General features: G+C 59.4%; 54 protein-coding genes and 2 pseudogenes (2 of these 56 only partly in view). 31 read left to right on the top strand and 25 right to left on the bottom strand.

All coding sequences use genetic code 11. The features are described from left to right. The 10 genes from FHX03_RS26185 to FHX03_RS34680 all read left to right on the top strand — a co-directional run. Positions 1-2346 carry the end of a DEAD/DEAH box helicase family protein gene (locus tag FHX03_RS26185; RefSeq protein ID WP_183856188.1) on the top strand. It extends 2757 nt beyond the left edge of the window, so only the last 2346 of its 5103 coding nucleotides appear in the window; its start codon lies beyond the left edge, outside the window; it ends in the stop codon at positions 2344-2346. A 515-nt stretch (positions 2347-2861) separates the two neighbouring features. Continuing rightward, positions 2862-4610 (top strand): ParB N-terminal domain-containing protein, encoded by a 1749-nt coding sequence (locus FHX03_RS26180; protein WP_183856185.1) that lies wholly within the window; start codon positions 2862-2864, stop codon positions 4608-4610. A gap of 90 nt (positions 4611-4700) precedes the next feature. After that, positions 4701-5177, top strand: coding sequence for a hypothetical protein (locus FHX03_RS26175; RefSeq protein ID WP_020048110.1), 477 nt, complete (start codon positions 4701-4703; stop codon positions 5175-5177). Further along, positions 5174-6061, top strand: coding sequence for a DUF7007 domain-containing protein (locus FHX03_RS26170; protein WP_183856183.1), 888 nt, complete (start codon positions 5174-5176; stop codon positions 6059-6061). The genes FHX03_RS26175 and FHX03_RS26170 overlap by 4 nt, the downstream gene beginning before the upstream one ends. Beyond that, positions 6058-6492 (top strand): hypothetical protein, encoded by a 435-nt coding sequence (locus FHX03_RS26165; RefSeq protein WP_246699297.1) that lies wholly within the window; start codon positions 6058-6060, stop codon positions 6490-6492. The genes FHX03_RS26170 and FHX03_RS26165 overlap by 4 nt, the downstream gene beginning before the upstream one ends. A 285-nt stretch (positions 6493-6777) precedes the next feature. Next, positions 6778-7362 carry a hypothetical protein gene (locus FHX03_RS26160; protein WP_127431459.1) on the top strand — a complete coding sequence of 195 codons (585 nt, stop codon included), beginning with the start codon at positions 6778-6780 and terminating at the stop codon, positions 7360-7362. Between the two features lie 299 nt (positions 7363-7661). Continuing rightward, positions 7662-8588, top strand: coding sequence for an ArdC family protein (locus tag FHX03_RS26155; protein ID WP_183856181.1), 927 nt, complete (start codon positions 7662-7664; stop codon positions 8586-8588). 634 nt (positions 8589-9222) lie between these two features. After that, the gene (locus FHX03_RS26150; RefSeq protein WP_183856179.1) at positions 9223-9534 is read left to right on the top strand and encodes a DUF736 domain-containing protein; all 312 of its coding nucleotides are present in this window, start codon (positions 9223-9225) and stop codon (positions 9532-9534) included. A 299-nt stretch (positions 9535-9833) separates the two neighbouring features. Continuing rightward, entirely contained in the window at positions 9834-9995 is a 162-nt protein-coding gene (locus tag FHX03_RS26145; protein WP_165548345.1) for a hypothetical protein, read from the top strand. 293 nt (positions 9996-10288) lie between these two features. Further along, positions 10289-10462, top strand: a complete 174-nt coding sequence (locus FHX03_RS34680) for a hypothetical protein (protein WP_165548346.1) — start codon at positions 10289-10291, stop codon at positions 10460-10462. Between the two features lie 61 nt (positions 10463-10523). Here FHX03_RS34680 and FHX03_RS26135 read toward each other — a convergent pair whose 3' ends face one another. Continuing rightward, positions 10524-10832 carry a WGR domain-containing protein gene (locus tag FHX03_RS26135; RefSeq protein WP_087002868.1) on the bottom strand — a complete coding sequence of 103 codons (309 nt, stop codon included), beginning with the start codon at positions 10830-10832 and terminating at the stop codon, positions 10524-10526. Between the two features lie 442 nt (positions 10833-11274). On the opposite strand from FHX03_RS26135, the gene FHX03_RS26130 reads away from it, so the two are divergent. Next, positions 11275-11592, top strand: a complete 318-nt coding sequence (locus FHX03_RS26130; RefSeq protein WP_183856177.1) for a hypothetical protein — start codon at positions 11275-11277, stop codon at positions 11590-11592. Between the two features lie 229 nt (positions 11593-11821). On the opposite strand, the gene FHX03_RS26125 is transcribed toward FHX03_RS26130, so the two are convergent. From FHX03_RS26125 to traC, 4 genes are all read right to left on the bottom strand, one after another. Then, positions 11822-12271, bottom strand: coding sequence for a thermonuclease family protein (locus tag FHX03_RS26125; protein WP_183856175.1), 450 nt, complete (start codon positions 12269-12271; stop codon positions 11822-11824). Between the two features lie 438 nt (positions 12272-12709). Then, positions 12710-14644: a Ti-type conjugative transfer system protein TraG gene (gene traG / locus FHX03_RS26120; protein WP_183856173.1), complete on the bottom strand. Its 1935-nt coding sequence runs from the start codon at positions 14642-14644 to the stop codon at positions 12710-12712. Continuing rightward, a complete protein-coding gene (gene traD, locus FHX03_RS26115) occupies positions 14631-14846 on the bottom strand; it encodes a type IV conjugative transfer system coupling protein TraD (protein ID WP_183856171.1) in 216 nt (71 codons plus the stop codon). The genes traG and traD overlap by 14 nt, the downstream gene beginning before the upstream one ends. Positions 14847-14850: 4 nt before the next feature. Then, on the bottom strand, positions 14851-15147 hold the full coding sequence (gene traC, locus FHX03_RS26110; RefSeq protein ID WP_183856169.1) for a conjugal transfer protein TraC: 297 nt from the start codon (positions 15145-15147) through the stop codon (positions 14851-14853). 254 nt (positions 15148-15401) lie between these two features. Between traC and traA the strand changes: the two genes are divergently transcribed. The 4 genes from traA to FHX03_RS26090 are packed head-to-tail and all read left to right on the top strand — an operon-like array spanning position 15402 to position 21066. Further along, a complete protein-coding gene (gene traA / locus FHX03_RS26105; RefSeq protein ID WP_183856167.1) occupies positions 15402-18728 on the top strand; it encodes a Ti-type conjugative transfer relaxase TraA in 3327 nt (1108 codons plus the stop codon). After that, positions 18725-19291, top strand: a complete 567-nt coding sequence (gene traF, locus FHX03_RS26100; RefSeq protein WP_183856166.1) for a conjugative transfer signal peptidase TraF — start codon at positions 18725-18727, stop codon at positions 19289-19291. The genes traA and traF overlap by 4 nt, the downstream gene beginning before the upstream one ends. Further along, a complete protein-coding gene (locus tag FHX03_RS26095; protein WP_168257338.1) occupies positions 19281-20444 on the top strand; it encodes a conjugal transfer protein TraB in 1164 nt (387 codons plus the stop codon). The genes traF and FHX03_RS26095 overlap by 11 nt, the downstream gene beginning before the upstream one ends. A 16-nt stretch (positions 20445-20460) precedes the next feature. Continuing rightward, positions 20461-21066, top strand: a complete 606-nt coding sequence (locus tag FHX03_RS26090) for a TraH family protein (RefSeq protein WP_183856164.1) — start codon at positions 20461-20463, stop codon at positions 21064-21066. Positions 21067-21292: 226 nt separating this feature from the next. On the opposite strand, the gene FHX03_RS26085 is transcribed toward FHX03_RS26090, so the two are convergent. From FHX03_RS26085 to FHX03_RS26070, 4 genes are all read right to left on the bottom strand, one after another. After that, a complete protein-coding gene (locus tag FHX03_RS26085) occupies positions 21293-22162 on the bottom strand; it encodes a nucleotidyl transferase AbiEii/AbiGii toxin family protein (protein WP_183856162.1) in 870 nt (289 codons plus the stop codon). Further along, the gene (locus tag FHX03_RS26080) at positions 22155-22772 is read right to left on the bottom strand and encodes a type IV toxin-antitoxin system AbiEi family antitoxin domain-containing protein (protein ID WP_127431473.1); all 618 of its coding nucleotides are present in this window, start codon (positions 22770-22772) and stop codon (positions 22155-22157) included. Before FHX03_RS26080 ends, FHX03_RS26085 begins: the two co-directional genes overlap by 8 nt. 129 nt (positions 22773-22901) lie before the next feature. Then, on the bottom strand, positions 22902-23045 hold the full coding sequence (locus FHX03_RS35130) for a DUF433 domain-containing protein (protein ID WP_376776694.1): 144 nt from the start codon (positions 23043-23045) through the stop codon (positions 22902-22904). 74 nt (positions 23046-23119) lie between these two features. Further along, positions 23120-23362 (bottom strand): helix-turn-helix domain-containing protein, encoded by a 243-nt coding sequence (locus tag FHX03_RS26070; RefSeq protein ID WP_087002841.1) that lies wholly within the window; start codon positions 23360-23362, stop codon positions 23120-23122. A gap of 223 nt (positions 23363-23585) precedes the next feature. On the opposite strand from FHX03_RS26070, the gene FHX03_RS26065 reads away from it, so the two are divergent. Beyond that, a complete protein-coding gene (locus FHX03_RS26065) occupies positions 23586-23909 on the top strand; it encodes a transcriptional repressor TraM (protein ID WP_246763174.1) in 324 nt (107 codons plus the stop codon). 3 nt (positions 23910-23912) lie between these two features. Here the strand turns inward: FHX03_RS26065 and FHX03_RS26060 are convergent, their stop codons facing one another. From FHX03_RS26060 to FHX03_RS26000, 13 genes are all read right to left on the bottom strand, one after another. After that, on the bottom strand, positions 23913-24617 hold the full coding sequence (locus tag FHX03_RS26060; protein ID WP_127431476.1) for an autoinducer binding domain-containing protein: 705 nt from the start codon (positions 24615-24617) through the stop codon (positions 23913-23915). A 309-nt stretch (positions 24618-24926) separates the two neighbouring features. Beyond that, entirely contained in the window at positions 24927-26225 is a 1299-nt protein-coding gene (gene trbI / locus FHX03_RS26055; protein WP_183856158.1) for an IncP-type conjugal transfer protein TrbI, read from the bottom strand. 11 nt (positions 26226-26236) lie between these two features. Beyond that, positions 26237-26677, bottom strand: a complete 441-nt coding sequence (gene trbH / locus FHX03_RS26050) for a conjugal transfer protein TrbH (RefSeq protein WP_183856157.1) — start codon at positions 26675-26677, stop codon at positions 26237-26239. Positions 26678-26680: 3 nt separating this feature from the next. Further along, positions 26681-27493, bottom strand: a complete 813-nt coding sequence (gene trbG / locus FHX03_RS26045; protein ID WP_183856155.1) for a P-type conjugative transfer protein TrbG — start codon at positions 27491-27493, stop codon at positions 26681-26683. Positions 27494-27510: 17 nt separating this feature from the next. Then, positions 27511-28173, bottom strand: coding sequence for a conjugal transfer protein TrbF (locus FHX03_RS26040; protein WP_034523051.1), 663 nt, complete (start codon positions 28171-28173; stop codon positions 27511-27513). A 20-nt stretch (positions 28174-28193) separates the two neighbouring features. Beyond that, positions 28194-29375, bottom strand: a complete 1182-nt coding sequence (trbL, locus tag FHX03_RS26035) for a P-type conjugative transfer protein TrbL (protein ID WP_168259695.1) — start codon at positions 29373-29375, stop codon at positions 28194-28196. After that, positions 29369-29569 (bottom strand): entry exclusion protein TrbK, encoded by a 201-nt coding sequence (trbK, locus tag FHX03_RS26030; protein WP_183856153.1) that lies wholly within the window; start codon positions 29567-29569, stop codon positions 29369-29371. The genes trbL and trbK overlap by 7 nt, the downstream gene beginning before the upstream one ends. Beyond that, positions 29566-30363, bottom strand: a complete 798-nt coding sequence (gene trbJ, locus FHX03_RS26025; protein WP_131702482.1) for a P-type conjugative transfer protein TrbJ — start codon at positions 30361-30363, stop codon at positions 29566-29568. The genes trbK and trbJ overlap by 4 nt, the downstream gene beginning before the upstream one ends. Continuing rightward, positions 30341-32791, bottom strand: coding sequence for a conjugal transfer protein TrbE (locus FHX03_RS26020; RefSeq protein WP_183856151.1), 2451 nt, complete (start codon positions 32789-32791; stop codon positions 30341-30343). The genes trbJ and FHX03_RS26020 overlap by 23 nt, the downstream gene beginning before the upstream one ends. Positions 32792-32801: 10 nt before the next feature. Beyond that, positions 32802-33101 carry a conjugal transfer protein TrbD gene (locus tag FHX03_RS26015; protein ID WP_131702484.1) on the bottom strand — a complete coding sequence of 100 codons (300 nt, stop codon included), beginning with the start codon at positions 33099-33101 and terminating at the stop codon, positions 32802-32804. After that, positions 33094-33477: a TrbC/VirB2 family protein gene (locus FHX03_RS26010; RefSeq protein WP_183856149.1), complete on the bottom strand. Its 384-nt coding sequence runs from the start codon at positions 33475-33477 to the stop codon at positions 33094-33096. Before FHX03_RS26010 ends, FHX03_RS26015 begins: the two co-directional genes overlap by 8 nt. Beyond that, positions 33467-34444 (bottom strand): P-type conjugative transfer ATPase TrbB, encoded by a 978-nt coding sequence (gene trbB / locus FHX03_RS26005; protein ID WP_127431484.1) that lies wholly within the window; start codon positions 34442-34444, stop codon positions 33467-33469. Before trbB ends, FHX03_RS26010 begins: the two co-directional genes overlap by 11 nt. Further along, positions 34441-35079: an acyl-homoserine-lactone synthase gene (locus tag FHX03_RS26000; protein ID WP_183856147.1), complete on the bottom strand. Its 639-nt coding sequence runs from the start codon at positions 35077-35079 to the stop codon at positions 34441-34443. Before FHX03_RS26000 ends, trbB begins: the two co-directional genes overlap by 4 nt. Before the next feature lie 389 nt (positions 35080-35468). Between FHX03_RS26000 and repA the strand changes: the two genes are divergently transcribed. The 5 genes from repA (at position 35469) to FHX03_RS25975 (ending at position 41454) form a co-directional block, all read left to right on the top strand. Beyond that, positions 35469-36659 carry a plasmid partitioning protein RepA gene (repA, locus tag FHX03_RS25995; RefSeq protein ID WP_131702485.1) on the top strand — a complete coding sequence of 397 codons (1191 nt, stop codon included), beginning with the start codon at positions 35469-35471 and terminating at the stop codon, positions 36657-36659. Between the two features lie 84 nt (positions 36660-36743). Continuing rightward, a complete protein-coding gene (gene repB / locus FHX03_RS25990) occupies positions 36744-37736 on the top strand; it encodes a plasmid partitioning protein RepB (RefSeq protein WP_168259693.1) in 993 nt (330 codons plus the stop codon). A 156-nt stretch (positions 37737-37892) separates the two neighbouring features. Further along, positions 37893-39137 (top strand): plasmid replication protein RepC, encoded by a 1245-nt coding sequence (repC, locus tag FHX03_RS25985; protein WP_183856145.1) that lies wholly within the window; start codon positions 37893-37895, stop codon positions 39135-39137. Between the two features lie 200 nt (positions 39138-39337). After that, the gene (locus tag FHX03_RS25980) at positions 39338-40087 is read left to right on the top strand and encodes a hypothetical protein (protein WP_183856143.1); all 750 of its coding nucleotides are present in this window, start codon (positions 39338-39340) and stop codon (positions 40085-40087) included. Positions 40088-40812: 725 nt separating this feature from the next. Next, entirely contained in the window at positions 40813-41454 is a 642-nt protein-coding gene (locus FHX03_RS25975) for a hypothetical protein (RefSeq protein WP_131702489.1), read from the top strand. A gap of 22 nt (positions 41455-41476) precedes the next feature. Here the strand turns inward: FHX03_RS25975 and FHX03_RS25970 are convergent, their stop codons facing one another. From FHX03_RS25970 to FHX03_RS25960, 3 genes and pseudogenes are all read right to left on the bottom strand, one after another. Continuing rightward, positions 41477-42625, bottom strand: coding sequence for a site-specific integrase (locus FHX03_RS25970; protein ID WP_183856141.1), 1149 nt, complete (start codon positions 42623-42625; stop codon positions 41477-41479). A gap of 432 nt (positions 42626-43057) precedes the next feature. Further along, positions 43058-43252, bottom strand: a complete 195-nt coding sequence (locus tag FHX03_RS34670; RefSeq protein ID WP_246699298.1) for a transposase — start codon at positions 43250-43252, stop codon at positions 43058-43060. 1174 nt (positions 43253-44426) lie between these two features. Next, positions 44427-44896: pseudogene (locus tag FHX03_RS25960) on the bottom strand (hypothetical protein); the annotation flags it as partial. 118 nt (positions 44897-45014) lie between these two features. Here FHX03_RS25960 and FHX03_RS25955 point away from each other — a divergent pair. From FHX03_RS25955 to FHX03_RS25910, 10 genes and pseudogenes are all read left to right on the top strand, one after another. Then, positions 45015-45674 (top strand): annotated as a pseudogene (locus FHX03_RS25955) (SMC-Scp complex subunit ScpB). 178 nt (positions 45675-45852) lie between these two features. Continuing rightward, a complete protein-coding gene (gene mads1 / locus FHX03_RS25950) occupies positions 45853-46047 on the top strand; it encodes a methylation-associated defense system helix-turn-helix domain-containing protein MAD1 (protein WP_183856139.1) in 195 nt (64 codons plus the stop codon). Positions 46048-46140: 93 nt separating this feature from the next. Further along, complete coding sequence (locus tag FHX03_RS25945) at positions 46141-46707, top strand: BrxE family protein (protein ID WP_183856137.1); 567 nt, start codon at positions 46141-46143, stop codon at positions 46705-46707. Further along, complete coding sequence (locus FHX03_RS25940; protein WP_183856135.1) at positions 46704-47489, top strand: BrxA family protein; 786 nt, start codon at positions 46704-46706, stop codon at positions 47487-47489. Before FHX03_RS25945 ends, FHX03_RS25940 begins: the two co-directional genes overlap by 4 nt. Further along, the gene (locus tag FHX03_RS25935; RefSeq protein WP_183856133.1) at positions 47486-48061 is read left to right on the top strand and encodes a BREX protein BrxB domain-containing protein; all 576 of its coding nucleotides are present in this window, start codon (positions 47486-47488) and stop codon (positions 48059-48061) included. The genes FHX03_RS25940 and FHX03_RS25935 overlap by 4 nt, the downstream gene beginning before the upstream one ends. Before the next feature lie 13 nt (positions 48062-48074). Further along, positions 48075-51617 (top strand): BREX system P-loop protein BrxC, encoded by a 3543-nt coding sequence (gene brxC / locus FHX03_RS25930; protein WP_183856131.1) that lies wholly within the window; start codon positions 48075-48077, stop codon positions 51615-51617. Between the two features lie 12 nt (positions 51618-51629). Next, positions 51630-53564, top strand: a complete 1935-nt coding sequence (locus tag FHX03_RS25925; protein WP_183856129.1) for an Eco57I restriction-modification methylase domain-containing protein — start codon at positions 51630-51632, stop codon at positions 53562-53564. Then, entirely contained in the window at positions 53561-55729 is a 2169-nt protein-coding gene (locus FHX03_RS25920; protein ID WP_183856127.1) for a hypothetical protein, read from the top strand. The genes FHX03_RS25925 and FHX03_RS25920 overlap by 4 nt, the downstream gene beginning before the upstream one ends. Beyond that, entirely contained in the window at positions 55729-56802 is a 1074-nt protein-coding gene (locus FHX03_RS25915; protein WP_183856125.1) for a GTP pyrophosphokinase family protein, read from the top strand. The genes FHX03_RS25920 and FHX03_RS25915 overlap by 1 nt, the downstream gene beginning before the upstream one ends. Further along, positions 56802-57671, top strand: partial view of a PglZ domain-containing protein gene (locus FHX03_RS25910; protein WP_183856123.1) — the beginning only. Its footprint extends 1683 nt past the window's final position; 870 of the gene's 2553 nt are visible here — the first part of the coding sequence; the start codon lies at positions 56802-56804; the stop codon falls past the right edge of the window. Before FHX03_RS25915 ends, FHX03_RS25910 begins: the two co-directional genes overlap by 1 nt.

Here is a 57671-nt window from a genome sequence, read left to right as displayed (position 1 = left end):
GTCGTGCCTGGCCATTGCCTGGCACAGGCAGCGCGCGAGTTCCTCGCCCTCTATCCGAATGCCCGCATCCTCGTCGCCGACGAGACAAACTTCACCAAGGACAAACGAGCACGTTTCCTGTCGCGCGCCGCCACGGCAGCCTGGGATGCAATCATCATTACCCATTCTGCCTTCAGGTTCATCGCCGTGCCGTCGGCTTTCGAGAGCCAGATGATCCAGGACGAGCTCGAGCTCTACGAGGATCTGCTCACGAAGGTGGACAGCGAGGATCGGGTGTCGCGAAAGCGGCTCGAGCGCCTGAAGGAAGGTTTGCAAGAGCGGTTGGAAGCGCTCTCAACGCGCAAGGACGACCTTCTCACGATCTCGGAAATCGGCGTTGATCAGATCATCGTTGACGAGGCGCAGGAATTCCGCAAACTCTCTTTTGCGACCAATATGTCGACGCTGAAAGGCATCGACCCGAACGGATCGCAGCGGGCCTGGGACCTCTATGTCAAGTCTCGCTATATCGAGACCAAAAATCCCGGCCGCGCGCTCGTGCTGGCCTCCGGCACGCCAATCACCAACACGCTCGGTGAGATGTTCTCGATCCAGCGCCTGCTCGGCCACGAGGCGCTCCGCGAACGCGGGCTTCACGAATTCGACGCCTGGGCCTCGACCTTCGGCGACACGACGACCGAACTCGAAATCCAGCCGTCCGGTAAATACAAGCCGGTCAGCCGGTTTGCGAGCTTCGTCAACGTGCCCGAGCTGATCGCCATGTTCCGCTCCTTCGCCGACGTGGTGATGCCGGAGGACCTGAAACAATATGTGAAGGTCCCCGCACTCTCGACCGGCCGGCGGCAGATTCTCACGGCCAGGCCGACGCCGGCCTTCAAACTTTATCAGCAGATCCTCGACAGCCGCATCAAGGCGATCGAGATGCGCGAGGGCCCGGCCCAGCCCGGCGACGACATACTGTTATCCGTCATCACCGACGGCCGCCACGCGGCGATCGACCTGCGGCTGGTCATTCCGGCAAACGACGACGAGCCGGACAACAAGCTCAATCTGCTCATCGAGAACGCTTTTCACATCTGGAAGGAAACGGGCGAAAACACCTACCATCGCCCGGACGGCAAGCCCTATGAACTGCCGGGCGCCGCGCAGATGATCTTCTCCGATCTCGGCACCATCAATGTCGAGAAGACGCGCGGCTTCAGCGCCTATCGCTGGATTCGCGACGAACTGGTCCGTCTCGGTGTCCCGCCATCGGAAATCGCCTGTATTCAGGACTTCAAGAAGACCGAGGCAAAGCAACGCCTGTTCGGCGACGTCCGTTCGGGCAAGGTTCGCTTCCTGATCGGCTCCTCGGAAATGATGGGCACCGGCGTTAACGCCCAGCTCAGATTGAAGGCGCTGCATCACCTCGATGTGCCGTGGCTTCCATCCCAGATCGAGCAGCGCGAGGGTCGAATCGTCCGCCAAGGCAATCAGCACGATGTCGTCGATATCTTCGCCTATGCTACGCAAGGGTCACTCGATGCTGCGATGTGGCAGAACAATGAGCGCAAGGCCCGCTTTATCGCCGCCGCCCTTTCTGGCGACACCTCGATCCGCCGGCTGGACGACCTTGGGGAAGGCCAGGCCAACCAGTTCGCCATGGCCAAGGCGATTGCATCGGGCGACGAGCGCCTGATGCAGAAGGCCGGGCTCGAAGCGGAAATCGCTCGTCTCGAGCGGTTACGCGCCGCCCATGATGATGATCTGTTCGCGGTGCGTCGGCAAGTCCGGGACGCCGAACGCGACATCGAGGTATCGACCCGGCGTATCGACGAGATCGGCAGGGATATCCGACGGCTGGTTCCGACTGCGGGAGATGCCTTCACGATGACCGTCACGGGCGTTTCATACGATGAGCGAAAGGAAGCCGGCCGCGCGCTGATGAAGGAAATCCTTACCCTCGTCCAGCTTCAACAGGAGGGTGAGATCGTCATCGCCTCCATTGGTGGCTTCGATCTCGTCTATGATGGCGAGCGGTTCGGCAGGTCTGACGGCTATCGCTACACGACCCTGCTTCAGCGCACGGGGGCGGATTACGAGATCGATCTCGCTGTCACGGTGACGCCGCTCGGCGCGGTCTCCCGCCTTGAGCACGCGCTCGACGACTTCGACGGGGAGCGGGAACGCTATCGCCAGCGGCTGGAGGAGGCGCGCAGACGTCTTGCCTCATACCAAACCCGTGACGGTGGCGAATTCGCCTTTGCCGCGGAACTGGGCGAAAAGCGTCGCCAGCTCCGGGACGTTGAGGCGGAATTCGCAGCCGAGGCGCGCGAGGCAGGTACCTCTGCCAGGCAATCAGCTTGATCTTGGAAGCAGTGCCGCATGCGCATAGGTGCATTGCACAATAAATGTTTTCCATCTGATCAAAAAATGATCATAGTGCACACAGCTGATGCACATGGCGGTCTCCTCCCAGTGCCGCCGCAACAGCTGTTCCCCTCTGGAGGTTTTTGACCTTCACACTTCATGGGCCTCGGTTCTCCGACGGCCCATTTTTTTGTTCCCTCGCAACCAGATTTCGAGCTCTGTAGCAGAGCGCTTATCAGAAGAAGTTGGGAAAGGGAGAAGGGGAAAGGGAAGGAGAACCGATCGCAGATCGGTCCTCCCGCCGCCGCTGTCGCTCAACCGCCGCCTCCGCATCCCGGCCACTCGTCCTTCGCAGGGCTGTTAGCCCCGCTTGTCCTTCGCGGCAGGGCTGCTCGACCGCTGTTGCGCCGGTCGGGCCGCTTTGCGGTCCGGAAGATGTCTTCAGGAAAAAAATGAAGACAGGAAGGACCGGCAGAGGGCCAGGTCCGCATCCCCCGGAAAGGAACACTCCCATGCAACTCATGAAGGTCGATCCGCGTGCGCTGAAGGACAATCCCGACAATACGCGCCAGTCGAAGTCGACGCCCCAGGCCGACGCGCTGCTGCTTGCGACCATCAAGGCCGTCGGCATCATCCAGCCGCCCGTCATTTTCGCCGAAGCCGGCGGCAACGGCTATGTCATCGAAGCCGGTCACCGGCGCACCCGCATGGCGATCGCCGCCGGCATCGAGGAAATCGATGTTATCGTCGTTGAGGCGGCCAACGACAATGGCGCGATGCGTTCGATGATCGAAAACATCGCGCGCGAACCGCTCAATCCGGTCGACCAATGGCGCGGCATCGAGCGCCTCGTTGCTCTCGGCTGGACCGAGGAAGCGATCGCGATTGCGCTGGCGTTGCCGGTCAGACAGATCCGGAAGCTTCGACTGCTCGCCAATGTGCTGCCGGCGATGCTCGATCACATGGCCAGGGGCGACATGCCAAACGAGCAGCAGCTTCGCACGATTTCCGCGGCGTCGCTCGACGAGCAGAAGGAAGTCTGGAAGGCCCACAAGCCGAAGAAGGGTGACACGGCATCCTGGTGGGCGATCGCCACCGGCCTCACCAAGACCCGCATGTTCGCGCGCGATGCGAGCTTTGGCGACGATCTTCGCCAGGCCTATGGCATCGAATGGGCGGAAGACCTGTTCGGACCGGCTGACGAGGACAATCGCTTCACGACGAACGTCGAAGCGTTCCTCGGTGCGCAGCAGGAATGGATGAGCAGCAATCTCCCGAAGAAGGGTTCCATCGTCGAGCTCAACAATTGGGGCCAGCCGCAGTTGCCGCCGAAGGCGGAGCGTGTCTACGGCAAGCCCGGCAAGGGCGATTGCACCGCCATGTATCTCGATCGAGAGGGCAAGGTGCAGTCCGCCCACTTCCGGATGCCGGAGGCGAAGAAGGCGAACGGCAAGGCCGATCCGACCGCGCCCGGCGGTGAGGACGGAAACGAGGCCATCGATGTTGCAGCCAAGACCCGTCCCGACGTGACCCGAAACGGCCTCGACATGATCGGCGATTTCCGCACAGACGCTCTGCACGAGGCATTGGCACGAGCGCCGATCGAGGACGATATCCTCATGGCGCTGCTCGTCCTCGCATTCGCCGGGCAGAACGTCTCGGTCGACTCCGGCTCCGAAACCTCCAACCATCTCTACGGCTCCAGGCGTTTCGCCCGGCACGCTGTCCGGCTGATCGGTGAAAGCGGTAAACTGGAGTTCGCCACGGACACGCTTCGTGTCGTGGCGAGGTTGACCCTGATCGACGCACTGTCGGCGCGGACCAACCGCACGGACAGTGGTATTGTCGCCCGGATCGCCGGGGATGCCATCGGCGCCGACACCTATCTTCCGAACATGGGCACGGAGCAATTCCTCGCGTGCCTATCGCGTACGGCACTGGAAGCGTCCTGCGGCGGTAGGAGTGTCGCTCCCCGCCCGCGCGTCAGGGACACCCGGGCTGCCCTTGTCGAGCACTTCAAGGAAGAGCGTTTCGTGCATCCGTCCGGCCTCTTCGCACCCGATGACGTGAAGCTGGGCGAGTGGCTGGCCAAGAACATGGAGCAAGGGGGCGAGGACGACGATGCACCCGCCGACGGGCCGATGGGCAGCATCGAGGACGGCGGCAACGCAGCCGACACCGGGCTCGAAGAACTGGATGAAGCCGACGCTGACACCAGCACTGAGGATCCCGATACCGCTTACGGAATTGCGGCCGAGTAACCCTCTCCCACAACGTCATACTGATCGATACCGCCGCCGGCCATCACCGGCGGCTGCTTTGTTTCCACACCTCAAAATAGGAGAACGAAGATGTCTGCGTCTTTGATTTATGACCTCGCCCCGATCGGCTCGATTGTCGTCTGGTCCGACGGCACGCCCCGCCCGCCCGAGCGCCACAGGAAGAAGCTCGCCGCCTGGGAAAACCGCAACAGCAAGGGCAGGCTGATCCGCAAACAGGGCAAGCGCGGCATCGGCAATGCCAACCTGTCGCCGGATTTCACGCTGCATGAGGGCGATTTCGGCGGCAATGGCGTCATCACGATCCGTATCCACAGGACGTTCTCGCTCGACAGCAGCCTGACATTCAAGGTGATCGAGCGCCCGCAGCTCGGCCACGTCAGGGTCTTCGACCGCGCCGGCGACAACGCCGAACTCGTCCACCTCGCCGCTAATCGCCAAGCCGCGGAGGAATGGTTGGCCCGGCATGGCTATCCCGATGCCGTGCTGGAAGAGGTCACTGCCGATGAAGTGGCGGCCGATCATGTCGAGGGGAGGGTCGCGGCATGAACACGCCTGCTCTCCAAGCCAAAGCAGCTTCCGCCCGTGATTTGCCAGGGCCGGAGTTCAGCCGCAGCGCCGATGACCTGCCTGTCGCCCGTGTCGGCGATCTCGTTTTCGCCATGGTGTCGGGACGCGATGGCCAGCATTTTCTCGCGAGCGCCTGGCGTGTGGCACGGCCGCTTTCCGAACTCAAACGCGACGACTTCTATTCGCATCATGGCGCCGTTGCGGATGAGGCGGAATTTCAAGCACGGTTGTTCGAACAGGCCGAACACAGCCGCGAGCTCCGGGCGCTCGCCCGGCCAACGGTTCGGATGAACTGCTCCACCCCGTGGGGACCTTCGCAGGGCGCCACCGTCTACGCGGAGGGTATCGTCTCTCACACCACGGCCGGGCATGGCGGGTTCAAGTTGTGCAACGAGTGCAACGTCAAGATTCATCCGATGCTTCGTTGCGCAGGCGGCTGGTACGAAGAAGATACCGCGTGGGCCGCGATTGCCCTCGCCTATCCGAATCTCTTTACCGGATACGAGCGCAAGTGCGCCGATTGGACGATCCGGGATTCGTGGCCCGATGCCTGGGAAGCGATCTTCGGTCGCCCCCTTGCGCCCGGTGAATCCCATGAGAAGGATCGCCGCGCCTTCGAGCGGGAGCATGCCGGCGACTGGATCGTCATCTCCGCGCTACGCTCGGAGCAGCATGCCGGGATAACCGAAGTCATCGCCACGATCGGCGGGCTGCGGGCAACCGATGAAGAACGCCGCTATCTCGTGCCAAGAGACGAGTACGAGGTTGGCCGATTTGGCTTCGTCATCGATCCGGCGCGCCACGCTGCCTATGACGGACCGTCGTCTTTCATCAATTGGCAGGCGCGGGTGACCAGTCCATGAAACCGGTCAGTCCCTGCGTTCTTCTCTTCCGCATGGAGGCGGCGCGGCGAGAGACCCGCCACCATCTCGATCGCATTCACCGGCAGATCACGGGCCGGGCCGAACGCAGAGCGGCCACCGAGAAGGCGAAAGCCCGCTCGCACCGCCGGGGCGGGTCGCGGTGGACGCGCTCCGACGAACAGCTGTTTCAGGATCACGTCGAGCGGCTCAGCTTCGAACGGCGAACGGAAATCGCTGCCCTAGCTCGCAAACTCCAACATCAGGAGCGGGCGATCACTACCATGCGTCTGATGCTCGGCGATGATGCGGGTAAATGCGGCGGCGTGAGTCTGACCGTATGGGGGCTTTCGTGGCGGCTGATCCGCGCTGGAGGAAGGGATGCGGGCTGTCGGTCGCGAGGGGCTCTCTCCTCCGGGGTTTCGGAGCCTTAGCCCGCCCCGCCGGTCTGCCCTTCGTTTTCGCTGCGGTCTGAACCGGCGGCCGGTCGTTTCAAGGTCGCTGGCGGCGCCGCGGAGCGGCCGGTGCAGCCTCCCTCGCAAAACGGCTCCGCGTCCTTCGCAGGGCTTTACCCCGCTTGTCCGCAAACCCGTTTCGCTCGTCCGGCCGTCCCGGACCTGTGAAAGCGCCCGTCCTCAGCCGGTTCCTGTCGATCGCATCGAAGGGCAGACCGGCAGGGGCCGGAGCCGCTTCGGTGGAAACCACGAAAGGAAGATCCCATGGCCAAGCCCGCAACCAATCGACCCTCCCCCCGCGTCGTGCCGCTCCGCAAGGGCGCGACCCTCGAGATGGTCAGGCTCACATGCCCGGACACCGTCCAGGCAATGCTGATTGCCGAGAGTTTTGGAACGGCGGTGGTCGACAGTGACGGCGTCCGTGAGCTCCATGAGCGCCTGATCATTGAGACCGCCGACAGCCTCTCGGACGGCCTCGGCGAGAAGGCGATGCAGATCCATCTCCAGCGCATCGTCGGGGCCTATGTCGGCTCGGCGCACGGAGCCGGCCAGTTCTACAGCCGCGCCGTCACCGAGGCCCGAGACGCCACCGCCAAATCGGCGAACGATGCCCGCGACGAGGATCTCGATGGCCCGGTCGGTTACGACAGCGCCGCCCAGCGCAAACGCGAATTCGCCGCCGACATGGGCATACAGTCCCACGCGTTGCGGATGGCCGCCGAGGGCGCAGTCGCTGCTTACAGCCACGTCATCGGCGAAGCCTGGAAGCCTTTCGACCGCCCGGTCGAAAACCCGGGCCAGTCGCTCGACCGCAAGGCGGCCGAGGCGCAGATGGCGGCTCTCGGTTGAGCCGTTTCGGGCGGAGCTTCGGCTCCGCCCTTTCTTCCCTCTCCCTGATCATTAGGCCGGTTCCTTTGGGACCGGCCTTTTTCCAGGTCATCAGAAGGAAGAGAAACATGGACCCCGCTCGCCACGCGACCCCGTCCCGGTCGGCGGTCCTGCAGGAGCCGGTTGTCCGCCGCAACGGCTTCGCCGTCCTTCTCTCCGTTCCGGCAGTTCCGGTGCGGCATGCCACCCGATCTCTCCTGCCTTCGGACCTCCGCGACGGGGCCGCGGTGGGCGCGGCCTCCAAAACGGAGGATAATGACATGAGCAGGAAAGCCGAGGGCGAACGCGCCGACATCTATGCACGGATCACGGCCCGGATCGTTGCCGATCTGGAAAAAGGTGTAAAACCCTGGATGAAACCCTGGCACGCGGCCAACACAAATGGCCGGATTACCCGGCCGCTACGCTACAACGGTCAGCCCTATTCGGGCATGAACATTCTGTTGTTATGGTCGGAGGGAATGGCGCGCGGCTTCACCTCACCCATGTGGATGACGTTCAAGCAGGCGCTCGAACTCGGAGCGGCGGTGCGCAAGGGCGAGACCGGTTCGACGGTCGTCTTCGCCAGTCGTTTCACCAAATCCGAGGCGGACGGCAATGGTGGAGAAGTCGACCGGGAGATCCCGTTTCTGAAGGCATACACGGTCTTCAACACTGAGCAGATCGGCGGGTTGCCGGGACACTACCATCACCGACCGGGTCCGGTGCTCGATCCGGTCGAGCGGGTCGAGCACGCCGATCGCTTTTTCCGAAACACGGACGCCGTCATTCGCCATGGTGGAGTGGAGGCCTATTATTCGCCGGTAACGGACCACATCCAGATGCCGCCGTTCGAGACGTTCCGCGACGCCGCGTCTTACGTGGCGACCCTGAGTCACGAAAGCTGCCATTGGACGGCGCGCCCAGATCGCGTCGGACGCGATCTCAGCCGATATGCCAAAGACAAGAGCGAGCGCGCCCGCGAAGAGCTGATCGCCGAGCTTGGAAGCTGCTTCCTATGCGCCGATCTTGGGATCGTGCCGGAGTTGGAGCCACGGCCGGACCATACGTCTTACCTTGCCTCGTGGCTGAAGGTCATCTCCGATGACAAGCGGGCTATTTTTCAGGCAGCAGCCCATGCCCAGCGTGCTGTCAGCTTCCTGCACGGTCTCCAGCCCATTCTGGCCGACAAGAGAGCGGTTGCGTAGGAGACGCTAAGGTCGGTCGTTGTCACCCGCAACGGCTGACAGCTCTTTCGGCTCTCTCTCCGCAAGAGCGTGCTCATCGGACGTGAGGTCCAGCTTCCCCCAGATCGATGGTTTCCGATCGGCGGCTTTCAGCTTCCGGGACTGCTTGATTTCGACGGTAAACGGCTTTGTCTGCTGACGCATAGATCCTCCAAGCGACGAATCTCGGCCCGACAATATTGCGTTGATGAGAGGAGGCAACTGCCCGGGCGGCCGAGTTTGTCGCATCCGAAGCCGACGCTATGCTTTAGAGGCTGGGGAACGGCTTCGCGGCCGGGCTGTTCTGCCGGGGCAACGCACGGCGAGGGCCATGACCAAGTTCCTTCCACCGCTGTCATAGGCCACGCCCTCCGCGGGCTCGATGAGGCATGTCTGATCGGAGACCGGCTTCGCCTCGATCGTTCTCCCGCAACGGCCGTCCGCAACTTTCTTCCCCTGCGAACTGCGTTCGCATTCCTCGCGCGACAACAAAGTTTCTCCCGACCGCCCTCCATTTCATTACGGCCTTCCAGGTGCGGTCCGATCGTCCCCGATCCTTACGACAGCCATCGAGGCCGCGAAGGGCGCGGCCCGAAACAACCGAAAGGAACAGACAATGGCTACCATCGGCAATTTCACCGCAAACGAAAACGGCTTCACCGGCTCGATCCGCACCCTCGCACTCAACGTCAAGGCCCGCATCGCCCGCGTCGACAACCCCTCCGACAAGGGGCCGCACTTCCGCATCTACGCCGGCAATGTCGAGCTGGGTGCGGCCTGGCAGAAACGCTCCAGCGAGAGCGACCGCGACTATCTCTCGGTCAAGCTGGACGATCCGAGCTTCCCCGCCCCGATCTACGCAACGCTCTCCGAGGTCGAAGGCGAGGACGGTTACCAGCTGATCTGGTCCCGCCCCAATCGGGATTGAGATCTAAAGAAGGCCCCGCCACCGAGGCGGGGCCAACTGGCCGCTTTGAGAATGCCGCAACGGGCGTCGAGCCCGCTCCCGACTTTTAGGGTGCCATACGGAGAGGTGGGGGTCTGCTCATATCGAGCCAATCGTGCCGTGGAGCCGGGCCAGCCTCAAGGACGAGCGGTCCCCCCAAAATGCTTGGCGCATTTCGGCTCCCCCACTCGCCGCCGCTGGCGGTCGCAAGCGCGATCCTTGACCCTGACCCACCGCCACGCCGGCGGGCGTCATCTTTCTCAAACATCAAGGAGATGACGATGATCGAACAACAAATCGAAGAACTGCGCGCCGAGCTGAATGCCTGCATTGAGCCCGCCGAGCGCCGCCAGATCGAAGCCGAGCTTGAGATCGCCCAGGCCGAGCTGATCGTCATGCTTGCCGAACAGGACGGTTCCACCGAGGCCGAGCCGCCTTTCTGAGGGCGGCATATCACCGGCGCTGCCGTTCCGCCGCCGTCCACAGTACGGACAGGAGCGATCCGCTGCAACTTTCCTTTCGATCTACCGTCATCGACATCGGGGATGTTGCATCCCGCCCGTCGCGCCGCAACCTGCCGGCGCCAGGCTTTTCCCCGCCGTATTGCGGCTCCTCGCGCGCCAGAATCCAGGAGGCGGCAGGTCCTCCACTCTCGTTTCGGCCTTTCAGGTGCGTCCCTCCTTGTCCGTCATGCGGCTTATCCCGCGATATCCGCATCTCGAAAGGAGAAAATACTGTGCAACAGCTCGCTCAATTCCTCACCGCCACCGGCCGTCGGCTCCGCGTCCTCGGCAAGGTGATCTGTCACTTCTTCCGCAAGGGGAAACTCTGTCTCAAGCTCCCAATCAAGATTCCGTTCTTCGTCGAGATCGAGGCGTCGTTCGAGACCGACTGGAACCGGCGCGAATGACGCGCCGTGGCGGCTTCAGTGGCCCCTCCTCTGTCAGCTGGAACGAGGAAAGCAATTATGGTCAGCTCCGAAAATTTCGGCGCGTTGTTTTTGGCTGATAGCCGCGACCACGCTTTTGCTTCAACAGCTCAAGGAACAACTGAACCGCTTCTTCTTCCCGTTCGAACACATGCTGTTTCTCCTGACCACGTTTCCCGATCCTTCCCCAGCGTCGGGTCAGGCAGGCCTCTCCGAACATCGTCTGCTCGATCTGCATGGCATAGTACCGCGCCATGTTCTTGGCTGGATCCGTTCGTTCGACATAGAGCTGGTAGGGTTGCGAAATCATGCCGGCATGATCGTCACACGGCGCCGCCACGTCCAACGACATATGTGAATCCTACAAGTGCGACCGATTCATTTTTGTGAAGAATGGCGCTCGCGCGAGGCGCCGACGGCGCACGGCTCTAGTCGCGCTGCGACCGGAGCCCGCACGCGTTCTCCGCCCAGTCGGGTCACGATCCTCTCGCAGCAAGAAGCATGCCTCTGCCAAATGTCATTGTCCGGAGACCGCCGGAGCCTCCCGTCGCCATCGGAGATGGCAAGCGGTCGCGTCCCTTCAGGACGCGGTTCTATCTCTCTCTGACGTCCCATTTTGCACCCGCCGTTCCGGCGTCAAGGACATCGCGGCCCCTCCAATTTTCCCTGCACCGCAAGCGGCACAGGGAAAATCGGTTCCTCCGCTCGCCGCACGGCGGCCGCGTTCCGCGGTCCCTGACCCCTCACGGACTATGGTGCGGACACCTTTCGTCAGAAACGAAAAGGAGACCCTGATGACAAAGCATCAAATCACTCACCAGATTGGAGACGACCAGAAGCGGTCGGATCAACAGCCGGATTGGCTTGAACGCTTGCGCGGAAATTTCGATGCGGAAGTTCATTTGCCCGCGGATATCTCGTGCGAGTTTCTGTCTGCGGCGCTGCTTTGGGCAGTCGAGAACAAGGTCGATTTCGGTCTGTTCCACGAGGCCGACAAGATCATCATTGCGCATTTCGGCGGTGATGAGATCTACCTCCCGTCGCGGTGGTCCGACAAACGATGGCGCATCGGCCTGGAGGACAAAGAGCCCTTCTTCGATCCCGCCGATTGAGATCCAGACCAGAGGCGGCTTGCCGCCTCTGGTCCTTGACTTCGCGTGAGCCGTTCCAGCCGGAGCGGCTATGAAAGGGGGGCTCTGCCGCCCCTCTCAAACCTCACCCCATGAAGGAACGGCAATGCCCCTCCTTCAAACTTCCTCCCATGGGGAAAGGGGACGGTTCCCTCCTCCCTTTCCCCAAACCCCTATCCTTCTCCCGTGCCGGGGAAGCGATGGTTCGCTGTCACCCGCCTTGGCACCAGCCGTGTCGGGCACCATCCCATGATCGGGCGAGCCCTTCGCCGATCAAGACGTCGCCCAGCGAATTGCCTGCGCGAGACACGGTGCGAAGTTTGCGACCGTACTTGTCTTCATCACGGAACCCGGCCGCCAGAGAGAACTTCCCAGCGTTGAGCAGCGCCAGCAGCCGGGATTTTGCCGCTTCACCTTTGATCCTTTCGGCCTCGCAGCGGGGCGGGCTGAGTTCAGGCGTATCGATGTCGGCGATGCGGATTTTCTCGCCCTCGAACCAGAAGGTGTCGCCATCGACGACGCAGTTCGTCCGGTGGCTGTCGCCGCAGATCGAAAATGCCGCCGACAATGAATCCGTCGTCGATGTCTTGGCCAAAGTGGCGAAACCGGGGAGAGCTTCGTTGCCGCCATAGGCAAGCCAACCTCCAACGGCAATGATCACAGTGCATAGAACTGCCGCCGAGCGTCTACGCCGTCTGATCCGCCCAGATCTTGCCAGTCCTCCGCCCGCGCGCTGCCGATCGCGGGCGCGTCCGGCCTTCGGCGGCTTTCTGAACGGAACTATATTCGATTTCGCCACTATCCGATTCCTCGTTTCGCCTCAGCCTATGTCGGACCCGGTTTCATCTGCGTTTACGGAGGAGCTTGTCTCTGCGCTGCGGTGTGGCCGCCAAAATGGTGTGCGAGGGGCGGGGAGCAGTCGATCCCGCCTCCCCTTTGGGGCCACTATGTTGAGGCTCCCGCGGCTGCTCTGTTTCCCGCCCGTCGCACGACGAGAATTCCCGAAATCCCGCCCGTCGGGCGTCGCTATGCTGATTTCTCCGATACTCTTCATTTTCCTGGATCAGCCTTGCTTGTTTGCACTGCGCGCCGGCTTGGATCATGCAGTCTTTGGCGTATCGCCGATCATGTGAAACCTGTTCGTGCCGACGCATGCCTTCATGTCGCCGCGCCGGAACCAGATAGCTCGTCCGCATCTGAGCGGCGCGTTTCCTGCGGTGAACACGATCTGTTCGTCGGCACGCATGCGCAGGACTTCGTGGGGCTGGATGAGTGGTCTGGCAGCGAGCTGCTTGGAGCGCGTTCGAGACGATCCCCTTGCCTGGAAACTGCGGCTGACCTGGTCGATCTCGACCGTTGTCATTCCGCAGCGTCGGGAGATGTAATCGGCGGTCTCGGGATCGTTGATCGCGGCGAAGGAAATCCAGCTGGCGCTCTCGAACCACTTGCTTGCCGCGTCGCGACCGCCATAGGTTTCGCGCATCTGGCCGATCGACTGATAGATCATTGTCAGCGTGATGCCGTATTTGCGTCCGGCGTCGCGCGCTGTCTCGATGATCCGCATGTAGCCGAGGCGGGCGACCTCATCGAGGAGAAACAGCGCGCGCCCCTTGATCTGTCCGTCGCGATTGTAGATCGCATTCAGAAACGAGCCGATGATGACCCGCGCAAGACCCGAGTGGGTCTCCAATGTCTTTAGCTCGATGTTGATGAAGACGTCCGTATTCCCAGCCGCGATGTCGCCGGTCGAGAATTTCCGTCCCGACACGAGGGCGGCATAGTTCGGATAGGAAAGCCAGTGCGTTTCCTTGACCGCATTGGCATAGACGCCGGAGAAGGTTTCCGGCGTCATGTTGACGAAGGCTGCGACGTTCTCCTTCACGAAATCCGAACCCGAATTGTCGTAGATGTCTTGCAGCCGCTTGCGCAATGTCGGCTCGGGTTCAGAGAGGTTCATGCGCACCTGCCGAAGCGTCTGCTCGTTCTCGTCCATGTGACCCGACAGGCAGACATCGGCGATCAGCGCCGTGAGAAGCTGCAGCGCCGATGCACGAAAGAAGTCGTCACGGACACCACGCGCACTGCCGCTGTCGCTCATGATCCATGAGGCCACTGAGGCAATATCCTCTTCCTTGGTTCCGCCGAAACGGCCGATCCAGTCCAGGACGTTAAAGCCGATGTCCGGTTTCCTCGGATCGAGAACGAATACGTCCCTCCCCGCTCCGCCGCGATGGGCGGAGACCATCGGTGCGACCTCGTTCGACGGATCGAGCACGATCAGCGTGCCGCCCCATTTCAGTGCCGTCGGGATCGTCACCGACGTCGTCTTGAAACCACCGGAACCGGCAAAGACGATCCCGTGCGACGAGCCGAACGAGCCATCGAAGCACAGCAACGGCGACTTGCCACCGGCGCCCCAGGTCTCGGCGCTGTCGGCGCGAAACGCTCGGGCGCCGACATTGTCTTTATCGACCCGATAGCGCTCGCCGATGACGATGCCACCAGCATCGGGAAACAACTTTGCCGCCTCTGTGAGCTTCATCCAATCTGCCTCGCCATGCAGCGCCCGCTTGCCCTGAATGCGCTTCGGCTCGGCCCTTGCGAATGCCGCATTGCCGATGAACGCGACGCGGAGTGCGAAGCAGGCACATAAGAGCGCCGCACTCGCTCCGATCGACGTTGCCGGATCGAGAAAGGCCAAGACCGTCTTGTCGGTGGGTACCGTCTTCATGAAAGAGGAAAGGCGCATTGATTCTCGAAGCGCTGCGATCAAAATCGCCCCACTGCATCCCGCGACGACGCCCCAACCTGCCTGCTTGATATTGATCGCGCCGGCGCTCGCGAACAAGAAAACGATCCCGATCGCCGCACTTGCGAGATAGGGAAGCGCGATTCCTGCCCGCCCCCATGCAAATCGCGCGGCCTCGGTCTTACCGAAACCGGAAAGCCACTGCTCGATCCCGGTCATTCCGATAACGACCGGGATCATCAACGCCGCCGGCACGACGACGAGCGCAATCCTATTGATCGTCATTGCCGAACGCCTCCACGCCGAGTGCGGTGAGCCTGGATCGCTCGCCATCGTCACCCTTGATGCGGCGCGCTGCATCGATCAGCGCGCCCAGCACCAGCGCTCGCTTCTCGTAGCGCAGACCGGCCTTGACGATCAGACCACCGAGCTCGATCTTCTCGCGCGTGTCCTTCTTGCGGGCGTCGGATGTCAAAGTCCTCACCATCCGTTCAAGCCTCGCCAGTGCCGCCCGCAGCCGCGCCAGACGCGACCGCCGTGGTCGACGTTGCACCGCTGCTATCGCCTGCGCCCTTTTTCCCTCCGGTCGTACCCCCCTGCCCTCCGCGAAATCGCCTGCTCAGTTGGTCAAACGCTGCCTGAAGCTCCGCCTCGTCGATCTCGATGTCGCCAAGGCCTGCCTTGAGCGCGATCCGGCCAATGCGTTCCGCTTCCCGTGTCTCGGCGAGCTTGAGCTGCTCCTGCAGTTTGGCAATTTCGTCGCGGATCTTCGCGGATGGCTTCTTCATTCCGTTTGTCTCCCTGGGTGAGAAAGCTTGTCTTTCGAAGCCAGTTTCCGGAACTTAAGTAGCGAACGCACTACTGTGAATCCTACAATCGCCAACGGCGATGCTTTGGTGGATCATCCCGGCCGTTCCGAAGGAGCGGCTTCCAAGGGCGCAATTATACGTCGCTGGCGCGACGTGTTGCTGAGAGAGCCTGGTGGGGCCGCCGCTCCCGACGAACGCATTGATATCGTTCGCAACCGGGAGAGAACTCCGCCGTGGCCGTCCCTCACTTCTCCGTCAGCGTCGTCGCCCGGGGCTCCGGACGCAGTGCCGTCCTGTCGGCGGCCTACCGGCACTGCGCTAAGATGGAGTTTGAGCGAGAAGCCCGGACGATCGACTACACGCGAAAGCAGGGGCTCCTGCATGAGGAGTTCGTGATCCCTGCCGACGCGCCGGAATGGGTGCGCAGCATGATTGCCGATCGCTCGGTCGCCGGCGCATCCGAGGCCTTCTGGAACAAGGTGGAGGTATTCGAAAAGCGCTCCGATGCCCAGCTTGCCAAGGATGTCACCATCGCGCTGCCAATAGAGCTGACGGCCGCGCAGAACATTGCGCTCGTCCGAGATTTCGTGGAGCGGCACATCACGTCGACGGGTATGGTCGCGGACTGGGTCTATCACGACGCACCTGGCAATCCGCATGTGCATCTGATGACGACATTGCGGCCACTCACCGAAGATGGGTTCGGTTCGAAGAAGGTCGCGGTTCTCGCCCCGGACGGCAAGCCGATCCGCAATGACGCCGGCAGGATCGTCTATCAGCTTTGGGCCGGTAGCACTGAGGATTTCAACGTGTTTCGTGACGGCTGGTTTGCCTACCAGAACAAACATCTGGCGCTTGCCGGCCTCGACATTCGCATCGATGGCCGTTCCTTCGAAAAGCAGGGTATCGACCTCGAGCCAACCATTCACCTCGGCGTCGGCGCCAAAGCCATCGAGCGCAAGGCCGAGCAATCCGACCACAAGTCGGAGACCTCGACTCCCAAACTCGAACGCATCGAGCTTCAGGAGGAGCGCCGCAGCGAGAACGCCCGCCGCATCCAGCGCCGTCCGGAGATCGTGCTCGACCTGATAACGCGGGAGAAGAGCGTCTTCGACGAACGTGATGTTGCGAAGGTGTTGTATCGCTATATCGACGATGTCCTTCTGTTCCAAAGTCTGATGGTCCGCATTCTGCAAAGTCCGGAAGCACTCCGGCTCGAACGCGAGCGGATCAACTTTGCGACTGGTATTCGGACAGCCGCGAAGTACACGACGCGCGCGATGATCCGGCTTGAAGCAGAGATGGCCAATCGCGCGATCTGGCTCTCCGGCAGCACCTCCCATGGCGTCCGTGAGGCGGTGCTGCAGGCGACCTTTGCGCGTCATTCCCGTCTGTCGGATGAGCAGCGAACGGCGATCGAACATGTGGCTGGCGGCGAACGGATCGCCGCCGTCATTGGCCGCGCCGGCGCCGGCAAGACGACGATGATGAAGGCGGCGCGCGAGGCGTGGGAAACGGCCGGCTATCGTGTGGTCGGCGGAGCGTTGGCGGGCAAAGCCGCCGAAGGTTTGGAGAAGGAAGCAGGCATCGGCTCCCGCACACTGTCGTCGTGGGAGCTTCGCTGGAACCAGGGTCGCAATCAGCTCGACCACAAGACGGTGTTCGTGCTGGACGAGGCCGGCATGGTGTCGTCACGGCAGATGGCGCTGTTGGTCGAAGCAGTCACCAGGGCCGGCGCCAAACTCGTACTTGTCGGCGATCCGGAACAGCTTCAACCGATCGAAGCGGGTGCAGCCTTCCGCGCCATTTCCGATCGCATCGGCTATGCCGAACTCGAGACGATCTATCGTCAGCGCCAGCAATGGATGCGCGATGCCTCGCTCGATCTCGCTCGTGGCAATATCCGCAAGGCTGTCGGTGCCTACACCGCCCATGGTCGAATGATTGGTTTGAGACTGAAGGACGACGCGGTCGAGAGCCTGATCGCAGCGTGGGACCGCGACTACGACCCCTCGAAGACCAGCCTGATCCTCGCACACCTCCGCCGCGACGTCCAAATGCTCAACGATATGGCGCGCGCTAAGCTGGTCGAACGCGGCGTCGTCGCAGAAGGATTACCGTTCAAGACCGAGGACGGAACCCGCATGTTCGCGACAGGCGACCAGATCGTGTTCCTCAAGAACGAGGGCAGCCTTGGCGTCAAGAACGGCATGCTCGCAAAGGTGCTTGAAGCCGCACCTGGCCGGATCGTTGCAGAGATTGCTGACGGCGAGCACCGCCGCCAGATCACAATCGAGCAGCGCTTCTATAACAACCTCGATCACGGCTATGCGACGACGATCCACAAGAGCCAGGGCGCGACGGTCGACCGGGTGAAGGTGCTTGCTTCCCTCTCGTTGGACCGGCACCTCACCTATGTGGCTATGACGCGCCATCGTGAGGATCTCGCCGTCTACTACGGCAGTCGCTCGTTCGCCAAATCCGGCGGCCTCATTCCGATCCTGTCGCGCCGAAACGCCAACGAGACGACCCTCGATTACGAGAAGGCGTCGTTCTATCGCCAGGCGCTGCGCTTCGCGGAAGCGCGGGGCCTTCATCTCGTCGACGTCGCCCGCACGATCGCACACGATCGCCTCCAATGGGCCGTTCGGCAAAAACAGAAACTCGCCGAGCTCGGCGCCCGTCTAGCCGCCATCGGTGCGGCACTCGGACTGGTCCGCGGCAGCAACAAACACTCCATCCCGGACACAATCAAGGAGGCCAGGCCCATGGTATCAGGCATCACCACCTTCCCGAAATCGCTCGACCAGGCCGTCGAAGACAAGCTCGCCGCCGATCCCGGTCTGAAGAAGCAATGGGAGGACGTCTCGACCCGCTTCCAACTCGTCTACGCGAAGCCGGAAGCTGCCTTCAAGGCGATCAATGTCGATACAATGTTGAAGGACCAGTCGGTCGCGCAGTCGACCCTGGCAAGGATTGCCGGCGAGCCAGAGAGCTTTGGCGCGCTGAAGGGCAAGACCGGTCTTCTCGCCAGCCGTGCCGACAAGCAGGACCGGGAAAAAGCCATCGCTAATGTGCCGGCGCTCGCCCGGAATCTTGAACGCTACCTTCGTGAGCGGGCCGAGGCCGAATTCAAACATCAGACGGAGGAGCGCGCAGTCCGGCTCAAGGTTTCGGTCGACGTCCCGGCGCTCTCCCCATCTGCCAAGCAAACGCTCGAACGGGTGCGCGATGCGATCGATCGCAACGATTTGTCCGCAAGCCTCGAATACGTGCTCGCCGACAAAATGGTGAAAGCGGAACTGGAAGGTTTCGCCAAGGCGGTTTCCGAACGTTTCGGGGAACGGACGTTCCTGCCACTGGCGGCGAAAGACACTGATGGCAAGACCTTCGAGACCGTCACGGCAGGCATGACGGCCGGCCAGAAGGCCGACGTCCGGAACGCCTGGGACGCCATGCGGGCGGTTCAGCAGCTGGCTGCTCATGAACGAACGACCGAAGCGCTGAAGCAGGCCGAGACGCTGCGGCAAACTAGGAGCCAAGGACTCTCGCTGAAATGACGGCGGGAGCTGGAACGCGCCAGGCGATGACCGCGCAACAACGACACGCGACTGGGATCATTTTGGTTGCCGCATTGGTCGCCATGCTGGCGATCGGCACCGCCCTCGCCGGCGGTTACCGCGTCAATCTGACACCGAGCAAGCCACTCGGCCTGTGGCGCATTGTTCCGCTCGATCGTCCCGTTGCTGTCAATGACCTGGTGTTCATCTGCCCACCGGCAACCGCGGAAATGCGGGAGGCGCGAGCGCGCGGCTATCTCCGTTCCGGTTTCTGCCCGGGCGACGTCGCACCGTTGATCAAGACAGTGATCGCCGTTGTAGGACAGCGTGTCGAAATCGGCGTCGACGTGAGAGTGGATGGGCGGGTGGTTTCCTCATCCAGTCTCGCACTACGAGATGGAAAAGGCCGGCCGTTGACGCCGTTTCCGAGCGGCATCATACCGCCAGGATATGTCTTCCTGCATTCCGCCTTCCCCGGCTCCTATGACTCCCGATATTTTGGCCCGGTGCCGATCTCCGGCATTCTCGGGCTGGCGCAGGAGGTGTTCACCTATGTGCCGTGATTACCTTCAGCCGGCGCTGCTGATATTCGCTTCGATCGCGATCGGCGTGGTGGGCTGGAGCGGCCATGTGTTGCTCCTACCCGTCGCGCTCGGGTTTCCGGTTCTTTGGTCGATCTCGCAAACGAGATCGGTCGCGGCACTTGTCTCCAGCGGATACTTCCTGGCCGCGTCCCGGGGTCTGCCACAAGGCGTTGCCGCCTTTTATTCGTCGGACATCTGGCCAGGCCTCCTGCTCTGGCTGGGTGCGTCTATGAGTTTCGTTGCCGTGCATACGCTCTTCTGGACGATGAACGGACGCGCGCGTCCGTTTCGCTACCTCCTTGCGGCAGCCGTCATGGCCGTCCCGCCGTTCGGCATCACGGGCTGGGCGCATCCTGTCACCGCCGCGGGTGTTCTGTTTCCGGGATGGGGATGGTGGGGACTTGGCTTCATGACAGCCGGCCTTGCGGGTCTCGTAACCCGCATTTGGCCAGCTGTCGCCATCGCCTTCGCAGGCCCTTGGCTGTGGTCCGCCGCAATCTGGACCGACCCGAAACTACCGGAAGGCTGGCGCGGCGTCGATCTTGATATGGGGGCTTCGCTCGGTCGGGAGCCCGGGCTTCAACGCCAGCGTGACATGATCGCAACGGTGCGTGGCGCGGCCAGCGATGGGGCCCGTTTTGTGGTGCTGCCGGAAACTGCGCTCGGTTTCTGGACACCGACCGTGGCGCGGCTTTGGACGAACGCCTTCAGGGATGATGATGGGACGGTGATCGCCGGTGCGGCGATGGTCGATGCTGGGGGCTACGACAATGTTCTGGTCGCGGTCGACGGGAGGGGCGGCCACATCCTCTATCGCGAACGTATGCCGGTTCCCGGTTCGATGTGGCAGCCGTGGCGATCCTGGTTCGGGGAGAGTGGTGGTGCTCGGGCAGATTTCTTCGCGAACCCGGTCGTCTCCATCGGCGCCAGCCGCGCGGCACCGCTGATCTGCTACGAGCAACTGATTGTTTGGCCGGTGCTTCAGTCGATGCTGCACGATCCGGACCTCATTGTTGCTGTCGGAAACGGGTGGTGGACCGAAGGGACATCAATCGTTGCTATCCAGCGAACTGCCACTACAGCGTGGTCAAAGCTCTTCGCAAAACCGATTGTTATTGCCTTCAACACCTGAGTGCTCAGGAGACACCATGATCGACGCAGCCCTGATAAATGAATGCGCAGACCCTTCTCTCAAGCTGACGATCGTCGAGCAGTTCGTGATGGCGGCGGGCTCGGCTGATCCCTTCGCCGTCACCGTCAAATCAGGCGACCGATTGATCCTCGTTCCGAAAGCGGCATCGGCCGAGGAGGCGATTGCGATCGTGCGCCAATATGCTGGTCAAGCGGTCGTCCGCGTAGGGCTCACCCAGTTCCCCGCTGGCGTGGGAGTCAAGGAACCGGCGGATCTGAAGCCCGATCTCGTCGATCCTTGCCAGAACCTCCGGAAAGGCACTGCGATGTTCGCCAAGGTATTGAGGATCGTTGCAAAATGGTATGGCAACCCCACGAGCAAAGACGTCTTCCCGCAAATCTTCGAGGACGCGGTCTACGCATGGAAGACCGGCGAGTTCGGGGGTGTCGGCGTGTTTCAGGCGGAGGATCCTGGCATACCCATCGAAGCGCCGCAGCAAAGCGATAAGGAAGTGGATGGCGAGGAAGCGACGCCGAAAGACTTACAACCAGAGACGATGCAGGATGTTAGGCATGCGGGGATACGGATCGATCTTTCCCGCATTGGTCAACAACAGCGTTGAGTTCACCTCGCATTGGCGAGGCATGTTCCGGCCAAGCCAAAGTTTAGGCGACTCCAAAGCATGAAATTAATGCGCTTCCAGATGCCTCGTCCGCAGTTGTAATGGCGGCGAGCCAGTAAAACCCGCGTACTGACGGGTTCCAGCTATGAAGTTGCCCGACAAAAACCCGACAGGATCTGAATTCTGCTCGCTGAGCCATGAACTCGCGTGGTTGCGACCAAACCGCTCATTCGTCCAGCCTCGCAGCCGCAACCGCGTGCGGCATCAGGAATGTGGCAATCCCCGCGATGACGTCGATCAGATCGCCAGGATTGTGTGCAACGCCTTCAATGAAAGCACGCCATTGTCGCTGCTTTTGCTGGTCCTTGGCAAAGGCGTCCGTTAGGGCGTCCGGCAGGTCAATGGGGATCGGTGTCTCGCGGCGATCAAAGGTAGCGGCTATTGCGCGCGCCAGCCGATCATCGCTGAAGTCGAAAGACCTGCTGAGGATCCAGATGTCGTAGAAATCCTTCATGCGGCTGTTTACTCGCCCCAGCATCACCATTGCCTGGAACTTCTCGGCAATGACCGTTTCTCGCGCATAGGCCCGAAGCCGCGGCATCGGAAAATCGAGCATGGAAGGATAATCCAAAACCTCCACCCCAGGCTCAAGCGCATCGCCAAAACCGATGTCGATGGTCAGGTTGATCCGGGCTCCGCTGATCGAAGCGATCACCCGCAGCCTGAGCCCACCATAATCCAGTGCCTCGCGAATACGATCCACATGCAGCGTATCAGCGTCGAACGTAACGCCATCGTCGGCCTCTTGCGCCAGAATTTCCCGAAATGTCTCAAGCATCGGGTCCGGACTCGGATCACCGAAACCCAAAAGATCCAGGTCGCGCGTGCCTCGGTGCGGATTGTCGAACCAACTCATCATCAACATCGCCCCTTTTAGAACGAAGCGATCGGCGTGGGGCGACTGGCTAAGCCGGAACAATAACCGTTCAAGGGCGAAACGCGTCAGGACGAGATCGAAGCTTTGCCCGCTTGCCTTGGCGAGTTTCAACAGGCGGGCGCGCACCGAGGCGCCGACGTTTCTGATTTCTTTAGCCATTGGCGGTCAGCGCCTCAAGATACGGCCGGATCACAGAGCCAACGCCACCGCGTTCGGCCTGGTTGGCGATTTCGCCAGGAGTAGCCCTTCGTTGCCGCAGCGCCTCCTGCAGCCCTTCTATCGCTACCGAAAGGCCGATCTTGTTGCGATATCGAAAGCAATCGGCAATTGTCTTGGCGATTCCAAAGACCCTCACAGGAACGCCTTCAATGATATGGGTTTCGACGCTGTCGTTGAGAAGGCTGTCTGTGAAGCGCACAATGCGCACAGCGGGGGCTTCCAGCTTCGGCGGCCAGTCCTTACGGCCTATGGCAAGCCAGATTTGTCCGGGGAGCTGATCTGTCAGGCTGTGAAATGCCAATGCCGAAACGAGGCAGATAACGGCTTTGGGCGCGCGTTTGGCAACCTCCGCCAGGCTGTGGCTGGCGTCGAGCTGCGCATCAGGAAGTTGATAGAGACCGCGGGCAAGCCGCAGCACTTCACCATCTCGTTCCATTCGGCTCATGGTGGCAGCCGTGACTCCTGCGTTCCGCAGTTCGACGAAACGTGCTATTCCGCGCTCGGTTAGCACGGTCCGAGCGATTTGGCGTTGCGTGACTGAACTGGGCATTGATATAAAAGCTCGGAGAATAGGATCTATTATCCTAGGATTTGTATCACAATCCCTGGGGCCGAGAAAGCCCTCGCATTATGAATTCTTCACCACGACTAATTGCCTCGATGGACAAAGTTGACAATTCTAGTGGTCGCCTGGAGTAAAGATGTAGCTTGCGGCGAGGTCCACCATGCGCGCAGTGAGAGCCGGATAATCCTCGACGATCTCGTCTGCGGCAGCGCCTTGCAATTTCATCGCAGCGATTGTTCGGACTCGAGAGGAGCACAAATCTCAATTCCATTTGGCTTGCTTCGACGATTTCTCGTTGTCGCGGGCCGGATTGAAGCTGCTGAGATCCCAGATTATGCGCCTGTTTGCGTACTCACTTGGGTCTCACCAATCGGTCGTACTAATTCGACGTGGCTGACATCTAAGGCTTGAGCCAGTTCATAAATCGTAATCACAGTTGGGTTGCGACGACCTCGCTCCAGGCTACTAAGATATTGCTGGCTGAAACCAGAACGCGCCTCGACCTCTTCCTGTGTCAGGCCTTTCTCCCGACGCAGGCGGGCAAAATTCGAGCCGACCAGTTTGCGCATGTCCATGCGCCGAAAGATCGCCGTTTACACACTCGGAGTTTATCAACTAAAGTATGTAAAGCTCCTTCCCGTAAATCTCGCCAATGCGGGCGGGTAATGGGTTTAGTTGTCGATATAAGCATCAGCACATTGTCTGCAACTCAGAGATTTCGGATGTAACGGTGTCCCATTTGATGTAGGCGAACCTTCGGGGCCGCTTGGTGAGAGAATGAAAGTTTGGGAGAAGCGGGTGAACAAAGCGAGCTCATCCGATGCAAATGGTCGAGAAAAGAAAAGAGAATCGCGCTTCAGCTCGATGCAACAGTCGAAGCTTGAGGCGTTGGCTGTCTCGGCAATTCTCGAACACCGCCTCCTGATCGCCGCCGACGAAGCTGTCTATGAGGAATGGGCTCGCGCGACCGCAGACCCATCAATTTCCGCCGCCGTGCTCAAGAGCCTGCAGGAGGAGTATGTCGCGCGCCAAAAGAAATCTGAAGTCCAGCAAGAAGAACTTTCGGAAATCATCGATGCGTTAGGCTACGTCCCCGAGGTTCCACTCGATAAACATGAATGACGGTCAAACCAACCCGTGATCTTTAGCAATTGCGACGAGCTGTGGGACGGTCGCAGCCTCAAGTTTTTCGCGCGCTTTATCAAGGTAGTGCTGCACTGTCCTCGGGTTGATCCCCGTTAGCATTGCGGTTTCCGGAGCGCTTTTACCCTTTGCCGCCCACATGAGGCACATTGCTTCTCTTGGTGAAAGCAACCGTCTCGGAGCGACAATGGTCGTCGCAGCGATAATCTTCAGGCAGTAATGGATCACCAGCACCGCTCGGATCGCTTGTTGCGCATCCCGCAGTTTTGAAACGTCAGCCGTCGGCGCCGAAGATGCAAACGTCAGCATCATCGTCGACCCGAAACTTCCTTCGACGGGGATCGTCACCCCACTCCGAATTCCGTACTCGATCGCCTGGTCCCGAAAACGCCTGAGTTCGGAGGTTCCACGAGCGGGCCAATCGTCGGCCGTCCAGGAAAACATTTCCATGCGACGCTTGGCTTCAGTAACGACCGGGTCGATGCGGGAGTAATGGCCTTCGAGATAAACACCCTGCCATTCCTCCGGATAGGAGTTGAATGTGCGGATTTCCAACCCCTCAGTCTGCAGATAAGCAAAACGGTCGAAGCCGCATGCGTGCGCAAATGTTTTCAAAGCACTTTTGATCATACGTTCATCATGCGCGGCTTCTGTCATATCGATGAGAGAGCGAAGGTCACCGTCCACTAACTTTTCTCCTTTTTCGACGGTGCAAGCCTCCCACTCGTCGCGCCGTTCTGACGCCGCGAGGTACCGGTTGCCACCGTTCGGCTAGCCGGAACCACATGGGACATTGGACGATACGGCAGTTGCTTCTACGCGAAGCAGATCCACGTTCGTTGCATCGCTTAGGTCTATTGACCTCTGCCGGGTATTCAACTCTTTCTGATCTAAAGACGATGATTTTTATAGAGATTTTTAGTCACACCTGCGCCCCGCGCGGAATGTACTTGCGACGTTCAGCGACAAGCGAAAATCTGAGCGTCCGTTAGCTGTTTAACGGCCGCTATAGACAGAATGAAAAATAACATCCTGATCGACTAACACATTGAACTTGTAGCCCGGCCGGATGCGAATCGTCGGCTGAACGTTCAGGTTCTTCGAGATCGTCTCTTCTGCTACGCGGCCAAATGACGCGGCAAAATTCCGTCTTGCTGCATCCGAAGCCGTGTCCTGCGTCGCGAGCGTCGAACTCTCAGGCATCGACATATCGGTACCCGCCCCGATGATTGCCACCAGGGCTGCCGAACCGAATGTTCTCCAGAGATGTCGGTCGACCTTGTCCTGGAAGCCGCCATAACCTTCAGCGTCAGTGCCCGCCATACCACCGATCTGCAGGGTAGACCCGTTCGGAAAAATGAGGTCCGTCCAGACGACGAGTACCCGTTCCTGGCCGAAAGACACCTTGGAATCGTAGCGACCGACGAGTTTTGCGCCTTGCGGGATGAGAAGGCGATAATCGGTTGCGCTGTCATAGACATTTTGGCTGATCTGAGCGGTAATGCGCCCCGGCAGGTCGGAATTGAGGCCGGTGATCAATGTCGCCGGGATGACTGAACCGCGCTTCAATTCGTTGGGTGACATCTGCGGCATGACCTGGTTCGGCAGGTAGCCGAGATCCTTGATGTCCTGATTAAAGAAGTCCTCCTTCGACGTCTGCCCGTTCTGATCGACGTTCTGCTCCATCAAGCCTGATTTCATGGCCGCGCCATAAAGGTCTGAGGCGGTGCTCGTCACGGCATTTGTCGGCCGGCGGACGGTGTCATTGGTGGAGATTGCAGCCTTCTCGACATCGGAGATGTCTACCTTTAGCGGCGAATCGAGCGCCGTGGAACGGGCCTGGAGACGCGCCATCCGTTGCCGCTGGGCTTCGCGCATATATTGTTCATCCTGCTCTCGCTTCAGGCGTGCCTTCCACTCCTCTTCGGATTCGAGCCTTTGTCGGCGATCTTGTCGATCTGTTGGTTGGCGCTCGAAGACCGGTTCCTGCTTTTCCTTTTTCTCCGCGACGACTGGCGTCGGTTGAAACACCTCCTGCTTTTCTGGGTCACCGATAATGCCGTCGGTGACACCCCGCTTAAGCTGATCGCCGAAACTGGTCGCAGGGCTGTTGGAAGCACCCTCGATGTCGCCATGATTGAAGGAAAGCCCGCGCAGTGACAGACCAATCACGACCACGCCGACGAACAGCACGATGACGATGATGGCGACGATGATCGGCAGGCGGTTGAGCCGGCGCATGCCATTCTGATCGTCGGCCTGGGCTGACGCGCCAAGTTGGAGCGACTGGACCATATTGCTCTCCGTCAGTTACGCTGCATGATCGAAAGCGGACTAGCCGGCGTGGCGCCTGCCGCCGTTGGTGTATAAGCACGTCCGAGAGTGATCGAAGGCGTCGAAACCCGCGCGAGCAGCTGCCCGTCGATTCCCTCAATTGCATAGGCAAGCTCGACCGGCTTGATGTCTTTGGCGACTTTGCCGTCCCTGACGACCGTATAACCCCGCCCCTTCAGGGCCGCCTCGAGGGCGGATGCGAACTCCGATGCGTCCGTCTCCATTTTGATCGGGGTCGTAGCACCGGCCGGGCCGATCTGTTCGGCCAGACGACTTGCCATGTCGCCGGCGATGGCGCTTGCAGCCGGTCCGGTGACGGCCACAGGTGTGGAACTGGTGGTCAGTGCGTCGTCCGCCGTTTGGCAACCGGAGAGCAGCGCGCCCACGACGAAATATGTGAGAAGCTTGCGCATGGTTCAGCCTCCCCGCCGGATGGTGATCTTCTGCTGCCGCCAACCGACACCGGAAACGAGGATCGCCTTGTCGATCGCATAGTCGACGGTTATCATGTCGTTCTTCATGCGATAGTTGACGATGCGATTTTGACCGCCGGAGACGACGAAAAGCACAGGCGCATCCTGGCCGGAGATCGACTTCGGGAACTGGATGTAGGTCTTCACCCCGTCCGAATAGACCCGCTTCGGTTTCCACGAAGCACCGCCGCTGATTGAATAGGAGAAGTTCAGCTTGTCCGGCGCGGTGCCCGGAATGCCGCCCGTTTCGAGACGGGTGTTGATGTCGGCGAGCTTGGTGGACACGTCTTCCGGATATTCGAAACCAACGCGCGCCATGTATTGGCTCGGATGGGACTTGAGTTGGATGTGATAGGTGCGCCGCGATGTCGTCACGACCATTGAGGTGAGAAGGCCTGGCTCCGACGGTTTGACGATGAGATGGATCGCCTGTCCGCCTGTGGCCCCCGAAGTGGCCGGCTCTACCTTCCAGCGCACGGTGTCGCCGACCATAACATCGCGAACGATCTCGCCACCCTGAAGTTCGATGTCGCAGACCTGCAGCGGCGAGCAGACGACGGAAGGTTGCGTTTCGCCGAACAGGAAGATCACCTTTCCGTCCGGTCCCGTCGTCACCAATCCCGGCGTGCCGCGCCACTTTTTGGAAAGATTTGTTCCTTTCACCTCGTTGCTCGTCATACTTTGCGCCTGCGCGCCCGCCGCAAGCAAGAGTCCGGCCATGCAGCCGGCGGCCGCGATCAATCCCGTTTTTTTCATTGAAAGAATCCCTACCCTTAAAGCTGTGCCGTCCAGTCGAAATCCCGGACGTAGAGGCCGATCGGATTGAGGCGGATCGTCGCCTCATCCTGTGGCGCGGTGAGCGTCACCGTTGCGATCCCGCGGAACCGCCGCGTGCCGGTTTCCTTGCCCTTGCGGTCCCGCTCGTATTCCGTCCAGTCGATCTGATAGGTCTGGTTCGAGAGCGCCACGATGTTGTTGACCTCGATGGCAACGGTCGAGGACTTTGCCTTCTCGAACGGAGAATTGCCTCGGAACCAGGCGTTGACCTTCTCCGTCGACGGATCGGAGGTGCGAAGAAGAGCGTAGGTGCGGTCGATATATTGCTTCTGCACCACTGCATCCGGCGTGATCGAGCGAAAGCTCGTGACGAAGTTGCCGAGTGTGGCGCGCACCACGCGGACATCGGCATACTCGATCTGCTCGGGGAAGCCTGCGGTGACCGCAGTTCCGAGCTTGTCGACCTCGACGATGTAAGGCACGAGCCTCACTTGCGTGCTGAGATACATCGCGTAGCTGAAGCCGATGACGGCCATTACCAGACCGAGGACACCAACAATCCGCCATGCGGCGGCTGCCTTCACATAGGAACCATAGCGTTCGCTCCATTCCTGGCGGGCGGCAAGGTATGGGTTTTCCGGGGCGCGGTTCGCTGCCATTTATTCTTCCCTTGTCTCGATTACGGTTTGTCGTTGCGTTCGGGAGGAGGCTTCGGTCCGCTATGACCGCCGCGCTGTTCATCGAGCTTCGCATTGGCCAGTCCGAGAATGGACCCGGCATAAGCGCCCGGAGAGCCGATTGCCTTTTCCTTAGCGGCTGATCCGGCTGCTTGCGCGCCGGAACTGAAGCTCGCGCCCATGCCGCGAAGAGCGGCACCTGCAACGGATGAACCAGCAGCTCGTGCGGCTTGCGCGGCCGCAAAGCCTGCGCCGGCGGCGCCGGCGGCGAGGAAGCCAGCGCCTGCGGCGAAAGACGCCGCCTGCCCGCCGTGGCGGATCGCTTCCATTCCTCCGGACACCGATGCGCCCTGGACAACGCCCTGGATGATGTTCGGGACATACATGGCGATGATGAAGACTACGACGGAAATACCGGCGATCGCCAAGGTCGTAACGAACTGGTCCGATGAGGCAGTCGGAGCTTGCGCAAGGCCAAGCAGGACGTTCGATCCGATCTTGGCGATCATCACCAAGGCCATCAGCTTCATGCCGACGCCGAAGGCATAGACGAGGTATCGAACAGCAAAGTCTTTCGTGAAGGACGAACCACCCAGCCCGAGCATGATCATGCCGGCGAGCAGTCCGACATACATTTCGACCATGACCGACACGAAAATCGCTGCAACCAGCGAGAAGGAGATAACGACGATGCCCATTGCTAACACCGCCGCGATCGCCAGCGCATTGTCTTCGAAAACCCCAAACTGTGCCTGCTCCGACATTTGCGACGCGACGCGGATTCCGGCGTCGAACACCTCAGCGGGCGACGCTGAACCACCGCCGGCGCCAATCTGGAAAAGGCTGTCGACCACCGCTCGCGCAAAGGTCGGACCTTGGGTCAGAACGAATGCGAAGAACCCGATGAACATGATCCGCCGCACCAGTTCGGCAAACCAGCTGTCCAATGAGGCTGACTGGATCGCCAACCAGACGGCCGCAATGCCGATCTCGATCGTTGCGAGAATCCAGAATAGGGATTTCGCCGCCTCCATGATGGTGGTCTCCCACCCCCTCGCAGCAGACGAGACCTGGTTTTCCAATTCCGTGAGGACTTGCCCCTCCTGTGCGAATGCGGGAACGGCATAGGCGAGGAAAAAGAGACCTGTCATCAGGAACGAGCGTGCGACAGCAACCTTCACCATCTCGGGCGCATCTCCTGACCTTCCTTGATCGGCGGCAGCTCCTTGTCGGAGCCGAAGAATTTTTCCCGGACGGCGCGCTGCTCCTCGGTGAACGCAGATGTTCCTGTGTTTCGGGAATTGACGATCAGCACTGTCATTGCAGACGATGCAGCGGCGACAGCCAACAGCAAGGCAATCAGGACGGGGCGGCTCACCAGCGCGGCTCCATTTTCTGGCCCTCCGGAACGCTCTTGACCTCGGCGTTGAAGAACTTTTCCCGCCGCGCCTGCGCCAGATCCTTGTCGGTCTGTTCCGTCTGCAGCCAGGTTCCCATCATTGTCATCTGTTGGGAGACGAGACCGCGAAGCTTCTGCATTTGCGCGACTTGCTGAGCGGCGATTTCGTGCCCGACCTGCAAAGCCTTCATCTGCCCGTCAGCCGTCTCGGACATCGACCGCAGCGAGGACATCGTGTCTTCCTCGCTCTCGAACTGGTCGGCCGTGAGGCTCGCCGCCTTCAGCGAGCTGGCGATCGTGTCACGGTTGGTGTTCGACCAGGACTGATAGGTCGAGGAGAACGTTGCGTTGCTCGGTAAATTGGTCTTGAGATCGGCATAGCTCTGAAAGCGCTGCTGAAGAACGTCGTCCGCATTCCCCATCGAAAAGGCGATGCCCTGTCCCTGGTCGACGACACTGCGCAGCTGGTTGAGATCGCTTTCGACCTGCCCCCAGACATGGTCAGGAAGTTGCGCTGTGTTTTGCAGCATGTTCTCGTAGATCTTCAGCTGGTTCTGGATCTGCTCTGCAAGCTGGCTGATCTGGGTCAGCTGATTGTCGACCTGGATGCCGGAGCTTTTCATGAGGTCCACGAGCTGCGTATTGTTGGCGAGCTGTGTCCATTCCGTCGCGGCGCCGGTGGCTGTACCGGCTTGAACTGCGCCTGCGGCTCCGATCGTGAGAGCGGCGGCCGCCAAGCAGGCGAGCCATCTATTTGAATAGCGATGCGGCATCGTGAACTCCTCTCGTTTCAAGCCAGTGGATCGGCCAGTGGCGGCCATGTTCGGATTTCAGTGCGCGGATGCGTTTGAGGTCCTCTTTGCCCGACGCGCCGACGAAGCTCAGCGCAACTGGCCCAAGTGACATATCGAAGAGCCGCCGGCCCTCCGGCGTGGCGACGTAGTATTCGCGCTTCGGCATGGCGGTAGCGACGATCTCGATCTGCCGCTCGTTGAAGCCGATGCGCTCATAGAATTCCCGAGTGCCGAACTCACGGGCGGCGCCATTCGGAAGGCATATCTTTGTCGGGCAGGATTCCTTCAGCACGTCGATAATCCCGGATCGTTCGGCATCCGAGATCGATTGGGTCGCAAGAACGACGGCGCAATTTGCCTTGCGCAGCACCTTAAGCCACTCGCGTATCTTGTCGCGGAACACAGGGTGGCCGAGCATCAGCCACGCCTCGTCGAGGACGATCAGACTTGGCGACCCATCCAAACGCTTCTCGATCCGGCGGAACAGGTAGGTCAGCACTGGCACGAGATTGCGCTCGCCCATATTCATTAGTTGCTCGATCTCGAAGGTCTGGAAGGCGCCGAGCGTGAGGCCGTCCTCTTCCGCATCGAGAAGCTGCCCCATCGGGCCGTCGACGGTGTAGTGATGCAGTGCGTCCTTGATCTCGCGCAGCTGCACGCCGCTGACGAAATCCGAGAGTGAGCGACCAGAGGCGCTCGCCATCAGGCCGATCTGCCGAGAGATGGCGTTGCGATGATCGGGTGTGATGGTGACACCCTGCAGACCGACCAGCATCTCGATCCACTCCGCCGCCCAAGCCCGGTCGGCAACACTTTTGAGTTCGGAGAGTGGGCAGAAGGCCAATGCCCTCCCCTCTTCCGCACCGTCGCCGCCGATTTCATAGTGATCGCCGCCGGCTGCGAGCGTCAGGGGCAGAAGTGAGCTGCCTTTGTCAAAGGCGAAGATCTGCGCATGTTCGTAGCGACGAAACTGCGCGGCGATCAGGGCGAGCAACGTCGACTTGCCAGAACCGGTCGGACCGAAGATCAGCGTGTGGCCGACATCATCGACGTGCAGGCTCAGACGAAACGCTGTCGAGCCGCTCGCAACCTGCATCAAGGGCGGCGAATTCGGTGGGTAAAAGGGGCATGGCGCGACGGGGTTTCCGGACCAGACTGAGTTCAGCGGAATCAAGTCGGCGAGATTGCTGGTGTTGATCAGCGGCTCACGGATGTTGCAATACCAGTTGCCTGGCAAGCTACCGAGATAGGCGTCGGTGGCGTTGAGCGTTTCGATCCGTGCCCCGAAACCTTCCGCCTGGATCAGCCGCCGGATCGCTTCGGCCTTCTCCTGGAGTGCTTCGCGATCGCTGTCGAACAACACGACGACCGGTGTGTAATAGCCATAGGCAACCAGTTGCGACGAGGCCTGCGCGATCGCATCCTCAGTCTCGACTACCATCGTCATCGCGTCCTGGTCGACGGATCGACTTTGTGTCTGGAATATCTGGTCAAAGAACGGCCGGACCTTCTGCTGCCATTTCTTCCGCGTCCGTTCGAGCTTTTGCCGGGCCTCCTCGGCATCAAGGAAAATGAAGCGCGATGACCACCGATAAGTCAGCGGCATCAGGTCTAGGCTGTTGAGAATACCGGGCCAGCTCTCGGCCGGCAGACCGTCGATCGCAACGACGCCGAGAAAAAGGTTTTCGACCTTTGGCGTCAGTCCATGCTCAAGCTCCGCGGTGGCGATCCAGTCGAGATACATGGGAACGTCGGGTAGCCGGATTGGATGGCTTTCCCCGGTAGTGCAGAACCGCGCGAACTGCAGCAGCTCGTCGTATCTGGCAATTCGCTCGCCTCCCCTTTCGACCGTTTCACGGGTTTCCATTCGCCGGATCGAAAGCGTGTTGGCCAAATACTGCTCAAGCTCTCGCACCGCGTTCTTGAACACGAAGAGCACCGTGTCCGCGTAGGATTTTTTCCGGCTTTCCTCATCCGAATAGATGTATTTGCTGAGAGCAGTCTTTTTGGATTCGAGCGGCCGGTGGGTCAGGATCAGCGCATGCTTGCTCTCGAAATGGCCCTGCTCGCGCGCGAAATGCGCCCGACGCTCGGCATCGATTGCGCGGGTTACCGGGTCGGGGAAATGGCATCGATCTTCTGATGGATAGTCGACCGTTGGAATACGGATGGCCTCCACCTGGATCATCCAGCCGCTTCCGAGCCGCGACAGAACGGCATTGATCTGCCTCGACAGCTCGTTACGCTCGAGGTCGGTCGCGCTTTCGGAGTCCGGGCCAGCGAAATACCAGCCGGCCATCAGGCTTCCGTCCTTCAAGAGGAGGACACCATTGTCGATCAGGCCGGCATAGGGAACGAGATCGGCGAAGGAAGGGCCGGTTACCCGGAAGCGTTTGAGAGCTACCATGGCCGCCTCCTCAGTACCGTCGCCACGGCGTAGTGGTTGCCTTGTAGTAGCGCTTGTAGGAAATGTGTCTGATATAGACTTGCCGCATCAGTGGGTCGGACTTCGCCATCATCCTGAGCAGCCCGACGATCACGACCCAGACAGTGACGCCGAAGATCGCCGAATAGGCCGTAAGCACGACGAAGATCAGGATCACTGCTGCAAGACCGGTGATCAGGACCAGCTCCCGGTCGGCGCCCATGAGCAGGTTCGGGCGAGAGAGCGCGCGATGGATGCGGTTACGCCGCAGGCCGGACAGGGACTCAGCCATGATCTCCCTCCCCTCCTCTGTTCGAACCAATTGACGTGATCTGCTCGTTGGTCAGCCCGATCGAAGCGCCGGTCGCACCGAACAGGCCGACAATGTTGGTGGCGCCGAGCAGGATGCCGGCGACAAGAACGACGTACACAAGTCGCCGCGCGAAATCGTTGAGCTCGCCGCCGAAGATGAGCATGCCGCCGGCGATGGCCACGGCTGCAAGCGCGATCGCACCCGCGACCGGGCCGGTTATCGATTCCTGAATCTGCTGCAGTGGCCCTTCCCATGGGAGGCTGCCGCCGGAACTGGCGAGCGCCGGCGCGACAGAGGCAAGAACGATTGGCGCCGCCGCGAGCGCGGCCGCGATGAGGGTATGCTTACGCGACATGGCGCGCCTCCTGTTCTTCAGTGGGCTGATCGGATTCGATCTCATACTGTCCGTTGATGAACCGCTCGACTTGAATGATGTCGCGAACCAGCCGCCCCCGCGGTGTCCGCTCGATCGAAATGACCAGGTCGACCGCCTCTCCGATCACCTCGTGCATCGGCTGCTGGCTTGCCTCGGCCGTCAGCTGTTCAAGCCGACGCAGCGCCGACATGGCGGTGTTCGAGTGGATGGTCGCCACGCCGCCCGGGTGGCCGGTGTTCCAGGCCTTGAGCAACGTCAGGGCCGCGCCGTCGCGAACTTCGCCAACGACGATCCTGTCGGGGCGCAGCCGCATCGTGCTCTTGAGGAGCCGCGCCATGTCGATCGTATCGCTGGTATGGAGGAGAACGGCGTTCTCGGCTGCGCACTGGATTTCGGCGGTGTCTTCGAGAATGACGAGGCGATCGTCTGGGGCGGATTTGACGATCTCTCGGATCACAGCGTTCGCAAGCGTCGTCTTGCCCGAGCCCGTTCCCCCGGAAATGATGATGTTCAGCCTCGTGGAAATGGCACTGCGGATCGTTGCGGCTTGGTATTCTGTCATCACGCCGGCGCAAATATAGTCTTCGAGCGGAATGAGGCGTGATGCCCGGCGACGAATCGCGAAGGCAGGCTTGGTGACAACGGGGGGCAACAGTCCCTCAAAGCGATGGCCACCGATTGGCAGCTCGCCGGAGATGATGGGCTGTTCCGTGTCGACCTCTGACTGCAGCGCGTGCGCCACTGTACCAATGACCATCTCGGCGGCAGCGGATGACATCTCGCCGGCGGGCGCAACGCCGTGACCTAACCGTTCGATGAACAGCTTTCCGTCTGGATTGAGCATAATCTCGACGACATTCACGTCATCCAGGGCAACACAAAGCTGATCGCCGAGCGCATCCTGAAGTTTGCGGACGAGCCGAGGGTGAGAGCGAAGCTGGTTCACGTATTTCTCCTTAGGCTGCCAGGCTGACAGGGGGCGAGTTCAGAACGGTAGTTGGAGGGGCGAAGCCTGAGGAACGTATCTGCGTCGGCGGACAGGGTGCCTGCTACGGCCATCGTCACGCCGATCTTCTTGGGTTCGCCTAAACGATGCAGCTGCCACCCAACGCGAGCGAGGATCCGCTCAAACCGAAGATCGGTCACCGTAACAATCTCAGTGTACGCATTCGCCATGCACCATTCGATGATGCCAGCGAACATGGTGAGCGTCGCTTCATGGACCGAGCCGTCCGCCCTCCCCTCCGTGAGAGCCGTATCGACGCAGAACCGGGAACTCTCGATCATCGCGGCATGACCGTTGAGCTGACCGTCGGGGAGAAGCGAGGGGAAAACATCGGCTACCATCGTCGGACCAAGCGCCGGAAGAAGTCTCGCGCACCCAGCCAATTGGCCGGTCTCGGCGATGGCGAGAACATAGGTCGGTCGATGTGCGTCAAAGCCATCGGACTCGTACCCCGCCGTTACGTCCACCTCCCAACCGAGGCGGTCGGAAAAAACCCGCGCACGTAGCTGGTAGTGGAGGTGAAGGAGGTGAGCCTCTTGAATCGTCCGGGGTGCTGAAAACGCGAGAACCTGCATGAACTTTCTCCGTCGTTGTTGGTGGCGGCGAAATCAGCACAGAATTGAATCGAGAGGCAGTTGTAGGATCCTACAAGTCGCACTCACGCGAGTCGGCAAGGAAAAGCGATAAGGGGTGATCGAGGGGGCCTTGCGCAGCCACATAAACGCGGGGCGCATTGTAGGATTCACAGTAAAACGGACCATGAACGCGGCGGGCCATCCCCCTAGCTAAATCCATGAAAACGCAAGGAAAAGAAGCTATGGGTGTGCAACCCGTCGATTTTGCCTTAACCCTTTGTTAACCTTAATTCTCTTGCGGCTATCTGAGAATCGGGAGATAGTTGCGAAAATTATGGCTATGGGGCCATTTTTTCGAAAGTTCAGCCTCCCGGGAAATAGTTTGCAAAATGAGCCATCAGCAGCCCAACAGGTTTGACGTTGAGATCGCCCAGCAAGGGGCGAAGATCTCAAGCGCGTTGCATATGCTGCGCAGCCAGCAGTATCCTCCGGACGCTCGGAAGGGACTGCGCAAGTTTCAGCTCGGCGAAGTCGCCGAATTCATGGGCGTTACCCAGAGCCATCTCCGGCAAATCCATTCCGAAGGGAAGGGCCCAGAGATCGAATCGGTCAGCGGCCGACGCTACTATACCGCGGATCAGATGCTGGACCTCCGCGAGTACCTCGAAGCCAACAAAAAATCCGACAAGCGCTATTACGTTCCCCGTCGTCGTGAAGGCGAGCCGATGCAGGTCGTATCGGTCGTGAACTTCAAGGGCGGAAGCGGCAAGACGACGACAGCGGCGCATCTGGCGCAATACCTAGCCCTCACCGGTCACCGTGTCCTCGCCGTCGATCTCGATCCTCAGGCGTCACTTACGTCGTTGTTCGGCATTCAGCCCGAACTCGATGACACCGCGTCTCTATACGAAGCGCTTCGTTTCGATGATGAGCGCAAGCCGATCTCAGAGGTGATCCAGCCGACGAACATTCCTGGACTAGACGTTGTCCCGGCAAATCTCGTGCTGCAGGAATTTGAGTACGATGTGCCCCTGTCCATTTCCTCCCGGAAAGGTGACGAGGGCCGGTTGTTTCACATGCGCATTGTCAATGCGCTGAAGGAAGTGGATGACAGGTACGATGTTGTTATCATCGACTGCCCCCCGCAACTCGGCTATCTAACGATTACCGCGCTGATGGCCTCCACCGGCATCCTGATTACCATCCACCCGCAAATGCTGGACATCATGTCGATGAGCCAGTTCCTGCAGATGCTGGGCGGCATCATGACCCCCGTTGCAGAGGCTGGTGCAGAAATCCGTGTGGAATGGTTCCGTTACCTCGTAACGCGCTTTGAGCCGACCGATATTCCGCAAGCACAGATGGTCGGCTTTATGCAGTCGATGTTTGCACAACAGATGCTGCGAAATCACGTGCTTAAGTCGACGGCGATATCGGATGCATCGATACGAAAGCAGACTTTGTATGAGGTTGAGCGCGGTGATTTCGTTCGCTCGACCTATGACCGCGCTATGGAGAGCCTGAACGCGGCCAACGGCGAGGTCGTGGATCTCATCCACAGTGCATGGGGGAGGAAATGATCAACTTGTCAGCCGTTTTTTTCCCGCTTTTTACGAGCCGAGCCAATGCCTTATCGCATTTGATGGCGAATATGGAGGCCGATGATGTCGCGTGAAAACCCGTTCGCAAAACTGGATCTTTCCTCGCTGAACGAGAAAACGCCAACGAAGCCTGGCTACGGCATGACTGGCGCTGCAAAGACAGTCGTCCGGTCCATTGAGGACCTAGCGGAGAATACGAAGAAGCTCATGGAGGGCGAGGTGATCGTGGATTTGGATCCGCGACTACTCGACGTCTCCTTCGTAGCCGATCGACTTTCAGACGACGGGGAGGAATTTCAGGAGCTCAAGCAAGCGATCAAAGAATCTGGGCAAACGACACCTATTCTGGTTCGACCCAGTTCGTCAGACGGACAGCGCTACATGGTCGTCTTCGGCCATCGTCGCCTCAAGGTCGCTCGAGAACTCGGAATACCGGTCAAGGCCGTCGTCAAGAAGTTAGACGACATCAACTCTGCGATTGCGCAAGGACAGGAAAACTCCGCCCGCTTAAATCTCTCGTTTATTGAGCGTGCTTATTTCGCACAGAACCTGATCGCGTCCGGGATGACGAAGGACGTGGTCAGATCTTCGCTGGCGGTTGATGAGGCAATGCTCTCCAAAATGCTAGGCGTGGTCGATGTGGTCCCTGCCCCGGTCATCAAGGCTCTCGGCGCGGCCAAGAAAATCGGCCGCGACAAGTGGTTGAGCTTGCGCCAGCTGCTGCTGACCCCTGCCCTTCTGAAGATCGCCACGGGCTATGTGGAAACGGCTGAGTTTCTGAAGCTCGAGGAAGAGGCGAGGTTCGATAACCTGCACGGGTATCTCACCCGGTACAAGAACAAGTCAGCGGCCAAGAATCCGAAAAGCCCGAGATCGTCGAAAGAATGGACGTCGAGCGATAGTTCGCTGAGTCTCACAATGAATGCCAGGTCAAAGAAGGTCGCGATCGAGCTTTCGAATGCGGAAGCCAAACCCTTCAGCGATTGGCTTTCTAGCCGCATGGATCATCTGTACGACGAATACAGGCAGTCCAAACCTGAACGCAACGGAGATTAGACCGCAAAAGAAAAAGGCCCCCAAACGGTAAACCGCGGAAGCCTCTCTCGTTATCCTTAGCAAGATCGAGAATCGCATTTCCCGGAATCACAGTCAAGAGTTTTGGCACCGATTTGGTGAGCGGATTTCCTTTGCCTGAAGAAAGGTGAAAGAAAAATGCAAACGAGACATGTAACGACGCCCTTTGGGCGGCGGCCGGCGACGCTTGCCTTGGTGAAAGGGCAATTGGCGATCGCGGCTTCAGCACCAGGCACGCGTGTCGAAAAGTGGAAAGTATTTCGCGATGTGTGCGAAGCGAGGGAACGCTTTGGCCTGCAAGACAGAGCGCTTGCCGTTCTCGATGCCCTTTTGACGTTCTACCCTGATCCACAGCTCGATGGCGAGAACGGACTTGTTGTATTTCCATCCAATGCGCAGCTGTCCGTTCGCGCTCACGGGATTACCGAGAGTACACTGCGCCGCCAACTCGGAGCACTCGTCGATGCAGGACTTATCCAGCGTCGTGATAGTCCAAACGGAAAACGTTATGCACACCGCGATCGAGCTGGGGTGATCGAACAGGCTTACGGCTTTGATCTGAGCCCGCTGCTTGCGCGTGCGACCGAGCTTGCCTTGCTGGCTCAGGACGTAGCCGCGGAGCGTATGCGCTTTCGCCGGGCGAAGGAAGCACTCACGATCTGCCGCCGAGATGTCCGCAAGTTGATAACAGCTGCGATTGAGGAAGGCGCTCCCGGCAATTGGGAGCATGTCGAAATGATGTATATTGGAATTCTGGGGCGGCATCCTCGCTATCCGGACAGAAATCAAGTCGAAGCCACACTCGATGAGATGGAGCTCTTGCGTTCTGAGGCGCTCAACCTTCTGGAAATGCAATCAAAAACCAAAAATATGCACGGCAATGCCATCCCGAATGACCGCCACATACAGAATTCAAATACCGAATCTATAAATGAATTTGAACCTAGCTCCGGAAAAGAGCAGGGCGAGAGCGTGCCGGAAGAGCCTCAAGCAACGAGTGTGGCGCCTGGAGAGACGAAGGCAAAGCTCGAACAGATCAAAGTGTTCCCGCTGGGAATGGTTCTTCGAGCTTGTCCGCAGATTGGAGACTATGGGCCGGGGGGCGGCGTTGCACATTGGCGAGAGCTGATGACTGCGGCCGTGGTGGTCCGCTCGATGTTGGGTGTCAGCCCGTCAGCCTATGAGGAGGCCTGCGATGCCATGGGGCCTGAGAATGCAGCCGTGGCGATCGCGTGCATTCTCGAGCGATCGAATTTTATCAACTCAGCCGGCGGGTATCTGAGGGATCTGACGAGACGCTCGGAACGCGGCGAGTTTTCGCTGGGGCCGATGTTGATGGCGCTATTGAAGTCGAATGGAGAGGGGACGCGGATTGCGGGGTGACGGAGAATGAAACTATCTCCAGTCCAAGAGGCCACTGCAATGGTCGCGCGATCTTCTTGTCAGCCGTTTTTTTTCGTCATTTTTTGATATGAAACAGCGTGTTATCAACGCTGAAGGTGAGAAAAGACAAGGCTTGGCGGGCATCGCTCGTTCGCATAGCCGCTGATTTGTCCGGCGAAACGGGGGAGGGTATGTAATTAATGAGAGAGACAAAGGAGATTCAGCTCGACGAGTTGAACACTCTCGCTGATCGCATAGCGAGAGTCCGCGAAATGGCCGTAGAGATTGAGCGCCTTCCGGACGGGACGTACGCTCCCTTGGGGAGCCATCTGGCACCGGTGGAATGGTTCTCCCTCGCGGCCGTGACGAAAAGTACATCGAACGCTCATGCATTCCAACTCATGGTGCAAACCCGCAACACGATCGCCGCGTCCGCTCTCATCCGAATGCAAATCGAAGCGGCAATGCGTTTGTTTGGTTTAACACTCGTTGATGATGTCGAGGAAGCTGGAGCTCTTCTCATGAAGGGCGAGAAATATTCGGCTCTGCGCATGCGCGACGGTCGCACCAGACTGGTAGACAGGATCCTTCACGAGGAGCTGAGCAAACTATATGCGTGGGTATCGGAGACATATGAAGATACTTCCGCCTTCGTCCATCTCGACCGAGTGAACATCAATTCCAAAATCACCTATCTTGAGAAGGGCGGGTTCTTCAATCTGGCCGGCATTGATACCGCGCGTCCCGATGAAGCTTACTACCATCTCGTCGATACATTCTTTATTTCCTTACGAATGACGAGAGATCTGCTGAGAGATTTTCTCATGACCCGCCCTCAACCTGAGCACCGCCAGGCCGAGCTCGAAAAACTTCGTGAGAGTCGATATAGAGCGCTTGAATCGTCCGATCCGAGGCCAGGGGGAAATTCGGTAGGTGAGGATGACTCTTGAAGAGCTGAGTAATCAGTACCGACCTCTCTTGGCAGACGAGTCCGTGGCAGTACGACGGAGCTGGGAGGAAATGTTCAAGTATACTTTTAAGCACTATCCGAAGGACACTCCGTTGCGTGCTTTCAATCTCGACGTTCTAGCTGAACGTCTCTCGTCTTCCGGAATTCATCAGGCAATCGTCCGGGGATACGTGAAGCGCTGGCACGACCTGCTCGCTCAGGCGAGCGAAATTTAGATCAGGTGGGATCAACCGTTTCTACTGGCATGTTCAGACGCTCGGAGAGCGTCCCAGGCGTGGGCGCTCAACGTGGATCTTACGGAAGCCGCGGTCGTCCAGCACCGACTTGGCGGGTTGACCACATCCGAACGGATGGGGGAGCACGTCTGACGGACATAGGCTCCCCGATCCTTACCGCGGGCATTGTCGGGCGAAATCTGGAGGCCCCCAGCCTTTGAAGAAATTCACATAGTTTCGCTTCTCAAAAATGCTCGTGGTTTTCCCAGAAGTCGATGTACTCAACACCCATTTTTGACTTTGATATCCGCTTCCGTTTACCGGCGCATTGGAGAACGCGGCGGCGGAAAAATCACCCGTGATAAGCAGCTTTTAACCTGCAACGGTCCATGAATGGGCTGAGCGAGGACTATGGAAACGAGTTGCAGACGCAGACTCCACGCTTTCCGCCGCGAGGCTGCATTCAAGCTAAACTTTTTACGAGTGAATTATGAGCAAGAACCGGACTGAAGTTTTTATCGAGTTCTTAGGCGCAGACACGTCTGTGCCAAAGGTTCGCCACACCATGTGCGTCGTAATTTGCTTCATTGCGCCTGTTGTGATGGGCCTTGGAGTGTGGTGGTGGTTGCCGGATCATGGATGGCCCCTCCTTTGTCAGATCGCGGCTCCATTGTTTGGCTTCGGCGCGTCGGTCCTGTGGTTGCTCTGGCCTTGGTTCCGTACTGACATCGAAACGGCGCACCGCGTTATGGTGGTAACAAGTCGCGAGATCGATCACGACGGCGAACCCATTTCGGAAGAACCGTCAGAGATAAAGGTAACCCCCATCGGTTCTATCCTCGACAAGGCCGAGAAGGGAAGTTATCGATATGTCGGCGGCGCTCTAGCGCTTAGCTGGTTGCTGACCCTAATTCCGATTGTGCAAGCCGCGCGGGATCCAGCTCCCCCCTCCGAAGATGTCGCGATCTTATCGCGAAGCCTTCAGGAGCTCGCGTCGGCTGTTCATCAGCATAGCCAGAAGCTTGGCGATCTTTCCAGAGATCAAGCCCCATCGCGGGTCAGCGAGGCAACTATCCGAGAGCTCTCCGCCAAAATTGATGCGCTTGAGCGTCGAATCCCCCCGCCGCGGTAACCTATAATCTTTCGATACCATGTTAAAGGAGTCGCGCTGCCCGACCACTGCGGCGCGTCGCACTGTTATAGTAACTTGAGGCTTGCTGCACAGAGCGGTGCCTTGACTGTTCCATCGCCTCGGGGAGCGGAACGCCACGGTTGGCCGCCTCGGTGAGATATCCCGATCGCAGCCCGTGCGCCGAAAAATCCCCACTGTCCAGCCCAGCCAGTACCGCCCGCTGCTTAAGGATCGCGTTGACCGACTGCGGATCGATCGCCCGTCGCGAGATCGTCCCCCATCTGCCAATCGCCCGGAAAATGCTCCCGCTCTCGATCTTCGCAGCCGTCATCCAGGCATTGAGCGCCTCGACCGGCCGGCCGGTGAGATAGACGACGTCGTCCTGCTCGCCACTGCTAGTTTTGGTGCGACCGAGATGGATGGCAAGCGACGGGAGGGGAGGGCCATCCGGCATCTCGATCGGCGGCTCGACGGTCAACTGTTCGCGGCGCAGCCCGGCGATCTCGCTGCGCCGGCGGCCGCCGGACGCAAAGGCGACCATCAGGATCGCCCGGTCGCGCAGATCGCGCAGACTGTCGGTGGCGCAGGTCGCCAGCAGTCTTGCCAGCACGTCGCCGGTGACCGCCTTGGCGCTCTTGCGACCCCGCGTCCGGGGGACGGCGCGCACGGCGAGGCGAATGGCTGATTTGAGGGCAGGCGAGGCGAACGCGCCGTCAAAACCGCGCCATTTGGTCAGCGTCGACCAGTTCGCCAGCCGCCGGCGCACCGTCGATGGCGCGTGCGGGCCGACGGATTTCAGAAACCCCTGGCTTCGAAGGTTTTCGTCGACATCGGCCGGCATGCCGTGATCGGCATCGGTCTCGCGGTGTTGCGGATCCCACAGGTGATGGGCGACGAATTTCAGCAGCAGCGCCTCGGGTGCCGGCCAAGGGAGAGAATGTCCGGCGGCGGCCAATCCCCAGGCTTCAAGATAGGTCAGATCCGAGGTCAGCGCCCTGAGCGTGTTGTCGCCCATGCCCTGGTTGACCAGATGGCGCAGTGTCTCGACATCGCGGTCGGTGAGCAGCTCGGCAAGCTCGTCGCGGCGCTCCATCGGCAGGACGGCGGCAATGGTGTCGAGTTCTTCAGCGCGCCGCTCGACGGAAGTCTGTGATTTTCTGAGTTTGGCCACGGACGCTCCAAAATCGCGGGTTTCGCCGGCCTCCAGGGCCGTGATCTGCTGCGATTCTTGCTGATTTGCGCCGCCAAATCAATCTACCATCGATAAGCAGTACTTATCGATGGTTAGAGCTTTAGAAAAAATCCCGAGCGATGGCGGAAGCTAGCATCCATATCGCTTCTGGTTAATGGCGTGTTTACCATGATTTCAATGTCTTACGATCTTGCAAAATTGCCCATCCAGACCCTGTTGCGACGTAAGCGGGGCTGATTTGGTGGCCATGCCGACACAATCAGCAGATCTGACGCAGAAGCAGGGTGCTCGAAGGGCCGAGAGCGTTCAGGCGCGTGCTGCAACCATCGAGGCGAGGGGTGCAACAGCGTGATCTTCGGCATTGATCCCCAGCCGATCACCCAGATAGTGCCAGAACGACAGGCCGAGCTTTTAGCAGGTCTTCATCAGGCCGAGCATGCTGTCGCGCGCCTGCCGACCGTTGCGACTGACCGTGCCGCCGGAGATCTTTCGCTTGATGACAAATCCGCGCAGATCTCTTTCCGACGCATTGGTATGGAGCGGGGTTTCAGGCCGCTCCAGAACCCGCAGCAGTTCGGCCTTGCGGCGACCAAGTCGAAACACCAGTTTGTCGAGGTCGCCATAACCGGTGCGGATGGAAAAAATCCGATCGAACCGAGCCTGAAGGCCCCGGGCTGCACGGGGATCAGGTCTTCGCTGATAGGCTTTCAGGCCTTGTAAAAGTGCCAGATAAGATCCCGCAGGGTTTCGACGTGTTTCACTTGGCCGGGCGTCGCCGGCATCAGCTTGTGCAGCAAACGCTCGGCGTGGATCCAGCTTGCGTCAGGGCAAGCCCTGAAAAGGAGAATGGAATGTAAATCCTGAAACCTTTTGTAGTCACCCAGAGGGTTCGACGCCCTTCCGGCAAAGGCGCAGCCCGCCAGCCGGAAGCGAGTCTTGCATGGACGGCGGCGACGTCGTTCGTGAAGCGTAGACAGCGGATGCTGAAGCCTTGGGTTAGCCCCGAAATCATGTAGTTTCTGAGAGCCTTCGGTCTGTTGGGCCCGGGGGCAGCAGCGGCGGAATCACTAGGGCGAGATTCTGCCGGCTCGGCCGGGGTCTTGGAACAGGCAAAGGCATGGGATGGGTGGCCAGGGAACCTGAGAGCTCCCGCTTGCGCCCACGGGCGAGAACGCCGGAACAAGGGACGCCGGCTGACCATGGTTCCAGGCTCGGGTTGCGTCCTCCACGCTGCTCGGGAGCGCCTCGGCGATGACGAACGAGGGAGGAGCGCGTGGGGCCTGCGAGAAACCATAAGGAAGGGCGTGGCGCTCCCCGCGTCGCCCTTCGGCCCGCGACGCCGCGCAGGCTTTCGGCTGCCGGCAACCGCCTTGTCGCTGGTTGCCTGGTCCATACCCGAGGGCCTGAATGGTGGGCGTGGCGGAAGGTTTTTAAGCCGCGCAATCTCATCGCGCAGAAGCTGGTTGTCGACCTTCAGCCGCGTGTTCTCTACCCTGAGCAGGTCGTTTTCTTCTCGAAGCTTTCGGTTGACAGCCTCAAGCGCCTCAATCCGGATTTCCGCCCGATCAGCCCGCTCCACCGGACCAGTCACGAGCTCGCGCAACGCCTTCCCCGACAGCGTATCAGCATGCTCGGCCATGGGGAGGCGGCGCTTCGTCCTAAAGGAAGTGAATCATGATTCACAAAAAATCGGAATCCCCCGTGCCACCAGATCTGCTCCAGCTACTGGAAACCAGGCGGCCCGTTGGCACGATAGACGGGCCGTCGGGCGGCCACTCCTCTAGGCGGCCTCCCAGACTTGGTTCAAAAATGCGTGCGCAATGCACCGCCTTATCCTGCGGCAGGAAGCGGCCGTAGTTGCTGGATCAGATCGGGCGTATCCTGGATCGCGTAGCTTGCCTGCTCGTAGAAGCCGGTAAGCTTCAGGATATGCGTGGCCAGCACGTCGCGCGCGTTATGTGGTCGATCGGGAAGCAAGCCGGGCAGGGCACCGCGGCCAGTGTAAGGATTATAGATGCCGTAGCACTCGCCTCATAGAAGGTCGTCTGATCGTATGCGGCGTCCGTGCTTGTCTCCTCGACGGTCTTGACGAAAAATGTACCTGGATCTTTGCCGTCACCCAAAAGAACGCCACGGTGGCGATCAATGTAAGCGCCAATATGGTGATAGAGGTCGAGTAAATTGGGTAACATCAGGCGAAAATGGCTTCGATCCGAAGAAGGACGAATAGGCGTTCTTGAAGGCGTTTGAGCATAGTGGCCAATTAGCTCAACCATGTAGCTTGACGGGTTCTCGGCACGAGTGAGGCTGGAGGAGAGGCGAAAGACGCATTTGGCAGAAGGTCGTTCCGGATTTATGGATTGTGATCATGGCCGGACCCAGCGCAGCCAAAATCGGCCGGCGTTTGGCAAAAGACCGACAGCAAGAGGTTTTGTATGATCGGGAGCTGGAGGACTTGCCGGCCGAGCTGCGCTGGCGGGAATGGATGCTGCGCGTCGAGGCGGTGATTTTTGCTTCGGCGGAGCCGGTCGACCGCGAGACGCTGGCGCGGGTGGTGGGAAAGGATGCAGCATCGACCTGCTGTCGACAATCTCATCGAGGAACTGCGTGACAGACCCTAAGAACTGGTGTCGGTCGCCGGCGGCTGGCAACATCGCACCCGGATGCGGTTTGCCGAAACGATCCGCGCCTCGTCGGCGCCGACGCGGGGAGGGGCGGCGGCACTGTCGGAGTTTGAGGCGATGGTGTTGATCGCGGTGGGATATTTCCAGCCGGTCACACGCAGCGAGCTGTCAAAGAAGTGAGTCGCGATACGATCGAGGCACTTCGCGGCCCGACGCCGGGTGCGCCTTTATACTTATATGACGACGCCCCACTTCCTCGCCGCCTTGGAGACATTGCGCGACCTTCCAACATCGAGGCGCTTGAGGATGCCGGTCTGCTGAGCAGACATGCTGTGCAGAGCGAGATCGCCACCTCACAAACCGGCGGCGCCGAGGAGGACGAGGGAGCGTCCATAATCGAGTGAATTGCGCCCTTGTGTCTTGGCGACTCGTCGCGCTTTTAACGGCAACTATGTCATCGCGTGCCACGTTAGCCAAATATGCGGGATATTTGTTGAATAGTGCTCGCTGGCCTTGACTTGATCTGGTGATTTTCGGCAGATGCTGGCATCTAAAGGCCTTCTTTCCAGGGAGGACCGGTCTATGCCGGATGAAATCCTAACGCTACCGGAGGTGGCCCAATTGCTCAAGGTCGCTGAGAGGACCGTCTACACCATGGCTCAGAAGGGTCAACTTCCCGCTTTCAAGGTGGGAGGGCAGTGGCGATTTCAGCGCATCGAAATTGATCAATGGATCGAGCAACTGAAGGCAAGCACCCGCGATGAGGGAAAGAGCTGAGATGGCTGCCCCTTCGTGCGGGAGACCACAGATATCACCGGAGATCGGTTGTGGCTTGCGCTCAGTTTCTAGCTTTATCAAAGCGTTCTGCCAATGAAGAAGGCAGGAATCGATTTCGATCGGCTGTTGAAATTGCGATTGGTCGTGGCCCGGATTGGTGAAATGGATCTCGCCAAATGGTGGAATACTCGCGGGCAGCTCGGTCGCCTTGGCGGTGCCGCGATCCGGCGAGGATTTCCTCGCACCCATTATTTTGCGCAAGCTCGCTCCGTATTCGCAGTCGCAGATTTCCGCTGTAGTGAAGTCTTCGATCCTCCGCAGAGCGTGACGCTCTGGCGACTTCCCGAATCCGTGGAGGAAGAATTCGAAGCGCATTGGGAGCGCTGTCTTGATCAGGCTGACACATGGAAGCCTTTTTTTCTGGAATTGGAGGCACTGAAAGAGACAGAGGTGACGACGGCGCTCCAATCTTTCAATTTGATTACCCACGACGATTCAGCGCTGTTTTCACACTTGCGGCTTTCCGCTGAAGGACGCGCGGTGCCCTTGCCTGCGCCGTTCACCAGCACCAATCAGGACATCGCATCTCTTGCGCTCGGATTCGGCCGTGGCACGCCGGGCGCATTGGCCGTCCCATACGCGCGCCTGGACAACCTATGAAGCCGGCCGCCCGATCCCACGTTGCTTCGTCATTCACCCTCATCAAGGGCGCGATGATCGATGAGACATATGCGGTATTCGCCGCATGGGATTTTGCCTCTTCCAAGAAAGAGAATCTGGATCGCTTGAGGCAGCAGAATTTTATCGGCGCAAGCACAACCACTTGGCTCCGAGATGTCGCCAAGGTGCTGAACCGGCGCTTCGATCCGAACGCCCGTGATCGCGCGCTCGTGCTTTTGGCAAAGCACGGTTTCCCCATTGAGGAATGGAAGCCGATCCTGCTTTGGCACATGACACGCGACGAGTTCCTGCTTCGTGATTTTCTGATCAACTGGCTTTTTCCAACTTTCGTTTCCGGCACGTATCGCGTTCGCACCGAAGATCTCCACGATCACCTTCTCAATGTCGGGCGCAGAGGTGGCACCACTGAACATGCTTGGAGTGAGACGACCCTCAATCGCGTAGCCACCGCTCTGCTAAAGATGGCCGTCGATTTTGGTCTGCTTCGGGGAAGCGTCGCTAAAGAGTTCGCGAGTTACCACCTACCGGAGCGGAGCTTTATTTACCTTCTTTATGCATTTCGCGAGGAACAGCAAAGCCCACGTAAGGTTCTCGAATCGGTGGACTGGCGGATGTTCCTGATGCAATCATTAGATGTAGAGCGGGAGCTCCTTCGACTGCATCAGTATCAGAAGGTGGACTATCAGATCGCCGGCAGCATCGTCCAACTCACACTGCCGTGTGCCAACGCCTGCGAATATGCGGAAAGGATGGTGGCATGAGCGATCTCGCACACCGCATCAGGACTGCTCTCGAGCCGATACTAGACTTGGCCGACCCGCGAGAACGCATAAGCGCGTACCATGACATGCCCTATGCACTCGTCCGCTATGGGCCCGAAGAGGAGTTTGAGTTGCGTAAGCAAATCACTCTGCTCGAGACCCGGCTTACCCAAAAGGGAAAGCGCGTCAGCCGCATATCGTTGGCTCAGTGTCTGGACCAGGCAATGCAGTCTCAACGACCACTCGAAGATTGGTTTGCGGCGGAACGTGAGCAAGGCACGGAAACGATAATTGAAACGGTGCACTCGGTCCTTTCTGAGTATGCGCCCCTTGTTGATCTCGTCGCTGCGCGGATGCCAGACGATCCCGATCCGCTTCGCGACATCGTCTTCATCCTGCGGACCGGCGCCTTGTTCCCCGTCTACCGCACATTCTCATTGTTGGAGCAGCTGAAGGGACGCGTCACCGTGCCGACGGTCTTGTTCTACCCAGGCGATCTCGACGGTGCCGCAGGGCTCCGGTTCATGGGCGTGCTCGCAGCCGAGCATAACTATCGCCCAAAAATCTTTTGACGGGATTTCAATGATGGCCAACGAACCGATCAAAAGTCTTTTTGCAAATGACATCCATCGTCGCATCGAGGAAGTCATTAAGGTCGATCAAACCAGCGACGACATCCTACGCGACGAAATCAATGAGTATGTGGTGACCGACGCCATTCGGTCTCACTACACCAATATCTTCGACGCCTTTCGCGAGACCCCGAACAAACCGCACGAGGGTATTGCGATTTGGGTGTCAGGCTTCTTCGGCTCGGGTAAGTCCAGCTTCGCAAAGATGCTGGGCTTATCGATCGAGAATCGCGCGGTCGCTGGAATTCCAGCCGGTGATCGATTCGCTCAAAGAGCTGGCGACAATAAGCTTCAAGTCCTCCTAAAGGCGATAAACGAGCAGATTCCTACCCACGCCGTTATCTTCGATGTCTCGACTGATCGAGGGATTAGGAGCGGTAACCAGTCTCTCACCGAGATCATGTACGGGCTTTTCCTTCAGAGCCTTGGCTATGCCAAAGATCTCGACCTCTCCGAATTGGAAATCGCCCTTGAAGAGAAAGGGCAACTTGAGAGGTTTGAGGCGGAGTACGGTCGTCTCTTCCAGAAGGAATGGTCATTCGAGAAAGGCAAGGTTGCTTTCGCTCTTAGTGAGGCGAGCCGGGTTCTCCACAGCCTCGATCCCGAGACGTACCCTATGGCCGACTCATGGGTAAAGGCAGTCAAAAACAAGGCTGACATCTCTCCCGGGAAACTGGCAGAGCGCGCCAATGAATTGATGAAGCGACGGCGACCTGGCCAAGCCCTCATGTTCGTTGTTGACGAAGTCGGCCAGTTCGTTGCTCGCGATATACAAAAGATGCTCGACCTACAGGCCGTCGTCCAGAGCCTCGGAGTCAAAGGTCGAGGCAAACACTGGATTGTCGTTACCTCGCAAGAAAAGCTTGGCGAGCTTGTTAGCGGTCTCGATGACAAGAAGATCGAGCTTGCGCGCCTGATGGACCGCTTCCCTCTGCAGGTGCACTTGGAACCCTCCGACATTTCGGAAGTCACCAGTCGACGCGTTCTATCCAAGAACGCTCCGGCGGAGAGGGCGTTAGGACAGCTCTTCGACCAGCACCGGGGGAGGTTCACTGAGCACACCCGCCTCACTGCCGATATCAGGCTGCCAGAACTGACTCGCGACAGTTTCGTCGATCTCTATCCGCTTCTGCCCTATCAGATCGATCTAATCATCCAGGTGGTCTCAGGGCTACGCACGCAGGGTGGAGCTAGCAAGCACGTGGGCGGAGCAAACCGCACCATCATCAAGCTGGCGCAACAGCTGCTGATCAATCCTGCTGTCAACCTTGCAGACCAGCCAGTCGGCGCCGTGGCCCGACTTGATCAGGTCTACGATCTCGTCGAAGGCAACATTGGCTCTGAAGTGCGGGCGAAGATTTCAGCCATTTCCAAGGAGCTTGAACACCACCTAGCACAGCCAGTCGCGAAGGTGATTTGCCTGCTGCAGTACGTGAAGAGCGTTCACCGCACGGCGGAGAACATTACCGCCGCGCTCCATCCTGATGTCGCCGGAGATTCACAACTCGCCGCGGTGAAGGATGCGCTGCGTCAGCTTGAAGCAGCTAACAAGGTTCGCCTTGGCGACGACGGATATCGAATTCCGACGCCGGCGGAAGACGACTGGGAGCGCATTCGCAACGGCATTGGCCCGAAGCCGGGCGATGCTCATCGGATCTACTCCGAGGTACTGGCCTCGTTCTGGCAGCCGCAGCCAACCCATACCCTCCTTGACACAAAGACGTTCAAAGCGGGCCTTTCCATACATGGTCGTGAAATCGTCGATGGCGACATGATGTTTCACGTCCATCTCGCGGAAGTTGGGGAGTCCTTTCAGGCACTCGCGACTGAACTACGTGCCCGCAGTCAGCAGGAACGCAAGGGTGTGTTTTGGGGTGTCGCTCTCAACGACGCCATAGATCGCGAGACCGTGGAGCTCTTCCGGTCCAAGGAGATGCTGGCAAGAAAAGAACGCGAAGCCAAGACGGCGGACGAAACCGCGCTCATCGGCGAAGAGAAGATCCGACAAAGGCGGCACCAGGATGAACTGCGCCGGCTCATTAGGGCCGGTTGCTTAGCAGGTAGCGTCAGTTTCCGTGGCAATGACCGCAGTCCAGACGATCGGGCGGTCGATATGGGCAAGAGCGCTGCCGACATTCTGCGCGATGTACTGCCGGAAGTGTTCGACCGCTTTAAGGAAGCCGCCGCACGGCCGGCCGACGTGAAGAAGGGCGTCGATGCGCTGTTCGTCGCGGAGAACCTACAGGGCCTCCCGTCAGTGTTCAGTGGCCTCGGTCTTTTGCGTGACGAGAAAGGAAAGACGGTCTTTCGTGTTGAAAGCGGCGTCTTAGCTGAGGTCTTGTCTCGCATTGAGGAGCGCGCCAACTATGGTGACACCGCCAGCGGCCGATTTCTGGCTGACGAGCTAGCGAAGGAGCCATTCGGTTGGGACTTTGAAATCGTCCGGTTGCTTGCGCTCTCGTTGCTGCGCGCCGGAAAGATTCAGGTGACCAGCAAAGGTCAGACAATAGACTCCGCAACGGGGGTCGAAGCCCGCGACACCTTTTCGAACAACAATTTCTTCCGTCAAGCCTCGTTCCGCCCCAAGAAGGGCATCGAGTTCGAGGAGCTTGTAAAGGCGTCCGAGGCCTTTCGGGACACGTTTGGAAGCGAAGTCCGGGAGCTCAACGCCGGAGCCATTGTGTCCGAGCTTCGCAAGGAGGTCGCGCGGCATGAGGACCCGGTTGCCTCAGCACACGGCCAGCTCATCGCATATCGACTCCCAGGTGCTGCGGTGCTCGAGGGTGCGATCGGTCAGATGAAAGCCGTTCTTCGCGATTCAGAGGACAACGCGATCGCGACATTTAATGCGTCGCATCGCTCGATTAAGGAGGCGATCAAGCGGGCCATAGAGCTTGAGCAAGCACTGTCGGAATCTCGCTTGCGGGATCTAGACCGTGCGCGCGAGGCACTAAAGACGGCCTGGCCCTTCCTGCGCGGCGAGTCTGACGTGAGCGAAGACCTCCGAGCAAGGGCGGCGGAGCTCGAAGACCTCCTTGCCCGTGAGACCTTCTACCGAGAGCTGCCGACGATTGAACAAAACGCGTCGGCCATCGACGCCGAGTACGCCCGTCGGTTTGATGAAGCGCTGGAAGTTCGGATTGTGGCCTACACACAGGCCCTCGACCGGTTGGCACATACTCCCGGCTGGGATGTCGTCGATCAGGATCAGCAGCAGAGGCTGGCGGCGCCCTTGGAACGCGGCAAGACGCGAGAACAGGAGCGGGTGCCGATTCCTCAGCTCCGCTCTGAGTTAGATGCCTGCGAGACTCGTCTTCAGGACGCCATCGCGGAACTGCACCGCATCGTCGATGGTGATCGGGTCGCGACGGTGAGGCTAGGCGGCTATTTCTCTGGGGGGGTTGAGACCGAGGAACAGCTCGATGCCGCCCTCGCCGGCATTCGGGATGAATGTTCGCGCCTGATCGGCACCGGCAAGAAGGTGATCGTTCAATGATCGGCGCACTTCATGGATAAGGCGACGCGCAACGCCATTGAACGAGCGACACAGCAGGCGCGGAAGCTGCTCGAGGAGGATTTTTCGTCGCAGCTCGAAGGGACATTCGACGTCTTGCGAAGCGGCGTTATCGCTCCAAAAGGCGGTGCGCATCTTTCCGTCCGCCAGCAATTTCAGCGTGATAAGATCGTCGCCACCATTGAACACAAACGTGCCGCTGGCCCGACGGCCGTGGAGGCGGTCACGGACTATGTGCGGGATTCCGCCTTCACGGCGCTTAATCGCTTTGTGGCGCTTAAGATGCTGGAGGCGCGCCAACTAGTTCAGGAGTGCATCACGAAAGGCGAACAGTCCGCGGGTTTCAGAGAGTTCTGTGGAATGGCACCAGGGTTGGCATTGCTCCCCGATGCCGCAGGCTATCGCCTCTATGTTGAGAGCCTGTTCGACGAGTTCTCAACCGAGATAAAGGTCCTGTTTGACCGCCGGGACGCCGCCTCCGTCCTGTGGCCCAAGCGGCCGACGTTTGAGGCGCTGCTGGCCATCCTCAACGCGCCTGATTTATGCGAGGTTTGGGCTGAGGATGAGACGATCGGATGGGTCTACCAGTTCTTCAATAGCGGCGAGGAACGCAAGAGGATGCGCGAGGAGAGCCAGGCTCCGCGCAACAGCCGCGAACTGGCCGTACGCAACCAATTCTTCACGCCGCGATATGTTGTCCAATTTCTTGTCGACAACACGCTTGGTCGCCTCTGGCTTGAGATGTACGGCGAGCAAACCCGGCTAGCTGAACTCTGCGAGTACCTCGTTCGCTCCGCTGACGAACCAGTTCAGACACGCCAGCGGAAGGATCCTCGCGACCTCCGCCTTCTTGACCCCGCCTGCGGCTCAGGACATTTCTTACTCTACAGCTTTGACCTCCTACTGGTGATCTACGAGGAGGCCTGGTCGACTGGGGATGCCGGTCCCATTAGTGAGGCATCAGACCGTTCGCTGCGGGAAGACTACCCGGAGCTGGCCGAACTGCGTCGAGCAGTTCCGAGGCTGATTGTCGAGCATAATCTTCATGGCGTAGACATCGACCCACGTTGTGCGCAGATTGCGGCTTTGGCGCTATGGCTGCGGGCGCAACGGGCGTGGAAGGATTTCAGCGTTGCTGCACCCGATCGACCGCGTATTCGACGCACGCATATAGTGGTGGCAGAGCCAATGCCCGGCGATGTTGGGCTTGTTGACGAATTCGCCTCTCGCCTCGATCCACCGCTGTTGCGTGACCTTTTTTTGAAGATGATCGGCGAGAGCCGCCTGGCTGGCGAGCTTGGCACACTTCTTGGCGTCGAAGTCGGCATCGCCGGCGAGCTGCGCCGGGCTCGTGAGCAGTTTGTAAAGCAGCGGCAGACCACCGGATTTCTGCCCGGCATGGAGCCGGATGCCAAACAGGGTTCGTTGGATCTCTCTGGTATCGATGACGACGGCTTTTTCCACGAGGCGGAAGTCCGAATCATTGAGGCATTGCGCACCTTCGCGGAGTCAACAACTGGCGCCCATAGCGTGCGTCGCCGACTCTTCGTGGACGACGCCGTCCAGGGAGTCGCGCTGATCGATCTGGTGCGAACTAAGTTTCACGTCGTGCTGATGAACCCTCCCTTCGGTGCTTGTAGTCTTGCCGCTAAGAGGGTGTTTGAGAAGAGCTACCCGCATACTAAGAATGACGTCTACGCAGCCTTCGTCGAACGTGGCATTCAGCTCCTTTTTCCAGGTGGTTTACTGGGCGCGATTACATCGCGGACAGGTTTCTTCCTGTCGAGCTTTCAAAAATGGCGAGAGGAAATCTTGCTAAAGCGAGCCCCGCCTGTGGTGTTCAGTGACCTGGGAAACGGTGTTCTGGATAGTGCAATGGTTGAGGTCGCCGCCTATTGTCTGGAGAAGGCAGCCGAGGTGACGAGATGAAGACGGTTTTCCTTCGTGTGCTCGACGCCGCCGACAAATCCATGGCACTTCGCCAGGCAATCCGTGAGGCGAACCCGACAGAGACGCTGCAGCGGTTCGAAGTTGACCCCCGCAGTTTTGCCATAGTGCCACGAGCACCGTTTGCATACTGGGTTAGTGACGCGCTGCGAAAGCTGTTCGTCGATTTTCCGTCCTTTGGTGCCGAAGGGCGCATCGCTGCGTCTGGTGGGAAGACTCTCGATGATTTTCGATGGATTCGAGCTGCCTGGGAGGTGCCCTACCTAGCGACGTCAACGTGGGTCGGCTTTTCAAAAGGCGGAGCATTTTCGCCGTATTACGCAGACATCCACCTTGTGCTTGACTGGAGAGATGACGCACGAGCGCTGAAGGAATACCTCGTAACATATCGGAGCACTCGCGGTTGGTCGCCTAACTGGACGGCAGAGCTTCACGGGAGCGAACATTACCTCCGACCGGGCCTAACTTGGCCGCGGAGGACACAAGGTGGTCTCTCTCTTCGGGCGATGCCGGCGGGCTGCATTTTCGGCGATAAAGGACCAGCGGCATTTGTCGATGAGGACGATAGCGATGACCTGCTCACGCTGTTGGCGATCGTCAATTCTAGGATCTTTCGTGCGCTAATAGAACTACAGATGGCGTTCGGATCATATGAAGTGGGCGTTATTCAAAGAACCCCCGTTCCTAAGGTTAACAAAATTGAATCTTCCGCCATCCTAGGCTCGCTAGCCCAAAGGGCTTGGTCGTTGACGCGGACGCTTGATCGTCGGACAGAGACCTCTCATGCGTTTGCGTTACCAGCTTTTCTGCAGGTTCAGGGTGGGACGGTTGACGCGCGGGCCAGCCGTTGGGCTGAGCACGTCCGGGCCGTGAAGGCCGATTTGGCTGCTATCCAATCCGAGATCGATGATCTCTGCCTGGACTTCTATCAGGTTGGCGAAACGGATCGTCTGGTAGTCAGGAAAGGCTTCAAAAGCGACGGAGATGATCTTCCGGAGATCGATACCGACGCTGACAACGACGGCGATCCAGATGAGAAGATAGAGCGCGACGACGGCGCCGATACGGTCACCCTTGCTGCCGAGCTGATGTCTTGGGCGGTTGGTGTGGCCTTGGGCCGTTTCGACATTCGCCTTGCGACAGGCGAGCGTTCTCTGCCGGCAGAGCCCGATCCATTTAGCCACCTACCGATTTGTTCGACGGCCATGCTAACGGGGGACGATGGACTACCGCTCGCGAGGGCACCTGATGGTTATCCCATCATATTCCCCGAAAACGGCATTCTGGTCGATGACGTCGGACATCGGTACGACTTGACCAAGTTTATACGAAGGGTGTTTGACGAAGTCTTCAAGGCAAGCGCCGATAACTGGTGGAGTGAAATCGGCGTACTCCTGGAGCCGAAGGGGCATGACATAAGAAGTTGGTTCGCATCGAGCTTCTTCGAACACCACCTAAAGCGTCACTGCAAAAGTCGTCGTAAGGCACCGATAGTTTGGCAGTTCGCCGTGCCTTCTGGAAAATACAGTGTCTGGCTTTACGTGCACCGGCTCACTCCCGACAGTCTATTCCAGGTTCAGAATGACGTGGTCACCCCCAAGCTTACTCATGAAGAGCGGAAGCTAACGAGCTTGGTGCAAGGCGCCGGCCCAAATCCGTCGGCGACGGAACGCAAAGAAATCGTCGAGCAGGAAGCCTTCGTTGAAGAGCTTCGTTCTCTCCTCGCTGAGGTGAAACGAGTCGCGCCACTTTGGAACCCAGTCCTCGACGACGGCGTGGTTCTGACGATGGCCCCCCTTTGGCGGCTCGTTCCCCAGCACAAACCCTGGCAGAAAGAACTCAAAAGCAAGTGGGAGGAGCTCGCCGCTGGGAAGTACGATTGGGCGCACGTCGCGATGCAGCTGTGGCCCGAGCGACTCGTTCCCAAATGCGCGACAGACCGCAGTCTTGCCATCGTCCACGGACTTGAAGACGTCTTTTGGGTAGAAGGAGACGATGGGAAATGGCTTCCACGATCTATCCCGACGCGCCCGAACAACGAGCTCGTTCGTGAACGGACTTCGGTTGGAGTCAAGGCCGCTTTGCAGGAACTGATGGAAGCATCAGCGCCGAACGATTCGACTGCAAGAACACGGAGGTCCTCATAGTGACGATCTCCGAAGACACAATCAAAAACGCCGTTCTCCGCTATCATCGCGAATACGACAGATATCTAAAACTCTCAGCGCGCGTTGCCGAGATCTGCAGATTTGAAATTATCGAAGGTAACGCTATCCGAGCGCAAGTCACATTTCGCGCAAAAAGTCCCAAGAGCCTTGAGGGAAAGCTCCGTCGCTTCGCTGCTTCTGGGAAGAAGGACCTTCCGAGTGTGCAGTCGGTATTTGACGCGGTGCGAGATCTCGCCGCTGTTCGAATAGCGACCTACGAACAAAGGCACGAGGATCAGGTCGTTCAGCTGGTCTGCAACCGGTTCGCGGATTTGCGTGGCGCTTCGCCGAACAGCGAGCGGAAGGACAAGAACGCGGCGGATAACAACAACTTCTATCGCGCTACCCATATCGAGGCATTTCTGCCGGGAGGCGATGTAATCGGCACCTACGCGAACGTCTCGGATGTCCCTTGCGAGGTCCAAGTGTGCAGCATGATGGCTCATGTCTGGAACGAGGTTGAGCACGATCTTGGCTACAAGCCTCTCACCGGGTCACTTTCAGACCAGGAGCGCAATCTGCTTGTCATGCTGGGCCATGCAGTTCGGCAAGGAGATATGACAATAGGAAGCCTGTTCTCCGAGACCGAGCGACGGCAGCGCGAACATGGCGGCGTGTTCACGGACGTCTATGACTTTGTCGCACGTGTCCGTGGCTGGTTCCCCGGCATTGATTTTGGTCGAAACGCCGGCCCGCTCTACGAAGCGCTACAACCAGTCCGACTCGTATCGCCCGAAAGTATCAGAAAGTTGATCGCCGTTGCCGAGCCGATGACGGCAGCCGCTCAGAACGCGCTCGATGAGTTCACGGGGAAACTGGCGGCCAACGGTAATGCGCGGTTCACGCCGGACCGAAACTCCTCCGACCTTCTGCTCATTCTGCTTTTACCCAAGGTCGCAAATTACATTGTTTCGTCGTCGGGCGATGCCGTCTCCGACGGCGTCTCGCGCCTTCGCTGGTTCGCGGCCCGCTTTCTAGAATTATCCAAGGTGGAAAGCGGAGGTCTCAGCTGATGCACCCCTTGCATGACTACATTTCGAAGCAGCTCGCCGAGAGGCTGAAGGCCAGGAAGGTGGTCGTTTGGTACGACCTTCGCCGCGAGTTCGCGTCGTTCATCGCTGAATTACGGGGTGGTGCGCGGATCAACGATGAGCCTGTGTCTGTCGTGGTCGGCAGCATCCGCGTTCGGCTGGTCGAATATAACGGCTCGATGTTCGAACTGCGTACGGTTGTCGAACCCTTCGTATGCGGCGATGAGCTGGCCGAATGCGTGATCATCTACCTGCCGAGCTGCGAGCGTGATCGCCATGGCTCCGTATTGATGGAACTCGAAAAAGCCGGAGATTGCTACGAGCCGCAGTTGAAGCGGCTCGCGCGCAATGTGCTGCGTCAACGTTACACCGACGGCGTGATTGATGAAATGCTGACGCCGGAACGCGTCTCTTATGAAGATCTTGCGCGCGCATCCTCAGATGCTTCGTCGACCGAGTCGCCATCGATTCTGAAGTCGATTTTCCACAACACGTCCGGGAGCGACGGCATCATCGCGTCGTGGCTCGCAAGCAACCAGCGTGATGCTGAGATCGAGCGCAAAGAGGCAACTCGCGAGTTGCTGAAGCTGGTGCTCTCGAAACTCGGCCTGGAGCTTCCAAACGATGCCGCCTTGCCAAAGCTTCGATCCATTACGCTTCGGTACATTCTCGCAGGTGAGTTCAGACTCGACCTCAGCGGTCCTCCGCCCTCTTCTCTTAATGCCATACCAGCACCCAAGTCGAAGGACGAGGAATCAGCCGTCAGAGAACTCGCCCTTCAGCTTCGTGCTAGGTTCTCTGACGGCTATCCCGCGATGGCGGATCGCGTGGAAGCCGAGCTGGGGCTTCGC

Origin of the sequence: Rhizobium sp. BK456 (genome assembly GCF_014194045.1) — a bacterium.
Taxonomy (GTDB): domain Bacteria; phylum Pseudomonadota; class Alphaproteobacteria; order Rhizobiales; family Rhizobiaceae; genus Rhizobium; species Rhizobium redzepovicii.
The sequence above is the reverse complement of the archived record's forward strand: the minus strand, read 5'-3'. Positions and strand labels throughout refer to the sequence as shown.

Excerpts from the sequence above, each read along its gene's own strand:
- trbH (WP_183856157.1), bottom strand. The coding sequence starts at position 26,677 with ATGCGCAAGCTTCTCACATATTTCGTCGTGGGCGCGCTGCTCTCCGGT.
- FHX03_RS25920 (WP_183856127.1), top strand. The coding sequence starts at position 53,561 with ATGAAGACGGTTTTCCTTCGTGTGCTCGACGCCGCCGACAAATCCATG.
- traD (WP_183856171.1), bottom strand. The coding sequence starts at position 14,846 with ATGGTGAGGACTTTGACATCCGACGCCCGCAAGAAGGACACGCGCGAG.
- trbL (WP_168259695.1), bottom strand. The coding sequence starts at position 29,375 with ATGGTGAAGGTTGCTGTCGCACGCTCGTTCCTGATGACAGGTCTCTTT.
- FHX03_RS26015 (WP_131702484.1), bottom strand. The coding sequence starts at position 33,101 with ATGGCTGAGTCCCTGTCCGGCCTGCGGCGTAACCGCATCCATCGCGCG.
- FHX03_RS25935 (WP_183856133.1), top strand. The coding sequence starts at position 47,486 with ATGAGCGATCTCGCACACCGCATCAGGACTGCTCTCGAGCCGATACTA.
- trbI (WP_183856158.1), bottom strand. The coding sequence starts at position 26,225 with ATGGTCCAGTCGCTCCAACTTGGCGCGTCAGCCCAGGCCGACGATCAG.
- mads1 (WP_183856139.1), top strand. The coding sequence starts at position 45,853 with ATGCCGGATGAAATCCTAACGCTACCGGAGGTGGCCCAATTGCTCAAG.
- traG (WP_183856173.1), bottom strand. The coding sequence starts at position 14,644 with ATGACGATCAATAGGATTGCGCTCGTCGTCGTGCCGGCGGCGTTGATG.
- FHX03_RS25925 (WP_183856129.1), top strand. The coding sequence starts at position 51,630 with ATGGATAAGGCGACGCGCAACGCCATTGAACGAGCGACACAGCAGGCG.
- FHX03_RS26000 (WP_183856147.1), bottom strand. The coding sequence starts at position 35,079 with ATGCAGGTTCTCGCGTTTTCAGCACCCCGGACGATTCAAGAGGCTCAC.
- FHX03_RS26150 (WP_183856179.1), top strand. The coding sequence starts at position 9,223 with ATGGCTACCATCGGCAATTTCACCGCAAACGAAAACGGCTTCACCGGC.
- FHX03_RS26155 (WP_183856181.1), top strand. The coding sequence starts at position 7,662 with ATGAGCAGGAAAGCCGAGGGCGAACGCGCCGACATCTATGCACGGATC.
- FHX03_RS26175 (WP_020048110.1), top strand. The coding sequence starts at position 4,701 with ATGTCTGCGTCTTTGATTTATGACCTCGCCCCGATCGGCTCGATTGTC.
- FHX03_RS26165 (WP_246699297.1), top strand. The coding sequence starts at position 6,058 with ATGAAACCGGTCAGTCCCTGCGTTCTTCTCTTCCGCATGGAGGCGGCG.
- FHX03_RS26020 (WP_183856151.1), bottom strand. The coding sequence starts at position 32,791 with ATGGTAGCTCTCAAACGCTTCCGGGTAACCGGCCCTTCCTTCGCCGAT.
- brxC (WP_183856131.1), top strand. The coding sequence starts at position 48,075 with ATGGCCAACGAACCGATCAAAAGTCTTTTTGCAAATGACATCCATCGT.
- traF (WP_183856166.1), top strand. The coding sequence starts at position 18,725 with ATGACGGCGGGAGCTGGAACGCGCCAGGCGATGACCGCGCAACAACGA.
- FHX03_RS25940 (WP_183856135.1), top strand. The coding sequence starts at position 46,704 with ATGAAGCCGGCCGCCCGATCCCACGTTGCTTCGTCATTCACCCTCATC.
- repB (WP_168259693.1), top strand. The coding sequence starts at position 36,744 with ATGTCGCGTGAAAACCCGTTCGCAAAACTGGATCTTTCCTCGCTGAAC.
- FHX03_RS26095 (WP_168257338.1), top strand. The coding sequence starts at position 19,281 with ATGTGCCGTGATTACCTTCAGCCGGCGCTGCTGATATTCGCTTCGATC.
- FHX03_RS25980 (WP_183856143.1), top strand. The coding sequence starts at position 39,338 with ATGAGAGAGACAAAGGAGATTCAGCTCGACGAGTTGAACACTCTCGCT.
- FHX03_RS26040 (WP_034523051.1), bottom strand. The coding sequence starts at position 28,173 with ATGGCAGCGAACCGCGCCCCGGAAAACCCATACCTTGCCGCCCGCCAG.
- FHX03_RS25945 (WP_183856137.1), top strand. The coding sequence starts at position 46,141 with ATGAAGAAGGCAGGAATCGATTTCGATCGGCTGTTGAAATTGCGATTG.
- FHX03_RS25975 (WP_131702489.1), top strand. The coding sequence starts at position 40,813 with ATGAGCAAGAACCGGACTGAAGTTTTTATCGAGTTCTTAGGCGCAGAC.
- FHX03_RS26160 (WP_127431459.1), top strand. The coding sequence starts at position 6,778 with ATGGCCAAGCCCGCAACCAATCGACCCTCCCCCCGCGTCGTGCCGCTC.
- trbG (WP_183856155.1), bottom strand. The coding sequence starts at position 27,493 with ATGAAAAAAACGGGATTGATCGCGGCCGCCGGCTGCATGGCCGGACTC.
- FHX03_RS26135 (WP_087002868.1), bottom strand. The coding sequence starts at position 10,832 with ATGTCGTTGGACGTGGCGGCGCCGTGTGACGATCATGCCGGCATGATT.
- traC (WP_183856169.1), bottom strand. The coding sequence starts at position 15,147 with ATGAAGAAGCCATCCGCGAAGATCCGCGACGAAATTGCCAAACTGCAG.
- FHX03_RS26180 (WP_183856185.1), top strand. The coding sequence starts at position 2,862 with ATGCAACTCATGAAGGTCGATCCGCGTGCGCTGAAGGACAATCCCGAC.
- FHX03_RS26080 (WP_127431473.1), bottom strand. The coding sequence starts at position 22,772 with ATGCCCAGTTCAGTCACGCAACGCCAAATCGCTCGGACCGTGCTAACC.
- FHX03_RS26010 (WP_183856149.1), bottom strand. The coding sequence starts at position 33,477 with ATGTCGCGTAAGCATACCCTCATCGCGGCCGCGCTCGCGGCGGCGCCA.
- FHX03_RS26090 (WP_183856164.1), top strand. The coding sequence starts at position 20,461 with ATGATCGACGCAGCCCTGATAAATGAATGCGCAGACCCTTCTCTCAAG.
- trbJ (WP_131702482.1), bottom strand. The coding sequence starts at position 30,363 with ATGCCGCATCGCTATTCAAATAGATGGCTCGCCTGCTTGGCGGCCGCC.
- FHX03_RS26070 (WP_087002841.1), bottom strand. The coding sequence starts at position 23,362 with ATGGACATGCGCAAACTGGTCGGCTCGAATTTTGCCCGCCTGCGTCGG.
- FHX03_RS26170 (WP_183856183.1), top strand. The coding sequence starts at position 5,174 with ATGAACACGCCTGCTCTCCAAGCCAAAGCAGCTTCCGCCCGTGATTTG.
- FHX03_RS26085 (WP_183856162.1), bottom strand. The coding sequence starts at position 22,162 with ATGGCTAAAGAAATCAGAAACGTCGGCGCCTCGGTGCGCGCCCGCCTG.
- FHX03_RS26145 (WP_165548345.1), top strand. The coding sequence starts at position 9,834 with ATGATCGAACAACAAATCGAAGAACTGCGCGCCGAGCTGAATGCCTGC.
- FHX03_RS26130 (WP_183856177.1), top strand. The coding sequence starts at position 11,275 with ATGACAAAGCATCAAATCACTCACCAGATTGGAGACGACCAGAAGCGG.
- repA (WP_131702485.1), top strand. The coding sequence starts at position 35,469 with ATGAGCCATCAGCAGCCCAACAGGTTTGACGTTGAGATCGCCCAGCAA.
- repC (WP_183856145.1), top strand. The coding sequence starts at position 37,893 with ATGCAAACGAGACATGTAACGACGCCCTTTGGGCGGCGGCCGGCGACG.